Here is a 55,709-nt window from a genome sequence, read left to right as displayed (position 1 = left end):
GTTGACGACGAATACCTTGCCTACGCCGTTATAGTGGAGCGAGAAATCCAGATTAACGACCGGGTTGCCGTCGGAGAATTCGACGTCGCCGGCAATGCTCTCTAGAACGGCCGGCAAGGGATTTTGCCTGTAGCCGGTCGCAAGAACAATCTTGTCGACGGTGACCGTTTCGGTCTGATCGGTATCCAGCTGGGCGATGTCGAGGACATAGCCTCCCCGTGATGTACGGATGTTCTGGACTACGCGGGAGTGCATGACGCGGCAGGCCGGGCCGGTTTCGAGGAACCGGAGACGATAGAGGGTCTGGTAAAGCGCTTCGATGGTCTCTGGCGAAATTCCGTCGCTGGAAAGCCTGTGCTGTTCCAGCAGCTCTGCCTTCTTCGAGGGCGCGAGACCGTGGAAGTATTCGATATAGGCGGGGGTGAACCACTCATTGGCGAAATGAGATTCATCCAGCGGAGCGATACCCCGACGGGAGCTGATCCAGTGGATTTCGGAGGGTAAGACGCCCCGGTTGATCATGTCGAGCACAATTTCGGCGCCACTTTGGCCGCCACCGATGACGGCAACACGCTTGCGGGAAAGGCTGTCCCGGTTGAACAGATAGCGGCTGCTATGGAAAACATGATCGCCCACTAACCCCTCGGCCATTGCCGGGATCGCCGGCGAAGGGCCGGTTCCCACGACCAGATTGCGGGCGATGCAGGTCGTCTCGTTCGTAGTGATCCTGAGGCCGGCCTCATGCCGCTCGATGGCTTCGACGCTCTGGCCCCACAGAACGGCCGGGAGCTGCCGCGCGACCCATTGAAGATACTGATTGAACTCCACCCGCGATGTGCGCGGGAAGCCGGCGTTCACATATTCATAGAGCCGCTTGTTCGCGTGAAGGAATGCGAGGAAAGAAAAGGGATTGGTGGGATCGGCGAAGCTTACCAGATCCTTGAGAAAACTGTTCTGGATGGTTGTATTGGGCAGCAGCATCCCGGGATGCCAGGAATAGTTCTGTTGCCGCTCGAAAAACCTGTGCCGAACATCCTTCAGCGGATGCAGCAGTGCCGCAATGCTGAGATTGAACGGGCCCGCGCCGACGCCAACTATATCATAGGAAACGTGCTCCATGGTGACCTCCAAGCCATCTGTTTCGTGAGTGCACCCGCTCGGATGCAATTTCCGCTTGAGGTTTCATCACGGATGCACTGATATTAAAAATATCAGTAATTATGGATGTCTTTCATATTTGATATGCGAAAGTCTGAGGCGACCCCACACATGTCAGTCACCCTACGGCACATTGAAGTCTTTCGTGCGATCATGACAACCGGCAGTGTCACAGGTGCTGCTGACATGTTGAAGACCTCCCAGCCAACAGTGAGCCGAGAGTTGGCACGCTTCGAATATCTTATTCAAATCAAGCTGTTTGAACGTATGCGCGGGAGATTGCGGCCTACCGCACATGCGCTCCAGCTTTTTGAGGAAGTGCAACGTTCCTACTTCGGGCTGGACCGCATTATCAGCACTGCCACGTCACTTCGGCAGTTCGAGCAGGGCCAGCTCTCGATTGTGTGCCTTCCGGTGTTCTCACAATCACTTTTGCCGCAAACATGCCGGAGCTTTGTAGAGAAATTCCCCAATGTCGGTATCAGCATCACCCCTCAGGAATCGCCTTTACTGGAAGAATGGCTATCGGCGCAACGCTACGATTTCGGTCTGACAGAGATTGGAAACGCTCCACAAGGCACCGAAACGACCGCACTGATGACATTTGACGAGGTCTGCGTACTCCCTGACGGGCACTCCCTCTTGAGCAAGAAGCTGCTGTCTCCACGAGATTTCGAAGGAGAACCTTTTATCAGCCTGTCAGCCACGGACAGCTACCGCCAGCAGATCGACCAGATATTTCAAGAGGCAGGTATTACCCGCCGAATGGTCATAGAAACGCATAGTGCAGCTTCCATCTGCGCCATGGTCCGCGAAGGTGTTGGCCTTGCGATCGTCAATCCCCTCACCGCTCTGGACTATGCCAACAGCGGCGTGAACATTCGCCCGTTTTCTGTATCGATTCCATTTTCCGTTAACATCGTCCGACCGATTCATCGACCGCCATCACGAATAGTGGAACTTTTCAAAAATGCGCTGGTCGAACAAGCCAAACTCATTACCGAGCGGCTCACTGTTACTCCGAAACGTTCACGGTAACGCTGCATTGCTGACTCCGGCCGAGCGAACGAATATAAGCCCGGCCGAAGATCAGACTTTCTGTCATCCCCCGCGGGTACTGTACCTCGTGAGCCTCGTCCCGTGTGTCACAAAGTCCTGCCTCTCGGACGGTAAAAGATCATTTTAAAACAGAACGGCGAAATCTCAGCGCAGAGCTGAGATTGCTTCTTTTGTCAGAAAGGTTTGCCTCTCATGGGAGGCGTGGCCCACGTAGCTGCCGTTCGTGCAGCGGGCGGCGAACCGCTGCATCTAGTCGATGCTGTTGAAAAACTCCGACTTGCGAATGTTGCCCCGAAAATCGGGAAAGTCATCCTCACAATAGACCTATTGGAAAACCGCGTCTGCAATGGAGTGAATAGCCCCGAGTTTCTTAGACGCCCTCGCGTCTCCTCATCTGCTGCCTCTCGAACTCTGCGGGCGACAGCATCCCGTTTCTCGCATGCTTTCGCTTCGGGTTGTAGAACATCTCGATGTAATCGAACACGTCCTGCCTTGCTTCTTCGCGGGTCCGGTAGGTTCTGCGCCTGATCCGTTCGCGTTTGAGCAGATTGAAAAAGCTCTCGGCGACTGCGTTATCATGGCAATTGCCACGACGGCTCATGGAGTGCTCAAGGTTGTGAGCGCGCAGAAACGCAACCCAATCTATGCTGGTGAATTGGCTGCCTTGATCGGAGTGAATCAGCACCCTTGCCTTCGGCTTGCGCCGCCAGACGGCCATGAGCAGGGCCTGCAAAACGATATCCGTTGTCTGCCTGCTTTGCATCGACCAGCCGATCACGCGCCGGGAATAGAGGTCGATGACCACCGCGAGATAGGCAAAGCCCTCCTGAGTTCGAATGTAGGTGATGTCGGTCACCCAAACCCTGTCCCGGGCCTCGACATCAAACTGCCGGTCGAGGGTATTGTCGACCACGACCGATGGCTTGCCGCCATAGCTGCCGGGGCGGCGCTTATAGCCGATCTGAGCCTTGATCCCTGCAAGCTGTGCAAGCCGGGCAACCCGGTTCGGGCAGATGCTTTCGCCCTGTTCCACGAGATCATCATGTAACTTGCGATAGCCGTAGACCTTATCTTGCGGCTTTGCCAAAGACAGGGCGCTTTATTCTCGCAAAAAATCTGACGGATCATATCGGCAAGCGCCAAGTGTAGAAGGCCGTGGAAGAAGTCCGCGCCGCAATCGGTGTCAAGGAGGGGCAGGAGCGCCTCGTGCCCCATGGGTGGCGCTACACGGCCGCGCGAGAGCTGGCGGAAGCCGGGTGTCCTGACCGCGAGATCCAAGCGGTCACGGGGCATCGCACGCTTGCAATGGTCCAGAAATACAGAGCGCAGGCCAACCAGAAAGAGGCCTCTAGGGGCGCCCAAGAGCAGCGCGAACGGAACAAGCACAGAACGTGAAAGTGCGAAACAAATTGCGAAACTCGAGACGCGACCCGCGATGGTAAGCAGAAGGAAGTGGATAATGTCGTTTATTTTCAACATGGTGCGGGTGGAGGGACTTGAACCCCCACGCCGTTAGGCGCCAGAACCTAAATTCGGGGAAAGAAGTCGAAGATCAACACGATAGCCGTATTTTTCCGCCGGACATATCTAGAACGTTAAGTGAATGTGCCAACGAGGAAAACGGCACTGAAAACGGGCAAAAAGAAAACCCCAATGCGATGGCCGTCGCAAAGGGGTCGAATCTTCAAAGTAAAGCTGACGCTGTGGAAACGACGTCATGCGGCCAAGAATACAAGATCCGCCTCATTCGGGCAACACGCCTCATCCATGTCATCGAAAAAACTCACCCTGAGGACGCGCGGCAGATCCTGACCGCTGCGTTGGTGGGGCTGTGCGCAGGCGGGCCGATGCCGTCCTTTCTGGGTGATATCCGAGAGGATGCGCGGTGGTGGAGCAGGCTCGCGACGCCTTCCCTTCAACATTCTGGGCAAGGTGTTCCGCCGCTCCGGGATCGAGGCGGGGGGCGGTGGGCGACGCTGGGAGGGCGCATCGACATTGCACGCGCCCCAGCAACAGACGCTAGCCGCCCGAGGGGCAGCTAAGGCCCGTGCATCGGCGCTCTACATGAACACGGCCCAAGGGCAGCGGATTGTCGAGGCATGGGTGGCGGCTTTGGTGGGCAAGGGCTGGCAGGCCCGCCCGCAGCACTCCGACGCCGAGATCCGCAAAGAGCTTTCCGATAGCTTTGAGGCGCTTTCGCGTCCGTTGCTTATCCAGCTCGCACGGGCTTTGGTGCGCGATGGCGAGTCCTTCGTGCATCTGTGGATCGGCTCCGATGGTAGCTTCCGCGTGAAGTTGATCGCCGCCGATCAGGTGGACCCGAGCTTGACCCGCGATCTGGGCAGTGGTGGCCGCATTATCTCCGGTGTCGAGTTCGACGCAGAAGATACTGTGGTTGCTTATCACGTTTTGCGCGATGCGCCCGGAACGCCCTTCGCCACCTATAACGCCCCGATCCGCATCCTTGCCCGCGATATTCTGCATGTCTTCGACCCGCTCTTTCTGGGGCAGGTGCGCGGCCTGAGCTGGCTTGCGCCCGTTCTTCTGAAATTGCGCGACCGTGACGAGGCATCCGACGCGATGCTGATGCAGTTGAAGGTTGCCAGCCTCATGACCGGCTTTATTCGCGATATCGACGGCACTGCCGCAGGGATGGACGGTCAACAGGATGGTAGCGCCTTGAACGTCTCGTTGGAGCCGGGGGCGATGCGCGTTTTGCCGACCGGTGCCGAGGTAACGTTCTCGCAGCCGGGGCAGGGTCTTCAACAGGCTATCGAGTTCCTGCGCTCGCAGGATCGGGATATCGCCGCAGGTGTCGGGCTGACCTTCGAGAGCCTGACCGGCGATCTGGGCGAGGCGAATTATAGCTCTGCCCGTGTCGGGCTTTTGGAGTTCCGCCGCCGCGCCGAGATGCTTCAACGCAATCTGATCGAGGGTATGGCGCTGCGCCCGCTCTGGGATCGGTGGATCGAGGCCCGCGCCTTGGCCGGTGAAATCCCCTTCGATGCCGCCCAGCTGGCAGACTATCGCGCGGTGCGCTTCGTGCCTCCGGGCTGGCAGTGGGTGGACCCTAAGAACGAGGTCGAAGCCGAGGTGATGGCGATCGAGGCAGGATTGAAATCGCGTGAAGAGGCTGTGGCCGGTCGTGGGCGCGATATCGAGGAACTGGACGCTGAACGCGCCCGTGACCGCGAGACCATAAGAACAAAACAACAGCAAAACAAGAGCAAAGAATGACCATTCATCTTCGCGCGGCCCAAGCCGCCGCCTCGACTGTGGATCTGCAAGCCCGCACAGTGGAGGCGATTGTCTCGACCGGCGCGGGCGTTCTGCGTGGCAGCTTCACCGAGCGGCTGGACCTGTCGGGCGTTGATCGGTCGCGCCTGATTGGTGCGCCGCTTCTGGATGCGCATCGCGCCGCCTCGACCCGCGATCAGCTGGGCGTGGTGGAGGCCGCAGAAGTGCGCAGTGAAGGGCTCTGGGTGCGCTTGCGCTTCCGCAGTAATGAGGCCGCTAAGGCGGTGCTGCAGACCTCGACCGCCGTATCTCTGCCGCCACGAAACGCCCGATCCTGACCCTTAAATTCTCCAGCTCGAAAGGAATGTAGAATGGCGAAGCATTTGCCTATTGCCGTGCCTGTCAAAGTCGCTGCACAGCTCTTCTCGATGACGACTGCGGAGTTTCAGAAGCTTGTCGATTTGGGGGTGTTTCCGCCCCCGACCAAAAGCATTCCGGGGCACGTCCGTTGGTTATGGCCCGCACCGTCTATGAGCTTTGCATTGGCACAGGTCAGCGGATTGGTGATTGCGTTGCCATGCGCTGGGATGACTTCGATGGTGCATTCATGTCTGTCATCCAAGAGAAGACCGGCACCAAGATCCAAGTCTATTGTCCGAACCGTCTGCGCGTCTACCTCGCCAGCTTACCGAAGACCGGGGCGCATATCCTCGCCAAGAACCTGACACAGCCCGTGGGCAAGAGGGCCGCACAGAAAGCCGTGGAGGAGGTTCGAGCGGGTATCGGCGCAATGCATGGGGTGGGGCGCTTCGTGCCGCATGGCTGGCGCTACACAGCGGCAAAGCAATTGCCGAAGCAGGCTGTTCCGATTCCGAGGTCCAAGCCGTGACGGGTCATAAAACACTGGCGATGGTCCAGAAATATCGGGCGCAGGCGAACCAGAAACGGGCCTCACAACAAGCTCAAGAGCGACGAGAACAGAACAAGCCCAGAACGTGAATGTGCCAACCAATGTGCCAACTTGTGGCGAAACGCTAATCAGAGGAAGGGTTGAAAGTGTCGGAAAATCCAACAATTTCAGATTGGTGCGGGTGGAGGGACTTGAACCCCCACGCCGTTAGGCGCCAGAACCTAAATCTGGTGCGTCTACCAATTTCGCCACACCCGCAACAAGGTGCCTTTTAGCAACGCCTCTGGTGCATGCAAGAGGGATTTTCCATTTTTTTGCTGCGGGACGGGAAAAACTGCGTAATGTTGGTAAAGAAATGAATAACGCGGCAAATCGCGAATTTACCAACGGGCAGGCGCATCATGCAAAAGCAGGATTCTACAATGTCTTATGGCCATTACGCGGCAGAAGATCTGCTTGAGGCGCGGGCGCGGTATTCGGCCGTTGGCGTGGCGCAGGGCGCGCAGATCCGGACCTCGGAGGGCGATCTTCCGGTGGAATACCTGTGTCCGGGTGATCGTATCGTGACCCGTTCGGGAATGCGTGTGCTGCGTGCGGTGACGGTGCAGCATGCAGATCGCCATGTGCTGCGGTTTCCGGCGGGCAGTCTCGGGCAGGGGCGTCCGCAATCCGTGCTCTATCTCGGCGCGCAGACGCGTATGCCGCTGGGAGGCTGGCGGGCGCAAACGCTTTACGAGGCCGAAACCGCCTCTGTGCCGGCATCGAAGCTATGCGACGGGCAGGTGGTGCGTGTGGCACTTGAGCGGCCCGTGCGGCTTTATGCGCTGCATTTCGATACGGTCGAGACCTTCTTTGCCGAGGGGATCGAGGTCGAGGCGCAGGTCGTGCCCGCGACAGCCTGAGATCGTCTGAGGGGCGGCGGATCAGATAGAAAAAACCGGGCAGAGGCCCGGTTTTTGTGTTTTGCGTTATGCGAAGAGCGCGCGCATCAGCGCGGGCAGTTCGTCGGGGAGGTCTTCGGCCAAGAGACCCGGACCGAATTGCCGTGCGGCCTCGACATGCATCCAGACGGCCAGTTCGGCGGCGCCCAGAATGTCGCGGTGATGCGGGTCCTGCGTCGCCAGAAGGCCGGTGATCATCCCTGCCAGCACGTCACCGGCCCCTGCCGTTGCCAGCCAGGGGGCGGCGCGCTCGCGCAGGGCGGGATGTACCGAGGCGCAGCCATCGGGGCGCGCGATCACCGTGACCGGACCTTTCAGCAACACCACCGCCCCTGCACGTTCGGCCGCGCGGCGGGTGAGGGTGAGACGGTCGCTCTGGTGTAGCTCGGCTGCCAGATCGGGGAAAAGGGTACGGAATTCGCCCTCATGCGGGGTCAGGATGCAGTCTTCATGCAGGTGGTTGAACAGCACCTGCGGGTCTTCCCCGAAGCAGGACAGCGCATCGGCATCCAGCACCGTGGCCCGTTTGCCCCAGAGGGCGGCAGGAACCATTTCCTGCGCGCGTTTATGGCCCAGACCCGGCCCCAGACAGAGCGCGCGCAGCCGGTCGTCCTCCATCCAGCCGCGCAGGGTGTAGCTGTCGGGCAGGGGGCGCAGCATCAGCGCGTTGATCTGGGCGGCGGTTTCGGGCACGGCCGATTGCGGCGCGGCAATGGTCACCGCCCCCGCGCCGATCCGCAGAGCCGCGCGTGCGGCCATCCGTGCCGCCCCGCCCTGACCCAGACCGCCGGACAGCACAATGGCATGTCCGCGCTGGTATTTATGCGCCGCCTTATCGAGATGCGTGACGCTTTGGAACCAGCGCTGGAACGCTTTGGGGCGATTGCCGCGTACCGGATCAACGAGCCGCAGGGCATGGGGCTGTTTGGGCAGATCCGCAAGGGCTGCCGCATCCTTGCCCGCCCCGCCCGGCAGGCCGATATCGACGATTTCCAGCCGCTGCCCCGCAAGTGCCGACAGCACATGCCCCGGTTTCGGGAGATGGAAGGTTACGCACAGATCCGTGGCGATATGGCGACGCGATTCGTCCGTGCTCCATTCCGTCAGGGCCTCCTGATCAAGGCTGCGCGGAGGCTCGGGCGCCAGAAAGACCCCGCGATCCAGATCGAAACCGGAGGGGCAGTCGACGGCCACCACTTTCGGAATATGACGCCAGCGCGCCGTCGCGGGGCGGGGCGGACGGGCCGCGACCGCGCCGAACAGAGCCAGATATTCGGTGCCAAGCGGGCGGGTGCAGCCGATCCCGAAGAGCGCATCGACGATGATATCGGGGCGGTGGCCGGTGGCCGCCATCGCAAAGCCGTGCTGCTCGACGGCGGCGGGCAGATTGGCCAGCGCATGGGCGGCGGCCCCTTCATGGCTGTGGTTGAGTTCACGCAACACCTCGACCCGCCAGCCGCGTGCACTCAGATGCTGGCCCACAACATAGCCGTCTCCGCCATTATTGCCCGGACCGCACAAAATAACGGCACAGGGCGGCTCGGCGCTGCTTTCAAGCTCCAGAAATTGCGGCCAGTTGCGCAGGATCGCTGCAGCCACACCCGCGCCGGCACGTGCCATCAGTTTGTCTTCATCTGACAGTTTCTTGGACAAAGCGCTTTGTTCTGCGGCGCGCATTTGGGCAGTTGTGAGAATTTCGCTCAATCGTAAGCCTTTATGTTTGCAAATCGCTCATTCAATACGCAACATGGCGTAAATTTGGGCGCACTAACCGGATTCCCAAGCCAAGCTGGGACAAGATGAGCCTAGTCGATTGCGGGGGCCGAAGGAAAGTGCTGAGAAGTGCCGAGAAGGCCAAGACGAAGGAGTCGACGGAATGAAAAAGATCGAAGCGATCATCAAACCGTTCAAACTGGATGAAGTGAAAGAAGCTCTTCAAGAGGCTGGCATCCAAGGCCTGTCGGTGATTGAAGTCAAAGGGTTCGGGCGTCAGAAAGGGCATACAGAGCTCTATCGCGGCGCGGAATATGTCGTTGATTTCCTTCCCAAGGTTAAAATCGAGATGGTGATTTCCGACGATATGGTCGAGGCCGCCGTCGAGGCGATCACCTCTGCCGCCCGCACCGAGAAAATCGGCGACGGCAAGATCTTCATCTCGCCGGTCGAGGAAGCGATCCGCATCCGGACCGGTGAAACTGGCGACGACGCGATCTGATCGCGTCCCGCCCAAACGCATGTCGGACCTAAAGTCCGGTGTCTTATTGCTCAACGAAAGGGTTGCTACGAATGAGCTCTGTTAAGGACGCCCTCAAGCTGATGAAGGACGAAGAAGTCGAATACGTTGATGTTCGCTTCACCGATCCGCGCGGTAAACTCCAACACGTGACTCTGGTCGTTGATCTGGTCGACGAAGACTTCTTCGAGGAAGGCTTCATGTTCGACGGCTCGTCCATCGCGGGCTGGAAATCGATCGACCAATCCGACATGAAGCTCATCCCCGATGCTTCCTCGGTTTATATCGACCCCTTCTACGCTGAAAAAACCATGTGCGTGCACTGCGTTGTGGTCGAGCCCGACACTGGCGAAGCCTATGACCGCTGCCCGCGTCAGGTTGCGGCCAAAGCCGAAGCCTATCTGAAATCCTCGGGTATCGGCGATGCGGCCTTCTTCGGCCCCGAAGCCGAATTCTTCCTCTTTGACGACGTGCGCTACTCGGTCACGCCGGCCAAAGTGTCCTTCCAGATCGACGCGGAAGCGGCGGCATGGAACACCGACACCCCGTCGGAAATGGGCAACCTCGGCCACCGTGCGGGCCACAAGGGCGGCTACTTCCCGGTGAACCCCGTTGACGAAGCCCAAGACCTGCGTGGCGAGATGCTCTCGACCATGAAGCGCATGGGCATCAAGGTTGACAAGCACCACCACGAAGTGGCGACCTGCCAGCACGAACTGGGCATGATCTTCGGCCAGCTCACCGAGCAAGCCGATAACATCCAGAAATACAAATACGTGATCCACAACGTGGCCCACGCCTATGGCAAATCGGCGACCTTCATGCCGAAGCCGATGAAAGGCGATAACGGCTCGGGTATGCACGTCAATATGTCGATCTGGAAAGACGGCAAGCCGCTCTTTGCTGGCGACAAATACGCAGACCTGTCGCAAGAGGCGCTCTACTTCATCGGTGGTATCCTCAAGCACGCGAAAGCTCTGAACGCGCTGACCAACCCGTCGACCAACTCCTACAAGCGTCTGATCCCGGGCTTCGAGGCTCCGGTTCTGCGCGCCTATTCGGCAAGCAACCGTTCGGGCTGTGTCCGTATTCCGTGGACCAATTCGCCGAAAGCAAAGCGCGTCGAAGCCCGCTTCCCCGATCCGTCGGCAAACCCCTATCTGTGCTTCGCAGCCCTGATGATGGCTGGCCTCGACGGCATCAAGAACAAGATCGATCCGGGCCCGGCATCGGACAAGGACCTCTACGATCTTCCGCCGGAAGAACTCGCAGAAATCCCGACCGTTTGCGGCTCGCTGCGTGAGGCTCTGGAAGCCCTCGAAGCCGATATGGACTTCCTGACCGCAGGTGACGTGTTCACCAAGGACATGCTGGAAGGCTATATCGCGCTCAAATGGGAAGAGGTCTATGCCTACGAGCATACCCCGCACCCGATCGAGTACCAGATGTACTACAGCTGCTAATCTCCGGATTGCTTTGTGACAAAGGAAAGCGCTGCCTTCGGGTGGCGCTTTTCCATTTTGAATTAAAGGCTTGCGCTGCTGTTTTGAGGTTTTAGGTTAGGTTTTGTTAACCTTGATCGAGGGTCCCGGATGTCTGCCAAAATCTCCTTTCCATCGAAAACGCCGGTCTTTGCACGGGGCGGTATGGTGCTGGCCAACCATCCGTTAGGGGCGGCTGCGGGCATCGAGGCGCTGGCGGCGGGCGGCAATGCCGCCGATGCGGCTGTGGCCACGCTGCTGACGCTTTCGGTGGTCGAGCCGATGATGGTGGGGATCTGTGGTGGCGGGCTGGTGCATCTGCGCGATGCGCAGGGCCAGCACGAGATTATCGACGGGCTGTCCTGCGCAGGCGCGGCCTCGGAGCCCGCGATGTATCGCCCGCTGTCCGATGTGCCGCCGCTACAGATGCAGACGGTGGACCGCCAGAACGAGTTTGGGGCCTCGGCGGTTGCCGTGCCTGGAAGTCTGCGGGCATGGGCGCTTTTGCACGAGCGTCACGGGCGCTTGCCCTTTGGCGATCTGTTCGGGGCTGCAATCCGTCATGCGCGTCAGGGCTTTGCGGTGACCCCGTATCTGGCAGGCTCGATTTCCGAGGCGCGCCATGACCTTGCACGCACCCCCGATATGGCGGCGCTGTTCCTGCCGCAGGGCGCGCCGCTGCGCAAAGGGGACCGCCTGTGCCAGCCCGATTATGCCGCCACCTTGGAAGAGATCGCCCTGCAGGGGCCGGATGCGCTGTATCATGGCGCGCTGGGGCGGAAACTGGTGGACTATCTGGCCACGGGGCCTGTGCCGCAGGCCCGGCTGACGCTTCAGGATCTGGCCGGATACGCCCCGCAGGTGCTGGCGCCGGTGCAGGGGCACTATCGTGGCTTCGATATTTTCGGCCCGCCGCCGCCTGCCTCTTCCGGCGTGCATGTGACGCAGATGCTTAACATGCTGGAAACCCGCGATCTGGCGGCGATGGGCTTTGACAGCCCCCTGCGGGCGCAGCTTCTGGCCCATGTGATGCGCGCGGCCTTTGCCGACCGTGCCCGTCATAGCGGGGATCCGCGTTTTGTGGATATTCCGGTCGGGCGACTGACCTCGAAAGACTATGCCCGCGCGCTGATGGAGGGCGTGCCGCCGGTCACGGCCGCGCAAGGCTATGAAAGCCGCGACACGACCCATATTACCATCGCCGATGGCGAGGGGATGATTGTCACGGCAACCTTCACGATCAATTCGCTCTTTGGCGCGCGGGTGATGGTGCCGGGGACGGGGATGATCCTCAATAATTATATGTGCAATTTCGACCCCAATCCGGGCCGGGCGCTTTCTGTCGCGCCGGGCAAGCGGGTGCCCACCTCGATGGCTCCGATGATCGTGGCGCGGGAGGGCAGGCCCTTTCTTGCGCTGGGGCAGCCTGGCGGCACGCGGATTTTCCCTTCGGTGCTGCAGGCGATGGTGAATATCATCGATCACGGCATGGCGCTGCAAGAGGCGGTCGAGGCCCCGCGGCTCTGGACCCAAGGCGCAGAGATCGAGCTGGAGCCGCGCTTTGCGGCGCTGGCTCCGGCGCTGGAGGCGGCGGGCCTTGCGGTCAAGCATGTGCCCCATATCGGCGGCGGGCTGAACGCGATCCGTTTCCATGCGGACGGGCAGATGGAGGGCGCGGCCTGCTGGCGCGCCGATGGCACGGTGCTGGGGCTGGGCGGTGGTCTGGCAGAGGAGGGCGTGCGTTTCTGGCCCGACCGTTCGCAGGGGAGTTCCTCGCCGAATTGACGGCCCGAAGGGACGGCTGCGCGAAAGGATGGGGCCGCGAAGGGATAGGGGGATCATCTGTGGCCTCCTTCCACATGTCCCCCACGCTGACACCAAAGCCCGTCGCGATCCTGTCGGGCTTTGGCATCACGTCTTTCGGCAGGCGGCAGATGTCGCGCCCATGCGCCCTCGGTCAGTGGCTTACGAAAAACGCTTTACGTGGGCCGAGATCCGTGGCTGGCTCATGCAAGATGTCTTCGGGAGGATCATCATGACCTTTCATCTCTGGCTGGCCTTCGCGTCCGCCTCTCTTGCGTTGTTGTTGATACCGGGGCCGACTGTGCTGCTTGTCCTGACCTATGCCCTGAGCCAGGGGCGTCGCGTGGCGCTGGCGACGGTTGCAGGCGTCGCGCTTGGCGATTTCGTGGCAATGTCCGCCTCGCTCGCCGGTCTCGGAGCACTGGTGCTGGCCTCTTCGGGAGTGTTTCTGGCTCTGAAGTGGATCGGGGCGGCCTATCTGGTCTATCTCGGGGTCCGACTGTTTTGCAGCGCACCGGCGGCCCGCTTGGGGAAGCTGGCACAGGCACAGGCAGCGCCCGCATCGCCGCGTCGCGTCTTTTTTCACGCGGTCGCGGTGACGGCGCTTAATCCGAAATCCATTGTCTTCTTCATCGCTTTCGTGCCGCAGTTCCTTGCGCCCGACAGGGCTTTGGCACCGCAATTCGCAGGGCTTATCGCAACTTTTGTGGGGTTGGCGGCGTTGAACGCGCTGGCCTATGCCCTGCTGGCCGACAGATTGCGCCGGAACATCGCGCGCCCCAATGTGCTACCCGCCCTGACCCGATTGGGCGGCGGGGCACTTGTGGCGATGGGCATCGCGACAGCCGCTTTGCGCCGCGCCTGAGAGGGAGGCCCAAGGAGGGGCGCCCGAAAAGGGGCACACAGGAAGGCGCACAGAGGGGCGCGTAAAAAAAGGCCGCCCCGAAAGGCGGCCTTGATGGGGTTATTTGAAGGCCATCGTGGCCTTCACCGCCTTCTGCCAGCCCGCGTAAAGTTTGGCCGATTGTTCGGGGGGCATTTTCGGTTCGAACACGCGGTCCACGGCGGCCATTTCCACCAGTTCCTCTTTCGAGGACCAGAAGCCCACGGCCAGCCCTGCCAGATAGGCCGCCCCAAGGGCTGTGGTCTCGATCACGGTGGGGCGCTCGACCTCCTTGCCCAGGATATCCGACTGGATCTGCAACAGAAGATCATTGGCCACCGCGCCACCATCCACGCGCAGCTTGGCAAGCTCGATGCCGCTATCGGCCTCCATCGCCGACAGCACGTCCTTGGTCTGGTAGCACAGCGATTCCAGCGTCGCGCGGATGAAATGCTCTTTCGAGGTGCCACGGGTCAGCCCGAACACCGCGCCGCGCACTTCTGAATCCCAGTACGGCGCGCCAAGGCCTACAAAGGCGGGCACGACATAGACCCCGTCGCTATCTTCAACGCGGGCGGCATAGGTCTCGGATTCCTTGGCATTGCGGAACATGCGCAGCCCGTCGCGTAGCCACTGGATGGCGGAGCCCGCCACAAAGATCGACCCTTCAAGCGCGTATTCGACGCGGCCGTCGACGCCCCAGGCGATGGTGGTCAACAGGCCGTTCTCGGATTTCACCGGACGCTCGCCCGTGGTCATCAGCATGAAGCAGCCGGTGCCATAGGTGTTCTTTGCCATGCCTTTTTCAAAGCAGAGCTGGCCGAATTGCGCCGCCTGCTGGTCGCCTGCCATGCCCGCGATCGGTAGCTGGATGCCCTGGAACGCGTCGCGATGGGTGGTGCCATACACCTCGGAGGAGGGGCGCACCTCGGGCAGCATCGAGGCCGGAATGGTCAGATGCTCCAGCAGCTCCTCATCCCATTTCAGCTCGAAGATATTATACATCAGCGTGCGCGAGGCGTTGGTGTAATCGGTGACATGGACCTCGCCGCCGGTCAGTTTCCAGACGAGCCATGTGTCGATGGTGCCAAACAGCAGATCGCCGGCCTCGGCCTTTTCACGCGCCCCTTCGACATTATCGAGGATCCATTTGACCTTGGTCCCCGAGAAATAGGCATCGATCAAGAGGCCGGTCTTGTCGCGGAAAGTGTCATCCAGCCCCTTGGCCTTCAGGTCCTTGCAGACATCAAGTGTCTGGCGTGACTGCCAGACAATGGCGTTATAGACGGGGCGGCCCGTTTTCTTGTCCCAGACCACGGCGGTTTCGCGCTGGTTGGTGATCCCGATCGAGGCGATCTCGTCCGAGGTCACCTCGGCGTTTGACAAAAGCTCTGCCACAACGGATTGCACCGAGGACCAGATCTCCATCGCATTATGCTCGACCCAGCCGGGCTTGGGGAAAATCTGCGCGAATTCCTTCTGGGTGGTGTGGATGATCTGGCCAGCCTTGTCGAACAGGATGGCGCGCGAGCTGGTCGTGCCCTGATCAATGGCAAGAACGTATTTCTTGGTCATGTTCTTTTCCTTCCCTTGAGAGGATGCGCCTTCTTGGGCCCCATCCCCGATCCTCATGAATTTAGCCAGCCACCGGAGAGACAAGCGCCATATACAGATAGACCCCCGCGATGGCACCACAGATCGGTGCGACAACCGGAAGCCATGCATAGCCCCAGTCGCTGTCGCGCTTGCCCTTGATCGGCATCAGGGCATGGGCGATGCGGGGGCCCAGGTCGCGGGCGGGGTTGATGGCATAGCCGGTGGGGCCGCCCAGCGACAGGCCGATGGCCAGAATGAAGAAGCCCACGATCAGCGGGTTCAGCCCCTCGGCAAAGCTGTTGGCGCCGATGCAGCTCAGCCCGAAAGACAGCACCGCCGTGCCCAGAAATTCGGACAGGAAGTTCGCGGGCGTGTTGCGGATGGCGGGCTGGGTGCAGAAAACGGCCAGTTTCAGATCGGCATCCTCGGTCTCGGCCCAATGTGGCAGATACATCAGATAGGTCAGCACGCCGCCCAGAATGCCGCCTGCCATCTGGCCCGCGATATAGACGGGCACCAAGCTCCAGCTCAGCTGGCCGGTCAGGGCAAAGGCGATGGTCAATGCGGGGTTGAGATGCGCGCCGGAATATTTTCCCGCCACATAGACACCGAAGGTGACCGCCATCCCCCAGCCAAGAGCGATCACGATCCAGCCGCCGTTGAACCCCTTGGATTTTGCAAGCAATACGTTGGCCACGACGCCACAGCCGAAAAGTGTCAGGACGGCGGTCCCGACAAGTTCACTCAGAAAGAAGTTCATACTTCCTCCCCCCTAATAAGCCCTCGAAAACTGTCGCTGTGACCCGGATCGGAAAGGCCGTTCCTCGCGGCTTTCCGGTCTCCTCCATAGTGACCGGGTCACGGGTAATTTCGATTCTCCATCCGAGCAAGGGCAAAATGTTCGGAATCGAAAATTATGAACTCAAACTTGGCCTATTCGAACATCTGGTCAATATCTCTTTGAATGTTAGCGGATGACAGTTCCGTGAGCGGAGATGCTGAAAGACCATTCGTGGATAAATTGCGAATATTCGATATGTTTTTGCGATTCTCTCTGGGGACTGGGCAGGGGGTTTGCCCTGCATTGGCGATGATACCTGCAAGCCGATCCGGATCTTGACGGGTCCAAAGGCGGATTTGCGCCCGTTTCAGCGGAAAATCAGGAGCATTGAGGTGCCATTTCCTGTCATGACGCTTTCACTTGAAAAAAAACGAACATCAATCTATCTGGAAAGGACAGCGGACGTTCCGCGACCTGTTTCCTATCCGGCACGAGGCTATCCGATGCGCGCTGAGACACTTGCCAAGCTGCAAAGCAATGAACTCTTCGATCTTCTGATCATTGGCGGCGGGGCAACCGGCTGCGGGATTGCAGTCGATGCGGCCACGCGAGGGCTGAAGGTGGCGCTTGTCGAGCGTTACGATTTCGCGGAAGGCACGTCCAGCCGGTCCACCAAACTGGTGCATGGCGGCGTGCGCTACCTTGAGGCGGCGGTCAAAAAGCTCGACCGCGGGCAATATGATCTGGTGCGCCATGCGTTGCACGAACGCGGGGCACTGTTGCGCAATGCGCCGCATCTGTCGCGCCCGCTGCCGCTGATCACGCCGGTCTATAGCTGGCTGCAGGTGCCCTATCTTTACGCCGGACTGAAGCTCTATGATATTCTGTCGGGCAAGATGAATATCGGCCATTCCAAGATCATCAGCGCGAAAAAGGCCAAGGCGCGGTTCCCGATGCTGCGCTCCAAGGGGCTGAAGGCCGTTGTGCAATATTACGACGGGCAATTCGTGGACTGCCGGATGTGTGTGACGCTGGCCATGACGGCGCAGCGGGCAGGGGCGGTGGTGGCCAACCATATCGCGGTGACCAGCCTCACCCATGAGGCGGGCAAGATCACCGGCGCCAATGTCGAGGATGCGCTGACCGGCGCGGCCTTCGCGATCCGCGCCAAGAAGGTGGTCAATGCGACCGGCCCCTTTGCCGATACCATCCGCCGGATGGACCATGCCGATGCCAAGCCGATCCTGAAGGGCAGCTCGGGGATCCATATCCTGCTGGACAGCTCTTTCGTGCCGCCCGATGAGGGGCTGCTGATCCCGCAGACCGATGACGGGCGGGTGGTCTTTATTCTGCCGTGGCAGGGGCAGGCGCTGGTGGGCACCACCGACACCTCCTGCGAGGTGGTTGATCATCCCACCGTGTCCGAGGAAGATATCGCCTATCTGCTGGATTATGTGAAACGCTATTTCGACATCAATGTAACGCGCGCGGATGTGAAATCGGCATGGTCGGGCATCCGGCCTCTGGTCTTCAATCCCGAGGCCAAGGACACCGCAGAGCTGGCGCGTGACCATGTGATCATCGAGGATGGCTCGGGGCTGATCACCATTTCGGGCGGCAAATGGACCACCTACCGGCATATGGCGGAAGAGGCAGTCGATAAGGTCGTCTCGGGCGGCGCATTTGCGGGGCTGAAGCCCTGTCTGACCCATGACATGAAGCTTCTGGGGGCCGAAAACTACGTGCCCGAGGGGGCGCAGGCTCTGGCCCGCGAGTTTGGCCTGCCGCCGGATGTGGCCCGTCACCTGCATCATTCCTATGGTGACCGTGCGCCCGTGGTGGCGGGGATTGCGCGCGACGAGGGCTGCGCGACCCGTCTGGCCGAGGCGCATCCCTATATCGAGGCAGAGGTGCTTTATGCGATGCGCCACGAGGCTGCGCTGCGGGTGGCCGATGTGCTATGCCGCCGCATGACGCTGACCCATGTCGACAGCCGTGCCGCCGATGCCGCGATTGCCCGTGTGGCGGATCTGATGGCGCGCGAGGCCGGATGGGATGCTCCGCGTCTTGCGGCAGAGATCGCGCTGGCCGGACAGCGCACGCAGATCGCCCTGTAACCCGAACCCTTTCCGTGTCCGGCCTTGAGCGGGGGGCGGAAAGGTGGGCGCGCGGGGCCGGACGAAATGGGCCCGTCCGGCCTCGCGGCGCACGCCCTTTCGGGGCCTAAGCACTTGACAGATTTGGCTCTGCTTCGCCAAGTAGGGCCTGCCGGTGCTTCATGAGATCAAGGTCGCGATGTCCACGCTTACCCAACGCCAGAACCAGATTACCGAAATCGCCCGTTCCGAAGGGTTCGTAGGCATCGAGGATATCGCCGTGCGTCTTGACGTGACGCCGCAGACGATCCGGCGCGACATCAAGCTGCTCTGCGATATGGGGATCTTGCACCGCTATCATGGCGGGGCGAGCCTGATGACCAATACCCGCAACCGCGATCATGCCCGCCGCCGCGAGGACATGGCGCATGAGAAGGCCCGCATCGGCGAGATGGTGGCCGCGCATATTCCCGATGGGGCCTCGCTTTTCCTGAATATCGGCACCACGACCGAGGCCATCGCGCAGGCCCTCCTTGGCAAAAAGGATCTGCATGTGGTGACCAATAACATCAATGTGGTCACGCTGCTTTCCAGCCGCGAGGATTTCGATATCACCATCGCGGGCGGTCAGGTGCGCAAGCGCGATCTGGCAGTGGTGGGCGAGGCGACGCTGGGGTTTATCAACCAGTTCAAGGTGGATTTCGGGATCATCGGGATTTCGGGGATCGACGAGGATGGCACGCTTCTGGATTTCGACTACCGCGAGGTGCAGGTGGCGCAGGCAATCATTGCCAATTCGCGCACGACCTTTCTTGCGACCGATCACACGAAATTCGGGCGTCGCGCGATGGTCAAGCTGGGCCATCTGAACGATCTCGACGGTCTGTTTATCGATGCGCTGCCCGCCGCACCCTATGCCGAGATGCTGGAGGCCTCGAAGGTCTCGGTGCATGTGGCCAAGCCCTGAGGCTTGGCCTGTCGGGCTTACAGCACAATCCGCGAGGGGGCGAGAATGCGGTAGAGGAGGCCGCCCAGAAGCGCGCCGAAGATCCATGCATAGCCGGATAGCACGGCCAGCACCGGCACCCAGACCGTGGCCACCGAGAAGACCGCAGCAATGACGAAGGCAATCAGCGCCGCATCGTTCCAGCCGTTTTTATACTGGTAGCGCCCGCCCTTGGCGCGGTAGAGGTCGGCCTTGTCCAACCGCCCCCTGCGCAGCAGGAAGTAATCCGCGATCATGATGCCATAAAGCGGGGCCAGTGTCGCGCCCAAGGTGTTGACAAAGCCCGAGATGCCGACATCGGCGATGAAGCTCACCCATAGCCCGCCGATCACCAGCGCAAAGCCCGAGGTGATCGCCCCTGCCATGCGAAAGCTGATATGGCGCGGTGCGAGATTGGCGATGCCATTGACCGCAGGGATGAAATTCGCCACCAGATTGATGCCCACCGTCGCGGCGAAGAAGGTGATTGCGGCGATGATGCCAAGGATCACGCTATCGGTGCGCGCGACGATCTCGGTCGGGTTGGTGAGCGCCTCGCCATAGACCACGGCAGCCCCTGCGGTGGTCAGCAGCGCCAGCGCGGAAAACAGCACCATATTCAGCGGCAGCCCCGCCAGATTGCCCAGCATCATGGCGCGTGTCGATTTCGCATAGCGCGAGAAATCGGAGAAGTTGATCAGCACGGCGGCGAAATAGGACACCATCGTGCCGACAATCGCGACAAAGCCCGAGGTTTCGGTCCAGAACGTGCCTTCGGGATTGGCGAAGATGGTCTGCGCCTGTGTCCAGAGCTGCCCGTCGGATTTGATCCAGAGCACGATCAGCAGGCCGATCATCACCGCATAGACAAACGGGCCCGCGACATTAAGAAAGGTCTCTACCCAGTTCATTCCACGCCAGAAAATGACGATATGGAAGGCCCAGACAAGGAGGAAGCTGATCCAGTCGATCGTGCCCAGACCAAGAAAGGTGCCGCCCGCGCCCAGACCCGTGACAGAGCGGATCAGCAGCGCCAGTGCCGTCGAGGCGAAATAGACCTGCACCCCGTACCAGAACACCGCCACGATGGCGCGCAGGATGGCGGGAAGTTTTGCGCCCTGAAGTCCTTGGCTTGCGCGCGCCAGCACCGGATAGGGAATGCCGTAACGCTGGCCCGCCACGCCGGACAAGGTCACCAGCCCCATTACCAGAAGCCCCGCCACGATCAGTGCCGCAAAGGCCGTCCACCCGCTGACCCCATAGGAGATGAACAGCGAGGCCACCAGTGAATATCCGAAAAGCGACTGGATATCATTGGCCCAGATGTTGAAGATGGCAAACCACCCCCAGGTCTGTTCGTAGGGGGCGGTCGGGGCCAACGGGTCGCTGTCATGCGGCGAGGAGGGCAGATGGACCCTTTCGGGGTCGAAGCTTGCATCGGTCATGGGCGTCTCTCTGTGGTTGTCTTATGGAGCATCCTTGATGGGCCCAGCCTAGGCGCGGCGCGGGGACAGGGGCATCTGGCCTGCGGAAAATCGCAAGCAGGCTTCGGGAATTGCGCGGTGGATGCCTGCTTTTCGGGCGTCTGGGCGCGGAAACGGGCGGTCTGTGGCGGGGAGGGGCCGTGCAATCCTGATCTTTTCACTCACTTTCCGGCGATTTGATCTGGCGCATGGTTGCGAAATGTATCCGAGTCATTCTATCAGGATGTGACCTGTATAGGATTCGCCTGATGGAACTTGGACAGATTGACGCAATCGAGCGCACGGTGGCTCTGGGACTGACCCGCAAGGGCTATCGCGGGCGGGTGGCCTGTATCCTGCCGATCCCGGGCAATGGCCGCCTTGCGCCTGAAGAGATGGAGCGTCGTCTGATCGAGATGGGCTTCATCGAGGGCGTGGAGATCTCTGTCATCCATGAAGGCCCGTTCGGACGCGACCCGATTGCGGTGCGCGTGGGCGAGGCGACGGTTGCGCTGCGCCGTCGAGATGCTATGGCAATCCTGACGGAGTAAGTTTCCCGACGGAGTGCATATATGCTCGAGCCTCAAGCCAGAGCGGATAGCCCCTTGCGGGTGGCCCTGATCGGGGCCCCGAATTGTGGCAAGACCTCATTATTCAATGCCCTGACCGGCGCCAACCAGCGGGTTGGCAACTATTCCGGCGTCACGGTTGAACGCAAGATCGGGCAGGCCGTGACACCTGCGGGTGTGCCGTTGACGGTGGTCGACCTTCCCGGAACCTATTCCTTGCGCGCGCGCAGTCCCGACGAGGTTGTGACGCGCGATGTCATTCTGGGGCGGCGCAAGGATGTGGGGCAGATCGACCTGCTGATGGTGGTGGCCGATGCCACCCATCTGCGCCCCGGCCTGCGTCTGGCGCAGGAATTGCGCGCCTGCGGTATTCCGATTCTCGTGGTGCTGAATATGATCGATATCGCCCGCCACCGCGGGATCGATATCGATCTCGAGGTGCTGGAGCGTTCGCTTGGTCTGCCGGTTGTCGCCTCGACCGCGGTGCGCCGCGGGGGAATGGACGCGCTTTGGGAACGGCTTGACGGGCTGATCGGGCAGGGGCTGCCCGCGCGCGGCGCGATGACATGGGAGGCCCCGAGCGCCGCCCAGTTGCGCGCGGCGCTGCGGCAGGCCGACCAGTTGATTGCCCATGCCGTGCACAAGCCCGTAGCCCCCCGCAGCCTGACCGAGAAGGTGGATGCCGTCGTGCTCAACCCGTTTGCGGGGCCGATGATCCTACTGGTGCTGATGTTTGCGATGTTTCAGGCGGTCTTTGCCGGTGCCGCGCCGCTGATGGAGGCGATCGGCGCGATGATCGACTGGCTTTCGGGCGCGGTCTCGGCGCTGTTGCCGGAGGGCCTGTTGCGCGGGCTGATCGTGGATGGCGCGATTGCCGGTGTGGGCTCTGTGGTGGTGTTCCTGCCGCAGATCGTGATCCTTTTCGGCTTTATCCTGATCCTCGAAGATCTGGGCTATATGGCGCGGGCCGCCTTCCTGATGGACCGTATCATGGGCCATGCGGGGCTGCACGGGCGGGCGTTCATTCCGCTTCTGTCCAGCTTTGCCTGCGCGGTGCCGGGCATCATGTCGGCCCGCGTGATCGATGACCGCCGTGACCGCCTGACAACCATCCTGATTGCGCCTTTGATGACCTGTTCGGCGCGTATTCCCGTCTACACCCTGCTGATCGGGGCCTTCGTGCCCGCCCGCAGCATCGGGCCGGGGATCGGGTTGCAGGGGCTGGTGATGTTTGGCCTCTTTGCCGCCGGTGTGATCTCGGCGCTGCTGGTGGCCTTTGTCAGCCGGATGCTGTTGCGCCGCAACGAGATTGCCGCGCCTTTGATGCTGGATCTGCCCGATTACAAGATCCCGCAGATGCGCGGTGTGCTGCTGGGCCTGTGGCAACGGGCGCGGGCCTTCCTGCGCCGCGCGGGCACGATCATCTTTTACGCTTCGGTGGTCGTCTGGGTGCTGTCGACCTTTCCGTTCCCGCCCGAAGGGGCAACGGAACCCGCCATCAATTACAGCTTTGCGGCCATGATCGGCCATCTGCTGGAACCGATCCTGTCGCCGATCGGCTTCAGTTGGCAGATCTGTGTGGCTCTGGTGCCCGGTATGGCCGCCCGCGAGGTGGCGGTGGCGGGGCTCTCGACCGTTTATGCCGTCTCGGGCGGGGAAACGGCGCTCGGGGCCGAGCTTGCGGCGAATTGGTCGCTGGCCACGGGAGTGTCGCTTCTGGTGTGGTATATCTTTGCGCCGCAATGCCTGTCGACGCTGGCGGTGATCCGGCGTGAAACGGGGCAGGCGCGCTGGATGTGGGTCTCGGTCGTCTATATGTTCGGGCTGGCCTATATCTGCAGCTTTATCGCCTATCACGTGATGCGGGCGCTCGGAGGGTAGCAGATCGGCGGCTAGAAGATCGGGCCGCCATCCTCGTCATTGCCGGTGGCCTCCATGAGCGCGCGCATGTTCCAGATGGTGATCAACCGTGCGCTATTGGTGCTGAGAATGCCCGCCGCGCGCAGCCGTGCGAAATTCCGGCTGACGGTTTCGGGGGTCAGCCCCAGATAATCCGCGATCTCGTGGCGTGCGAGCGGCAGCGACAGTTCCACCCCCACGGGCGAACGCTGGCGGCGATGGCTATAGCGTTCGGCCACGGTGTAGATCATGCTGGCCAGCCGTTCGAGCGCGGTCTTGCGCCCCAGCACGAACATCCAGTCCCGCGCCTCCTGCAGGTCATGCAGCTTGCGCTCCAGCAGGCGGCGGGACAGGGCATTTTCGGTCTCCAGCCGGTGTTGCAAGCTGGCTTCGGACAGGCAGCACAGCTCCAGCGGGGTGGTTGCGGTGATGGTGTATTTCGAGGCAAGCGCAGGGCGGGAATTGAAAATATCCGACGGGTAGAGAACCCCCACGATCTGTGAGCGCCCGTCGGACAGGCTGCGGGTCAGGCTGGCCGTGCCCGCGCGGATCGTTGCGGCATAGGGGAAATGATAGCCCGCCATCACCACTGCCTGACCGGGGGTGAAGCGCATATGTTTGAAGCCCGTGGCCGGTTCCGTCCCGGCGCTGTCGCTGAGGGGGTCTGTCCGCCACAGGCAGTGACGTGCTTCGGGGCAGGTGATGCAGTCATCGGCGGTATTGCGCGCAATTTTCTGGTAAATCTGCCCGTTCATGCGACCCTCATAAAAAATTCAAATCCAAACACCATGCGCAACAAAATACCCGAAAACGCGTTCAAGGTTGCGCAACATTATTAACCAAAGGTTAAATTAAGCTATGACAGTAAAAAAGAGATGAATTCAGTTTTAAGCATGCTTGTGTTTTTTTCCGCACATAATTTGTTTGCTTCTGTTGAATTGTGCAAGGCCACCTTTGGGCTATCCTTTTATCCAACGTACTCATCCAAGCTTTGGAGATCCCAATGAAATCGCTCGTTCTTGCCGCCGGTCTGATGGCCTCTTTCGCGTCGATGGCCCATGCCGAGGCAGAAACCTATACGCTTGATCCCAGCCACAGCCAGATCGTGTTCGATTACAACCACCTTGGTTTCTCGACCACGACCAGCATGTTCTCGGGCTTTGAAGGCACGATCGAGTTTGACGCGCAGGATCCGGCAAAATCCTCGGTCAGCGTCGAATTTCCGGCGGAAAGCCTGATCACCGGCTGGGATGCGCGCACGAAGCATTTCATGACCGATGATTTCTTCGGCGCGGCCGAAAACCCCGAAATCACGTTCAAATCGACCTCGATCGAGGTAACGGGGGAGAAAACCGGCAAGATCACCGGCGATCTGACGGTCAATGGCGTGACCAAGCCGATCACCATCGACGCGACCATGACCCAGATGGGCGAGCATCCGATGCAGAAAAAGCCGTGGGTCGGTTTCGACGGAACCACCACGATCAAGCGTTCGGATTTCGATATGGGAATGTATGCGCCCTACGTGTCGGATGATGTCAATGTGCGGATTTCGATCGAAGCGATGAAGGGCACAGCGGAATAACCCCGATATCCCCTGGCCCATGCTGTATATGGGCCACCACTCAGAATGCCCGTCGTAATTTCGCGGCGGGCATTTCGCGTTTGGCGCGCGAGGCTGCAAGGCGGCTCAGGCCTTGCAGGGCCGGCTGAAGGTGGCGCGAGCCTGTGCGACGCGCGCGCGGGTGATGCAGCCCTGCGCGTGGTCGTTGATCAATCCCATCGCCTGCATGAAGGCATAGACCGTTGTCGGCCCTACAAATTTCCAGCCGCGTTTGCGCAGATCCTTTGACAGCCGCTCCGAAACGGGGGAGGTGGCCGCCGTCATCAGCGGCATCAGTTCCTGCGGTTGCGGTTCGTAGGACCAGAAATAGGCCCCCAAAGATCCGAATTCGGCCTGCAGTTCCAAGGCACGGCGGGCATTGTTGATGGTGGCCTCGATCTTGCCGCGATGGCGGATAATGCCTGCATCCTGCACAAGCCGTTCGACATCCTGCGCGCCGAACCGCGCGACCTGTTCGATCTCGAAGCCCGCGAAGGCGGCGCGGAAATTCTCGCGCTTGGCCAGAATGGTGCGCCAGCTCAGGCCGCTTTGGAACCCTTCGAGGCAGATCTTTTCGAACAGCCTGATATCGCAGCCCACGGGGAAGCCCCATTCGTCATCGTGATACCGGCGGTAGAAGTCTGGCGCATCGGGCAGGCACCAGCCGCAGCGGCACTGCCCGTCCGGACCGGTTTCCAGCATGTTCATGATTTACCCCCTTCTGTTTGTCCCTATATCCTCGGGCAGAGGGCGCTGTGCAAGAGAAAAGGGGCCGAAGCCCCCTTTGTGTTTGTGTGATACTGTGGTGATGCTGTGCGCGGCCTCAGGATTTGCGCGCCTGCAGATCGACAGAGACCGTGATCGGAAAGCCCACCGTGCCCTCGTCGGGATAGGCGGCCCCCATCTTCCAGTCGCGGCGGTCTATCGTGACCTGCGCGGTCATATGCGCGGTGTCGCCCTGCAGATCGAGCGTGAAGGGCAGGGTCAGCGGGGCGGTGGTGCCGATCAGCGTCAGGCTGCCCGTAGCGATATGGTCGGGGCCTGTGCCCTTGCGGGTGATATCGCCCTCGAATGTCGCGGTGGCGAAGTGCGAGACATTGAAGAATTCCGAACCTTTCGCCTGATCGGTGACCGATCCCAGATCAAGACTGGTGGTGTCGATCTGCACCGTGACATGGCCCGTGCCACTGTCTTCGTCATAGTGGATATCGGCGGTCCAGGTGCCGAAATGGCCCTGCACCTTGGCCCCCATCTGCACGACATCAAAGCTCAGGCTGCCTTGCGTCACCGCCCAGTTTCCGGTTGCCGCATCAGGGGCTGCGGGGGCGGGGGTGGTGGCCCGTACTTCATCTTGTGCGGTATTGTGTGCGGAAAGACCGGCACTGCCCAGAAGCGCGAAAAGCAGCACGGCGACCCAGATCGCCAATGCGGCCACAGCGGCGGCGCCCTGCGTCGCGGGCGGGGCCTCGCGCCCTGCCGCACGGCCTGTCGTCATCCGTGCCATTGTCGCATCGCGGTCGATCAGCACATGTTTGAGCGCGCCCAGAACATGCAGGGCCAAGGCGGTATAGAGCACCCAGATTGCGGTCTTATGCACATGTCCGGCCGTATGGGCGAGCGTGTCGGATTTGGGCACAAAGGGCAGATCCTGCCCGAAAGGCCACCAGATCGGGGCAAAGCCCTGTTCGGCGGCATGGGTGATCCAGCCCGAAAGCGGCATCACGAACATCGCGCCATAAAGCGCGAAATGCACCGCCTCTGCGGCCCATGTCTCGAGGCGGCGTTCGGGATGGAGGGGCACGGGGCGGGTCTGGCCAAGCGTCCAGAGCACCCGTAGAACGGCCAGAAAGAATGTGGCCACGCCGATGGTCTTATGCGCGCTGTAGATCGTTTGCAGCAGGGCCGTGGTGTCGGCCGTGCGCGGCACGCTTTCGCCGTAAAGGCCCAGCCCGATCGCGCTCAGGATCAGCAGGGCGATGGCCCAATGCAAGCCCCGCGCCATCACGCCATAGCTGAGAGGGGTATTGGTCAGCATCTGAAATCTCCGATGGGTGCTACCTGTCTGTCGGCCTTGATACGGGAAAATCGCGTAGGAACCATAGCCGTGATCGGGGTGAAACCGCGCACAGGCCCTGTGCGGTGCCTCCGCGCATCCTTTGCGTGCCTGCTGTTTGTGGGGCCGTGGTCTGCGGCCCGATCTTGTGGACCCGCATTCCCGATCCGTGCGACGGGCGCGCCGGTTTGCGGGCTTTGCTTGCCTGACGGGCAAAGCCGCGCTAGAGGGGAGGCCAGCAAAGGATAGTCTGAAAAGGACAAGGACGCATGAGCAAAGCATTCGTATTTCCGGGTCAGGGCGCGCAGACCATCGGTATGGGGCGGGATCTGGCCGAGGCCTATCCCGAAGCCCGCGCCGTATTCGACGAGGTGGACGCGGCACTGGGCGAGAACCTTTCGGGTCTGATCTGGGAGGGCGATATCGAGACGCTGACCCTGACGGCCAACGCCCAACCCGCGCTGATGGCCACCTCGATTGCTGCGTTGCGGGCCCTCGAAGCCGAGGGTTTTGCGGTGGGCGATGCGGCGTTCGTCGCGGGTCACAGCCTTGGGGAATATTCGGCGCTTTGTGCGGCGGGCAGCCTGTCTGTTGCGGATGCGGCCGTGCTGCTGCGCAAACGCGGGGCGGCGATGCAATCGGCGGTGCCGGTGGGCGAAGGGGCGATGGCTGCGGTGCTGGGGCTGGATCTGACCACGGTGCAGGAGGTGGCTGCCGAGGCCGCACAAGGCGAGATCTGTCAGGCGGCCAATGACAATGACCCTTCGCAGGTGGTCGTGTCGGGGTCCAAGGCCGCCATCGAGCGGGCATGCGAGATTGCCAAGGCCAAGGGCGCCAAGCGCGCGCTTCTGCTGCCGGTCTCCGCACCGTTCCATTGCGCGCTGATGCAACCGGCTGCGGAAGCTATGGCTGCGGCGCTGGCCTCGGTGACGATCAACGCCCCTGCGGTGCCGCTGGTGGCCAATGTGCGTGCGCAGGGGGTGAGCGATCCCGAGGTGATCCGTCAGTTGCTGGTCGAGCAGGTGACGGGGTCGGTCCGTTGGCGCGAGAGTGTCGAGTGGATGGCCGCACAGGGCGTTGACAGCTTCTGGGAGATCGGTGCGGGCAAGGCGCTTTCGGGCATGATCAAGCGCATCGTGAAAGGGCTGGAGACGCAGGCTGTCGGCACGCCTGCCGATATTGCCAAGCTGAAAGAGGCGTAAGGGGCGCTGCCCCTCTGGAGCCCCTTCGGGGGCTCCATTCACCCCGGGATATTTCGGGCAGCTGGAAAGCGGCGGGCCCGTTCACCAAACCGCATCGGGTTGCGGAAGAGATTGCAGGAAGGAAGAGACATGTTCGATCTGACGGGCAAGTCGGCGCTGGTCACCGGCGCATCGGGTGGGATTGGCGGCGAGATCGCGCGCGCGTTGCATCAAGCGGGGGCCAAGGTGGCCCTGTCGGGCACGCGTGAGGCGCCGCTGCGGGAGCTGGCGGAGGAGCTGGGCGAGAATGCCTTTGTCTGCCCCGCCAATCTGGGCGATGCGGACTCTGTGGAGGCGCTGCCGAAAGCTGCGGTCGAGGCGATGGGGAGCCTTGATATTCTGGTGAACAATGCCGGGATCACCCGGGATAACCTGTTCATGCGGATGTCGGATGACGAGTGGAATTCGGTTCTGGATGTGAACCTGACCTCGGCCATGCGTCTGATGCGCGCCTCCATGCGGGGCATGATGAAAGCGCGTTGGGGCCGGATCATCAATATCACCTCGATCGTGGGGGCGACCGGCAATCCGGGGCAGGTCAATTATGCGGCGGCAAAAGCCGGTATGGTCGGCATGTCGAAATCTTTGGCCTATGAGGTCGCCTCGCGCGGAATCACGGTCAACTGTGTGGCGCCCGGGTTCATCCAGACGGCGATGACCGACAAGCTGAATGACGAGCAGAAAGGCAAGATTCTGACGCAGATTCCGGCGGCGCGGATGGGCAAACCGGAAGAGATCGCTGCGGCGGTCCTGTATCTGGCCGCGCCGGAAGCCGGTTACGTTACGGGCGCTACGTTGCATGTGAATGGCGGCATGGCCATGATCTGAGTGCTTTGCCCCTTGTTTCATTGAGCGGGGGGCAAAGTTTCTACCGATTGCAGGCTGTTGCGTTTAACCGCTTGCCATAGGCTTTCACACTGGCTATTCAGCGTGCAGTCGGGTCGGTGGCAGCAATGTGATCGGCCACTTCGTTTCGTCGTGAGGCAGGCGGAGTGTTACAGCCGCTCTTATGAGCAATTCAGGATGGGCTGCGGCCCACGAAACTGGAGAAACAGTTATGAGCGATATCGCAGATCGCGTTAAGAAAATCGTCGTTGAGCACCTGGGTGTCGAAGAAGACAAGGTCACCGAGAATGCTTCCTTCATCGATGATCTGGGCGCAGACAGCCTTGACACCGTCGAGCTCGTGATGGCTTTCGAAGAAGAATTCGGCATCGAGATCCCCGATGACGCAGCCGAAACCATCCAAACCTTCGGCGACGCAGTCAAGTTCATCTCCGAAGCGTCCTGATCTCTTAGAGACCAAGAATTTTACGGCGTCCTTTGTAAGAAGGGCGCCGTTTTTTTTGGCGTTGCGTCTAAAATAGGCTTGAATGTCATCAAGGTGACTCCGCTGCGGGAAAAGCTTGCGAAAATGTGTTCTTTCCGTTTAGGTAAAGTGATCGGTTTGTCGCCGTTTCTGTTACCTATATATAATAAGCTGGTCCTCCGGAGAATTATATGATCTCGCATGGGCGAGACCGAGAGGATCGAATGTAATGTCGAGGTCATTGGTTATGACGGCTATCCGTTATGCGCATTGGGTAAGGCGGGGGGCGGCTTTCGTAGCGGCCTCGGTTTCTATCGCCATGCTTGTGATGGGCAGCGGGCTGGACGCGTTCCGTGGCCTCCCGCGGGGGGAATACGACTTTCTTCTGGCGCCACGGGCCCTGTTTTGCGTGATCGGTGCCTTTATGGCCGGTCTGGGCTTTCTGCCGCGCAATCCGCTGGGACGTATGCTGCAGATGATGGGCGGGGCGGCGGTCATTGCCACGGTGCTGACCGGTATCGTGCTGAATATCCGAGATATGAAATCCGGTTTCGAGACCATTGGCTGGGTGCCTTTGCAACTTTTCCTGAGCGGGGAGGTGCTGTTTGTGCTGCTGGCTCTGGCGCTGATGTTGCAGGCCATGCGCCATTATCTTTCGGGGCAGTTGCTGGTGCTGGTCGGGATCGCGTTCCTGCTGAGTGCGGTGTCGGGAAATCTGGACCGTTCGGAGGCCTTTCTCGGGCTGGCCGATCCGCAATATCTGCTGGCGGGGGTGGCCCTGACGCTTTCGGTGCTGCTCTATCAGCCGCATCGGGGCGCGCTGCGGATCTTTCTGGCCGGTCACCGTGCCAGCGGTGTGGCGCGTTTGCAGCTTTGTCTGGGGATCGCGGGGCCTGCGATTGTCGGGATTCTGACGGTGGGTGCGGTCAATGTGCCTGTGGTGCAGATCTATGGCGGGTTGATCGTGTCGAATATGATCGCCTTCAATATGGTGGTGATCGTTCTGAATGCGGTCTATTCCGAGCGCAGCGATATCAGCCGCCGCAAGCTCGAGCGCGCTCTGGCGCGGCAGGCGCTGCGTGACGGGCTGACGGGGCTGTTCAACCGCGTCATGCTGCGGCGCCGGTTCGACCGTGCGGTGCAGCGGGCGCAATCGGATCGCGAGTTTTTCTCGCTGCTGATCTTCGATCTGGATTACTTCAAGAAGATCAACGATATGGGCGGCCATGAGATTGGTGATCAGGCGCTTGTGCGGGTGGCGCATGTGATTTCCGACTGTCTGGAGCGTGAGGATACCGCTGCGCGACTGGGGGGCGAGGAGTTTGCCGTCATCTTGCGCAATAGCGATATGCACCGTGCCGAGCTGCGGGCCGAGCAGTTCCGCCAAGCGATCGCCGCGCTACAGGTGCGCATGCGCAACGGGCGCTGGCAGTATCTGACCACCTCGATCGGGATCGCGCAATGGATGGAGGGGGAAAGCTTCGATCAGAGCTATGCCCGTGCCGATGCCGCGCTTTACCATGCCAAAGCGCAGGGGCGGAATCGGGTCTGCGTGGCGCCGATGGCTCCGGTGGCGGTGGGCGAGACTACGACCACCACCACAGCCGCCGTGGATCTGGATTTCACGATCCCGCCGCTGCATCTGGTTAAAGCGAGTTTTAAGTAACCTTGGGGCAGCCCTTCAGCTTCTGTTAGTGAGGCTGGCGTAGCATTCCTCTCAGGCGAGTATCGCCCAGGAGGAACGCGGCATGATGACGACAGAGGCTACGACGGACGGTCAAGCTGTTTCGGCTGCGGATTGGTGTTACGTCCTGTCGATCTTTCCAACGATATTCGTGGTCTTCGTGGCGATTGTACCGGTTTTCGGGTATTTGATGCCGACTTCCGGTATTTTCGGGGTGCTGCCGGTTTTTGTCGGGGTGCATCCGATAACCTCGACAATGGCCCTTCTTCTGGCGATCTCCCTGTTTTTACCGATGAACCGTCTTTGGTCGCGCAGAGTGGCGCTGGCACTGGCGGGGGCGACCTTCCTGCTGGCCATCGGCAAGTTCGTTCCGGGACTGGCAGGGGTCTATTCGCTGGGCGATGGCAGCACCAAGACGGCGATGAACACCGCGCTGGTTTTTGTGATGCTGGCCTTTGCGCGTGCGGGGCTGGAGACGGAGCGGCCCGCGCGCGGCCAGTTCATGGCGCTTTTGTCGCTGACGGTGCTTTTTGCCGCGCTGATCGGTTATATTTTCGATGATGCGGGGCTTTACGGCCATATGTCTCTGGCCACCGTGATGATGTCGGGCGGGCTGGTTGCGGCCCTGTTGTGCCGCCGCGCGAATAAGGGCCTGATGGCAAGCGTGATGGCGATGGGGGCGTTCCGGATCGATCTGACGGTCAGTGTTCTGGGCCCGATCTTGATCGGCTGGACCCTTGTGACCTATGCCGATTACGGGGCCTATGCGCAGGCGATTTCGGTCGTGGTGGCGCATATCGTGGGGCTGAATATCATCTTGCAGGTGATCGGGATGCGTCGCAGCCATATCATCGAACGCAAACGTCGCGCGCTTGAGGATCAGCGGCTTTGGGACATGGTCACGGATGAGGTGACGGGAATTTACAATCGCGCCTCCTTGCGGGCCCGTTTTGCCGAACTGACCGAAGAGGCGCGACAGGCACGATCGGCACTGACGGTGATCGTGCTGGATCTTGACGGGTTCAGTGCTGTCAATTCGATGGGGGGCTACGAACATGGTGACGAGGCGCTGCGTCGCGTGGCGCAGGGGGTCTTGCCCCATTTACGCGGGGAGGATTGCTTTGGCCGTGCCCATGCGGATGAGTTTCTTGTGTTCCTGCCCGGTCTGCGGGCAACGCAGGTGGCCACTTTGGCGCGGCAGCTCTGTCAGGTGATCGAGAAACTCGAGATCAAGACAGGTCAGGGCGTGTTGACAGCCTCGGCAGGGGTGGCCCGCTGGCATTTCTCGGAAAGCTCGAAGCAGGTTTACGAGCGTGCCCTTGCCGCGCTCGAGCTGGCGCGCATTCGTGGGGGGAATCAGGTGTGCGTGGCGCCGGGGCCGGACGGCGGCCATGCCGTCTGGAGCGCGGTGCAGGAGGTGCCGGTTGAAACATGGCCAGAGCAGCTGGACAAGGCCGCTTCGCTGCAGGCCATGCAAAAGGCGGCCTGCCCGCTATCCGGCCCGATTTCCGGTCCAGCCCCTGATCACGCCGGCAGCCCGATCTCTGGCCCGATCTCTGGTCTACCTAAAGGCGGGGCGACGCAGGTGGGGCTTTCAATGTTCGAACGGCCAATGGAGGGGCTTGTGACGGGTTTGTCCAAGGCGGCAAAGCTTTCGAAATAGGCGCGATGCCGTAGGAATTTATGTCGGGCCCAACCTCTTGCGTGGCGGAAACCGCCTATCGGAGCAATCCTTTGAATTGCGCGCAGGGGATTGCCCGTGTATGTGATGCCCGAAGGTTAATTAGCCACAAGAGGTATGGCATATGCGTCGGGTTGTCGTCACAGGTCTTGGAATGGTGTCTCCGCTGGCTTGCGGTGTCGAGGAAACTTGGTCGCGTTTGCTGGACGGTCAGTCGGGGGCAGGCCCGATCACGCGCTTCGATGCGTCCGAGGTCGTCACCAAATATGCCTGCGAAATTCCGCGTGGTGACGGGACCAACGGAACATTCAATCCTGATGACTGGATGGCCCCGAAAGAGGCCCGCAAGGTTGACGAATTCATCCTGTACGGGATGGCGGCTGCCGATCAGGCTGTGAAAGATGCCGGCTGGGCACCGCAAACCGATGAAGAGCGCGAGCGGACCGGCGTGATGATCGGTGCCGGGATCGGTGGCCTCAAGGCGATTGCGGATACCGCCGTTCTGATCAAGGAGCGCGGGCCCAAACGTGTCTCGCCCTTCTTTATCCCGTCGGCGCTGATCAACCTCGTTTCCGGACAGGTCTCTATCAAGCACGGCTTCAAGGGCCCCAACCACGCGGTGGTCACGGCCTGTTCGACGGGGGCGCATGCCATCGGGGATGCGGCGCGTCTGATCCAGTGGGGCGATGCCGATGTCATGGTGGCGGGCGGTGCCGAGAGCCCGATCTGCGAGATCGGGATTGCGGGGTTCAATGCCTGCAAGGCCCTCTCGACCAAGGCCGAAGACCCGACCAAGGCTTCGCGCCCCTATGATGCCGATCGCGACGGTTTCGTGATGGGCGAGGGCGCGGGGATTGTGGTTCTGGAAGAATATGAGCACGCCAAAGCGCGCGGTGCCAAAATCTATGCCGAGGTGATCGGCTATGGTCTGTCGGGCGATGCCTATCACATCACCGCACCTTCGGAAGATGGCGATGGCGGCTTCCGCTCGATGAAAATGGCGCTCAAGCGTGCGGGCATTACCGCCGACCAGATCGATTATATCAACGCGCATGGCACCTCGACCATGGCCGACACGATCGAGCTGAAAGCGGTCGAGCGGTTGATGGGCGAGGCGGCGGCAAAGGCCACGATGTCCTCGACCAAATCCTCGATCGGCCACCTGCTGGGGGCGGCGGGTGCCGTGGAGGCGATCTTCTGTATTCTGGCGATCCGCGATCAGGTCGCACCGCCGACGCTGAACCTTGATAATCCCGCGGTGGAGACGCCGCTGGATCTGGCGCCCAATGCGCCGGTCAAGCGCGAGATCAATGTGGCTCTGTCCAACAGCTTCGGCTTTGGCGGCACCAATGCCAGCCTTGTGCTGCGCAAGGTGGCGGACTGATGTGGCGTAACATCACGTCGAATTTTCTGACGGCCATGATCGTCATCCTCGTCGCTGTGGCGGGGGTGGTGGCATGGGCCAAACGGGAATATGTGTCCGAAGGCCCGCTGTCGCAGGCGATCTGTTTGCGGGTGGATCAGGGCGATAGTTTCGTGAAGGTCTCGGATGATCTGAAGGCCAAGGGCGCGATTTCGTCGGGCTATATCTTCCGCACCGGTGCCGATTACACCGAAAAGGACGGCAAGCTGAAATTCGGTTCCTATCTCATCGAGCCGGGGTCGACGATGGAAGACATCGTGGATCAGATCACCCGTGGGGGGCCGTCCAGCTGTGGGTCGGAACTGATCTACCGTATCGGCGTCAATACCCAGACACTGGCGCTGCGCGAGCTGGATCCGGCGACGGGGATCTACGAGGAACTTGCCAAATATGATCCGGTGGCCGATCCCGAACCCGACGGGTTCAAGGAACTGGTCGACGAGAAAAACATCACCAATCACCGTGTTATTCTAGCCGAAGGGGCAACCAGCTGGCATATTGTTCAGGCGCTGAAATCCTATGATTTCCTCTCTGGCGATGTGAAAGAGGTCCCCGCCGAGGGAAGCCTTGCGCCGCAAAGCTATGTGGTGACCAAGGGCGAGGACCGCAATGCGCTGATCGCACAGATGCAGACGGCACAATCCGAAATCCTGAACACGGCTTGGGCCAATCGGGCCGAAGGGCTGCCCTACAAGACGCCGGAAGAGGCGCTGACCATGGCCTCTATCGTCGAGAAAGAGACTGGCGTGACGGCGGAGCGTCCCGAAGTGGCGAGCGTGTTTATCAACCGGATCGAGAAGGGCATGCGGCTGCAGACCGACCCGACGGTGATCTATGGGGTGACCAATGGCAAAGGGTCGCTCGGGCGTGGGTTGCGTCAGTCCGAGCTGCGGGCGAACAGCCCTTATAACACCTATGTCATCGCAGGTCTGCCGCCGACGCCGATTGCCAATCCGGGTAAAGCCGCGATTGAGGCGGCGCTGAACCCTGATTCCACCGACTACCTGTATTTTGTGGCCGATGGCACGGGCGGGCATGCTTTTGCCAGCACTTTGGCCGAGCATAATGCCAATGTTGCCAAGTGGCGCGCGATCGAGGCGCAACGGGCAAAAGAGGCGGGTGGTAACTAATTCCAGCCAATCGCGATTGGGAAAACCGGGCCAGGCGCCCGGTTTTTCTTTGCGCAACGTGCGCTGGCTGGGTGCAACCTAGGCGCGATTTCCTTTGACAGTCAGAGCGTTGCATGGCATCACTTATGGCATGCTAGGAGAAGTGGGCAAGACGCCGCGGGGTGACCCGTTGGGCGTCTTTTTCATTTTGCTCGTGCGGAGTCACACCACATGAGAGGCGGATTACAGGAATGAAAGTGACTTCCGTTGATTTGGAAGGGGCATCTTCGGTCGAAGCACTGGAGATGGCCGGAGCGATGTATCGCGATGTGGCCGAGGAGCTGGCCGTTGCGATGGAGGGTCTGAGGCAGGGGGAGCTTGCCGAGGCCAAGACAGCACGGGCCGCCGTGCGTGATTTGCGCGCGGCGTTGCAACTTTTGCTTGAGGAAAGGAACCGCGTTGAGAAACTCCGCAGAGAGGCTGCCGGGGTCGTCGAAGGACAGCACCTCGACTTTGATGCAGCCAGAACTGAGATCGGGCGCCGCTTGGCTTGCCTCCGCGACGCCTCAGGACGTTGACGCCTTTCTGGATGGGCTGGACGAGAATTCTCTTCTGGCCCTTCCGTGGCTGTTCGAGTTCTGGGCCTTGCCTCACCAGTTGCCCCCGATGGGGGACTGGAAAAGCTGGGTAATTATGGGAGGGCGCGGCGCGGGCAAGACCCGCGCCGGTGCCGAATGGGTGCGCTCGCAGGTAGAATCCTCCACGCCGCTGGATGCGGGCAAGGCCTCGCGTGTGGCTTTGGTTGGGGAGACTTATGATCAGGTGCGTGACGTGATGATCATGGGGGACAGCGGGATCATCGCCTGTTCGCCGCCCGATCGGCGTCCGACATGGGAGGCCTCGCGCCGCAGGCTGGTCTGGCCGAATGGCGCGATGGCGATGGCCTATTCGGCGCATGACCCCGAGGCTTTGCGCGGGCCGCAGTTCGATGCGGCTTGGGTGGATGAGCTGGCCAAGTGGAAGCGTGCCGAGGATACTTGGGACATGCTGCAATTTGCCCTGCGTCTGGGGCGGCATCCGCAGCAGGTGGTGACCACCACGCCGCGGGATGTGGCGGTGCTACGGGCGATCATGAAGAACCCTTCGACTGTGGTGACCCATGCGCCGACCGAGGCCAATCGCGCCTATCTGGCCGAGAGCTTTCTGGCCGAGGTGCAGGCGCGTTATGCCGGCACCCGTCTGGGGCGGCAGGAGCTGGAGGGTGTTCTGCTGGAGGATATCGAGGGGGCGCTTTGGTCGACGCAGATGCTTGAGGCATTGCGGATTGATGAGGTGCCTGCGCTTGACCGGATCGTGGTGGCGCTTGATCCGGCGGTCACGGCGGGATCGGCTTCGGATGAATGCGGGATCATCGTGGCGGGTGCTGTCACCAAGGGGCCGCCGCAGGATTGGCGCGCCTATGTCTTGGGTGATCTGAGCATCGGCGGCAAGCCCACCGATTGGGCCAAGGCCGCGATTGCCGCGATGGAGCGCTTTGGCGCCGACCGTCTGGTGGCTGAGGTCAATCAGGGCGGTGATCTCATCGAGGGCGTTTTGCGGCAGGTCGACCCGCTGGTGCCCTTCCGTGCGCTCCGTGCGGGGCGCGGCAAGGGGCTGCGTGCCGAGCCGGTGGCCGCCCTTTACGAGCAGGGTCGCGTCTACCACGACCGCAAGGCCAGCCTTGGCAAGCTGGAGGACCAGATGTGCCAGATGACGGTGCAGGGCTATCAGGCCAAAGGGTCTCCGGACCGGCTGGATGCTTTGGTCTGGGCATTGACGGAATTGATGGTCGAACCCGCCGCCCATTGGCGCAGGCCACAGGTAAGACGGTTGTGATGCGAAAAGGGGTCGGTGTTCCGGCCCCTTTCGTTTTGGCCCGCTTGGTCGGGGAGCACTAGAGATAAGGAGATCTGCATGGGGCTGAATATCTTTCGTAAGGGGCCTGCGCCCGGGACAAAGCCCGAGACAAAAGCGGTGCGCGGTCGCCCTGTGTCTTTGTCGGGTGGCTCGGGGCGGGTGATCTGGAGCCCGCGCGATACGGCCTCGATGACGCGGCAGGGCTTTGTCGGCAACCCCATCGGTTTTCGCTGCGTGAAGCTGATTGCCGAGGCAGCTGCCGCGCTTCCGCTGATCTGTCAGGATGCCGAGCGCCGCTATGAGACGCATCCGGTGATCGACCTTCTGCGCCGTCCGAATGGGGCTCAGGGGCAGGCCGAGTTTCTTGAGGCGCTGTTTGGCCAGATGCTGCTGACCGGTGACACCTATATCGAGGCCGTGGGCGAAGGCGCCGATGTGCCGATGGAGCTGCATGTCTTGCGCGCCGATAGGATGAGTGTTGTGCCCGGCGAAGACGGTTGGCCCGTGGCCTATGATTACACGGTGGGCGCGCGCAAGCACCGCTTTGATCTGACGGGCCATCCCGATCCGATCTGCCATATCCGCACCTTCCACCCGCAGGATGATCACTACGGGTTGTCTCCGATGCAGGCGGCGGCGGTGGCGGTGGATGTGCATAACAGTGCAAGCCATTGGTCGAAGGCGCTGTTGGATAATGCTGCGCGGCCCTCGGGGGCGATCATCTATAAGGGGGCCGATGGTCAGGGGGTTCTGAGCCCCGATCAATACGACCGGCTGACCTTCGAGTTGGAGGCCAATCATCAGGGCGCACGCAATGCGGGCCGTCCGATGCTGCTGGAGGGTGGGCTTGATTGGAAACCCATGGGGTTCTCGCCCTCGGATATGGAGTTCCATGAAACCAAGATCGCCGCCGCGCGCGAGATTGCCGTGGCCTTCGGGGTGCCGCCGATGCTGTTGGGCATTCCCGGCGATGCGACCTATGCCAATTACGCCGAGGCCAATCGGGCCTTTTTCCGGTTGACCGTGCTGCCTTTGGCCACGCGGGTGACGGCGGCGCTTGCGTGGTGGCTGTCGGGATTTCTGGGCGCGCGCATCGAGCTGCGTCCCGATCTGGATCAGGTGCCCGCGCTGGCCTCGGAGCGCGATGCGCAATGGCAGCGCGTGGGCGAGGCAAGCTTTCTGACCGCTGCCGAGAAGCGCGTTCTTCTGGGGTTGCCGCGTCAACCGGAGGAATAAGCCATGCCGACTGGAGGCTCGCGCTTTCTGAAGGAGCCGTTCGATCTGCATGAGGAACGGTTCAACGCGACGGAGAAGATTATGGAGCTGCAATTCGATCAGGTGGAACGCCGGTTGCAGCGCATTGAAGCGATGATCGAGGGGCTTGAGCGACGTCTGTGGATGGCGGTTTACGGCGTTGTGGCCGTGGTGCTGTCGCAGGCGGTCTACGGGCTTCTGGATATGGTGCCGCATTAGGAGGGCTGAATGGAGCAAATGACACTGGGGCTGGAGTTCAAATCGGTGCGCACCGATACGCCCAGCACCCTGAAGGTGACCGAGGACCGGATCGAGGGCTATGCCAGCCTTTTCGGCCTGCCTGATCAGGGCGGCGATGTGGTCTGCCCCGGCGCCTATACCGATTGTCTTGCGCGGCTTGCGCAGGAAGGCCGCCGCGTGGCGATGCTCTGGCAGCATGACCAGACGCAGCCCATCGGCGTCTGGGAAGACATCCATGAAGATCGCACGGGTCTATTTGTGCGCGGCTATCTTCTGGAAGATGTGGCCCGTGCGCGTGAGGCGCGTGCGCTTCTGGCGTCGGGGGCGATGGATGGTCTGTCCATCGGCTACCGTGTGGTGCGGGCGCATCGCGACGGGCAGGGCCAGCGGATGCTCACCGAGCTGGATCTTTGGGAGGTGTCCCTGGTGACCTTTCCGATGCTGAAGGAGGCGCGGGTCGCCGCCAAAGCGATGTCCGAAGGGGCAGAGCTTTCACATCTGGCGCGGGCGCTGCGTGCGGCCGCGTCGCAACTGGCGGGTAACTGACCCCGCGCTTTCGATCTTCGTGAAAAATTGAGGAGAGACAATGACCCCCGACAAAAGCGTCTTTGGGGAGCGGACAGCTATGTCCGACGGGGCCCCGATCGTGGCCGAGGTGCACTCGGCCCTTAGCGAATTTGTGAAGGAAGCCAAGGGCTTCCAAAACGAAATGACTTCACGCATTCAAAAACAGGAAGAGCGTCTGACCATGTTGCAAACCAAATCCATCCAAAATCGTCCGGCCCTGTCGCATGCAGCGCAAGAGACCGCCCCCCATGTGAAGGCCTTTGATGCCTATCTGCGTTCGGGCGATGATGACGGTCTGCGCGGTCTGGTTGTCGAGACCAAGGGGCTGAACACGGCCGTTGCCGCCGAGGGGGGCTATCTGGTCGATCCGCAGACCAGCGATACCATCCGCTCGATCCTCGGCTCGACCGCCTCGATCCGCATGATCGCCAATGTGGTGCAGGTCGAGGCCACCAGCTTTGACGTGCTGGTCGATCATGGCGAGATCGGTTCGGGCTGGGCGTCGGAGACCGCGAACCTCACCGAGACGAGCACGCCGCAGATCGACCGGATCTCGATCCCGCTTTACGAGCTTTCGGCCATGCCCAAGGCCAGCCAGCGTCTGCTGGATGATGCGGCCTTCGATATCGAGGGCTGGCTTGCGGGCCGTATTGCCGACCGTTTCGCCCGTGCGGAGGCTGCGGCTTTCGTGAATGGCGACGGGGCAGATAAGCCCAAGGGTTTTCTGGCCCATCCGGCTGTGAATAATGAAAACTGGGCTTGGGGTAGTCTGGGCTATGTGGCGACCGGCGTTGCAGGGGATTTCTCGGCCACGGCGGCGGCAGATGCGGTGGTCGATCTGGTTTATGCACTTGAGGCGGAATATCGCGCCAATGGCAGCTTCGTGATGAATTCCAAAACCGCAGGGGCCGTGCGCAAGATGAAGGATGCTGATGGCCGCTTCCTGTGGTCGGACGGTCTGGCGGCCGGCGAGCCTGCGCGCCTGATGGGCTATCCGGTGCTGATCGCGGAGGATATGCCCGATATCGCAGCGGATACCTATGCGATTGCTTTCGGCGATTTCCATCAGGGCTACACTATTGCCGAACGTCCCGATCTGCGTGTGCTGCGTGACCCCTTCTCGGCCAAGCCGCATGTGCTGTTTTACGCCTCCAAGCGAGTGGGCGGCGATGTCAGCGATTTCGCGGCGATCAAGCTTCTGAAATTTGCGGTCTCCTGAGGCGCGGGCGCGGCTGAGGCTGCGCTGACCCCGATCCGGGCTTCGGTCCGGATAAGGGCAGACGCGGTCTTTCTGCCGTCCGCCTAGCTGCTCCCTCCGTCCGAGCGGGTGGCGGAAGGCGGCGTCTGTCCGAGATGGCGCCCGTGGTCTTGCGGGCGTCATCATCCCAATTTCGGAGGTGCTTTCCATGTTGAACGAAATAGTGCCGGTGACAAGCGACCGGCTTCCGATTGCGGCCCTGCGCGACCATCTGCGGCTGGGGCGCGGGTTTGCGGATGTGGGGGCCGAGGATGTGGCGCTTGAGGCCTATCTGCGTGCGGCGATTGCCTTGATCGAACAGCGTATTTCAAAGGCGCTTTTGACGCGCGGCTTTCTGCTGCGGCTGCGTCGCTGGGCCAATCCGCAGGCACAGCCTCTGCCTCTGGCACCGTTGACGGGCGTGACGCAGGTCGCTTTGCGCGGGGCCGATGAGGAGGTGGCGGTGCTGGACGCGGCGCGTTACCGGCTGATGCCGGATGGGGTGCGGCCCGTGCTCTTGGCGGTTGGGGGCAATTTTCCGCCCCTTGAGGACGGCGGACTGATCGAGATTTCGGTCGAGGCAGGCTTTGGGGTCATGTGGGAGAATGTGCCCGCAGATTTACGACAGGCCGTGATGTTGCTGGCGGCCCATTATTTCGAGCACCGTCATGAAAGCGACCAGAGCGGCGCGCTGCCCTTTGGCGTGAACGCGCTGATCGAGCCTTGGCGCGTGGTGCGGCTGTTTGGTGGGAACGGGGGGCGGGGATGAGTGTGCCGAAACTTTCCACCTGCCTCGTGCTGGAAGAGCCGCAGAATGTCCCTGATGGTGCGGGGGGCCTGATCGAGACTTGGGTCGAACTGGGCGAGATCTGGGCTGCGCTCGATTTCGGCACCGGCACCGAGCGCGCCGATCAGCTGCGCGCGATCGCTGCGGTATCGGTGACGGTCACGGTGCGCTCGGCGCTACCTTCCTCGCCGCGCAGGCCAACGGCCAATCAGCGCTTTCGGCTGGGCGATCGGGTCTTTCGTATTCTTGCCGTGGCGGAGGATGCCCCCGGTTACCTGCGTTGCTTTGCCCGCGAGGAGGTTGTGACATGAGCTATCTCTTGGCGTCGGCCTTGCAGGCGGCGGTGTTTCAGGCGCTGTCGGGCAATGCGACGGTTGCCGAACTGAGCGGTGGAGCGATCTATGATGCCCAGCCTCTTGGTGCAACCGCCGGTTCGTATATCAGTCTCGGCCCCGAAGACGTTGTCGATATCTCGGATCGCAGCGGCCCGATTGCTCGGCATGATTTCACCATTTCGGTGGTGACGGATGCGGCGGGGTTCCAGGCGGCCAAGACCTTGGCCGAAGCGGTGAATGCCTGCCTGACACAGGGTGCGCTGACGCTTCCAGCGGGACGGGTGGCGGGGGTGTGGTTTCGCAAGGCCAAGGCGCGTCGTGTAGGGACCAATGCGACACGGCGGATCGATCTGACGTTTCGCGCCCTCGTCAGCCCCGAGTGACCGGACAGGCGCGTCCATATCTGGCTCCGATACGGGGCCTTTTTGCATTTCTAGGAGAGAAAAATGGCAGTCCAAAACGGAAAAGACCTGCTGGTGAAACTCGATCTCAGCGGAGACGGACAGTTCCAGACGATCGCTGGCCTGCGCGCCACTCGGATCAGTTTCAACGCGGAAACGGTGGATGTGACTTCGCTGGAAAGCGAGGGGCGTTGGCGCGAGCTGCTGGGGGGCGCGGGGGTGCGTTCGGCCTCGATCTCGGGGTCGGGGGTGTTTCGCGATGCCGATACGGACGCGCGGGCGCGGCAGATTTTCTTTGATGGCGAGATCCCCGAGTTTCAGGTGATCATCCCCAGCTTCGGCATCGTGCAGGGGCCGTTCCTGATTTCGTCGATCGAATATGCGGGGTCGCATGATGGCGAGGCCACCTATGAGATGGCGATGGCTTCGGCGGGGGCGCTGAGCTTCATCGAGCTGACGGAGGAGTGATATGGCGAACCCTTGGGCAGGTGAGGTCGAGGTGACGCTGGACGGGGTGCCGCATACTGCCAAGTTGACCCTTGGCGTATTGGCGGAACTTGAGGCGCAGCTGGAGACAGAGACGATGCTGGATCTGGTTACGCGGTTTGAAAGCGGGCGGTTTTCCAGCCGCGATGTCTTGGCGCTGCTGGTGGCGGGGCTGCGCGGGGGTGGCTGGCGGGGACGGGCGGAAGATCTGCGCATGGTCGAAATCGGCTCTGGGCCGGTTGAGGCGGCCCAGCTTGCAGCACGCCTTCTGGCCCGCGCTTTTGGCGCGCCAGAAGAGCAATGATGCGCCGGTATGAGGCATCGGGGCGGCTGGATTGGCCGGGTCTGATGCGGGCGGGATTGGTGGGCTTGCGCCTGCGCCCGCAGGAGTTCTGGGCGCTGAGCCCTGCCGAACTGGCGCTGCTTCTGGGCGATATGCCCAAGGCGCGACCACTGACACGCGCGCGGCTGGAAGAGCTGGCGCAGGCATTCCCCGATCGTCGCGGACCCGAAGGAGAAAGTGATGGATGATACTGATTTCGATGCGCTGAGCGAAAGCGCGCAGGAACTGGAGACGGTTCTGGGCAATGTCGGGGTTCTGACGGGGGCATTTTCGAGCGAATTATCGAGCCTGCGTGACAGCATGGGGCTGACGACTCGCGAGATCGGCACATTGTCGCGCCGTTTCTCGACCACGATCAGCAGTGCGTTTGAAGATGTCGTTTTTGATGGGGAGAGCCTGTCGAACGCGTTGCGCTCTGTCGCGCAGAGCATGTCGGATGCGGTTTATGCGGCGGCGGTGAAGCCGGTCAGCGACACGCTGGGCGGTACCTTGGCAAGCGGTGTTGCCTCTTTGGCTGGCGGTTTGATGCCGTTTGCCAATGGCGGGGCCTTCTCTTCGGGTAAGGTGCGCGCTTTTGCCAAGGGGGGCGTGGTCAGCGAGGCCACGGGTTTTGCGATGCGCGGCGGAATGGGGCTGATGGGCGAGGCGGGGCCGGAGGCGATCATGCCGCTGACCCGTGGCGCGGATGGTCGTTTGGGCGTGCAGGCACAGGGCGGGCGCGCGGTGAATGTGACGATGAATGTGACCACGCCGGATATTGCGGGCTTCAGCCGCTCGCGCGCGCAGTTGGCTGCCCAGATGAGCCGCGCTCTCTCGCGCGGGTCGAAAACGATGTGAGCCGTTTCAAGACAGTTTTCGGAGGAACAAGATGGCATTTCATGAAATCCGCTTTCCCGCAAGTTTGAGTTTCGGCTCGCTTGGTGGACCGGAGCGCCGCACAGAGATTGTCACCCTTGCCAGCGGCTATGAGGAGCGTAACAGCCCTTGGGCCCATTCAAGGCGTCATTACGATGCCGGTGTGGGGCTGCGGTCGTTGGATGATGTCGAGGCGCTTCTGGCCTTTTTCGAGGCGCGGGCCGGACAGTTGCACGGGTTCCGCTGGAAGGATTGGGCCGATTACCGTTCGGCCCCTGCCAGCCGCGCGCTTGGATATGAAGATCAGGTGATCGGGACTGGCGATGGGAAAACCGTCGCCTTTTCTTTGGCTAAAACCTATCGCTCTGGCGATATCACCTATACGCGCCCGATCACCAAGCCGGTGGGGGCGACGGTGCTGGTGGGGGTGCAGGGCGGTTATCAGGCCGAAAGCATCGACTGGTCGGTGGACACGACAACGGGTGTGGTCACCTTTGCCGCTCCGCCCGAAAAAGGCGCGCGGGTAACGGCAGGCTTCGAGTTCGACGTGCCGGTGCGGTTTGACACCGACCGGATTCAGGTTTCGGTGCAATCGTTTCAGGCGGGAGAAGTGCCACAGGTGCCGGTTGTGGAGGTGCGCCTATGAGCTATTCCGCACAGTTTCAGGCCCATCTTGACACGAAGGCCACCACGATTGCGCGCGCATGGGCGGTGACACGGCAGGATGGCATCGTGATGGGGTTCACCGACCATGATCGGCCATTGGCGTTTGCTGGCCTGACGTTCCAGCCCGAAACCGGCATGTCGGCCAGCGCGCTGGGGCAATCTTCGGGGCTCTCGGTCGACAATTTCGAGGTTGTCGCGGCTTTGCGCGCTGATGCGATTACCGAAGACGATATCCGCGCAGGCCGTTACGATGGGGCCGAGTTGCGTAGCTGGCTTGTCAACTGGGCGGATACGTCCGAACATGCACTGATCTTTCGCGGCCATCTGGGAGAGCTGACGCGCAATGACGGTGCGTTTCAGGCGGAGTTGCGTGGCCTTTCGGACCGGCTGAACAATCAGGTCGGTCGGGTGTATCATCCGGCCTGCTCGGCGGTTCTGGGCGACGGGAAGTGCCGGTTTGATCCTTTGCAGGCGGGGTATTTTGTCGAACTGGCCGTGGAAGAGTGTGAAGGGGCGACACGGTTTTCGTGGCAATCCTTGACAGGCTTCGAGGATCGCTGGTTCGAACGTGGTCTGCTGACGGTTCTCGATGGAGCGGCTGCCGGTCTTTCGGGAGCGGTGAAATTTGACCGTCTGGCACAGGATGGTCGCCGCGTGATCGAATTATGGCAGTCCTTGCGTGCCGAGCTGGTGGCGGGCGACAGGGTGCGGATTGTTGCAGGCTGTGACCGGCGTGCCGAAACGTGCCGGTTGAAATTCGACAATTTCGTGAATTTCCGCGGGTTCCCGCATATTCCGGGGGAGGACTGGCTGGTGTCCTATCCGGTTTCTGGCGGAAATTACGACGGCGGGAGCCTCTTCCGATGACCGCCCGTTCCGAGGTCGTGTTTTTGGCGCGGGCATGGATCGGCACGCCTTACAGCCATCAGGCGTCCTGTCTGCAGGGGGGCACGGATTGTCTGGGGCTGATCCGCGGGATCTGGCGCAGCCTTTATGGCTGCGAACCCGAACTTCCGGCCCCCTATAGCGCGGATTGGGCCGAGGCGGGGGGCGCCGAGGCGCTTTGGCAGGCCGCCGCGCGTCATCTGGTGCCGGTTCAGGCCAATGACCCGTTCCGAATGGGGCAGGTTCTTCTGTTCCGTATGAAACCCCGTGCGGTGGCCAAGCATGTTGGCCTGCTCTCGGAGCGGGGGCCTTTGCGCTTTATTCATGCTTATGGCGGGCATGGGGTGGTGGAAAATGCCCTGTCCGCGCCTTGGCGTGCCCGATTGGTGGCGCGCTTCGACTTTCCGGATGTGAGGTGAGACATGGCAACGATCCTTTTGGGCGCGGCAGGCGCTGCGATTGGCGGTGGCTTCGGTGGCACGGTGCTGGGGCTTTCCGGTGCGGTCATCGGGCGGGCGGTCGGAGCGACCTTGGGGCGCGCCATCGACCAACGGCTTCTGGGAACCGGATCGCAAAGCGTTGAAACCGGGAAGGTAAGCCAGTTCCGCCTTTCCTCGGCAAGCGAGGGGACGCCCGTGCCGATGGTCTGGGGCGGGATGCGGGTGGCAGGACAGGTGATCTGGGCAACGCGCTTTCGCGAGCATGCCAGCACCAAGAAAAGCGGGAAGGGCACGGGCACGACCGTGTCGACAACAAGCTACAGCTATTCCGTCAGTCTTGCCTTGGCCTTGTGCGAAGGCGAGATCCTGCGGGTCGGGCGGATCTGGGCAGATGGCCAGATACTGGATACGGCAGGCCTTGATTTTCGTGTGTATACCGGGGCCGGGGATCAGGAACCGGATGCGAAGATACAGGCGGTCGAAGGGGCGGATGCCGCCCCGGCCTATCGCGGTATCGCTTATGTGGTTTTCGAGGATCTGGCGCTTGCTCCGTTTGGCAATCGCGTCCCGCAACTGACCTTCGAGGTGTTCCGCGCCGCCGCGCCGTCTGTGCCGCAGGAGATCGCGGGGTTTGAGGGCTGTGTCAGGGGGGTCGCGCTTATTCCCGGCACGGGCGAGTATTCTCTGGCGACGACCCCTGTCTATTTTGCGGGAGAAGAGGGAGGCTCAAGCAAGGTCATGAACCAGAGCGCCCCGGGCGGGCTTAGTGATTTCGCGACCTCTCTCGCGGCACTGAATGGTGATTTGCCGAATTGCGAAGCCGTTTCCCTTGTGGTGTCGTGGTTTGGTGATGACCTGCGCGCGGGTCAGTGCAAGATCCGCCCGCGGGTGAATGAAACCGCAGGAGACGGGAAAAATATGGCATGGTCTGTCTCGGGGGTGGGGCGCGCCGAGGCCGGAAAGGTTGCCCATACCGCCGAGGGCGATCTTTATGGGGGCACGCCCGCCGATGCTGCGGTGATCGAGGCCATTCGGGCCTTGCGAGCTGCGGGAAAATTCGTGACCTTCTATCCCTTCATCCTGATGGAGCAGATCGCGGGCAATGCACGTCCCAATCCGTGGTCGCCGACCGAGGAACAGCCCGCTTTGCCGTGGCGCGGACGGATTACGACAGACATCGCCCCCGGACTGGAGGGCTCGACCGATCGTAGCGCGGCTGCTGCGCAGGACGTTGCGGCCTTTTTCGGGGAGGCCGCACCAGAATCCTTCGCGCCGGAGGGGATGACGCTGCGCTATAGTGGTGCCGAAGAATGGTCCATGCGCCGTTTCATTTTGCACTATGCCCATCTTTGCGCGCAAGCGGGTGGGGTAGATGCGTTTTGCGTGGGCACCGAAATGTGCGCCCTGACCCAGATCCGTGATGCCGAGGACGGGTTTCCTGCCGTCGAAGCCTTGCGCCGTCTGGCAAATGACGTTCGCGCTATTCTGGGCGAGACTTGTAAAATCGGCTATGCGGCGGATTGGTCGGAATATTTCGGATATAATTCGCCGGATGGAAACCGCTACTTCCATCTGGATCCGCTCTGGGCAGATAGTGCCATCGATTTTGTCGGCGTCGATAATTATCTGCCGCTTGCCGATTGGCGCGAGGGCGAAAACCATGCCGATGCGGCATGGCCTGCCATCCACGATCTGGGCTATCTGCAAAGTAATATCGAGGGTGGAGAATACTATGACTGGTATTATGCGACCGATCTCCATCGGCAGATGCAGATCCGCACGCCCATCACCGATGGGGAGGGAGAACCCTGGATCTGGCGGGCGAAGGATTTCCGTAGCTGGTGGCAGAACCGTCATTACGAGCGGATCGACGGGCTGCGGGCGGAGGAGCCGACGGCATGGATCCCGCAGATGAAACCGATCTGGTTTACCGAATATGGCTGTGCGGCGATCGATAAGGGGGCCAACCAGCCCAACAAGTTTCTGGACCCGAAAAGCTCTGAATCCATGCTGCCCCATTTCTCCAACGGGCGGCGCGACGAGCTGATCCAGATGCAATATGTGCGGGCGATGGAGGGGTGGTGGCAGGACCGGGCGCATAATCCTGTTTCGGAGGTCTATGAGGGGCCGATGATCGATATGACCAAGGCGCATGTCTGGTGTTGGGACGCGCGGCCTTGGCCCGAGTTTCCCTCCCGTGACGATCTCTGGAGCGATGCCGAGAATTACGCGCGCGGGCATTGGCTATCCGGTCGCGCGGTGGCGCAGCCGCTGGCGCGTGTTGTGGCCGAGATCTGCGCGATGGGTGGGGTGACGGCGGTGGATGTGTCGGGGCTGCGTGGCTCTGTGCGCGGATATAGTGCGCAATCGGGGGAGTCCCCGCGGGCAATGCTGCAAACGCTTATGCTTGCCTATGGTTTCGATGCGGTCGAGCGCGACGGAGCACTGCATTTTATCATGCGGAGCGGTCAGGTGAGCCGGGCTCTTGCCGATACGGATTTTGCTTTGCAGGAGGACGAGAGCACGCTGACCCGCATTCGTGCTTCCGAGGCGGAGATGTCGGGCAGGGTGCGGCTGTCCTATATTGAGGCAGAGGGAGACTATGCCACCCGTGTGGTCGAGGCGATTGCGCCGCAGGAAACCGATCAGGGCAGCAATAGTGCCAGTGAGGTAAATGCCGCATTGCATCGTCCGCAGGCAGTGGCCACGGTTGAACGCTGGCTGGCAGAGGCGCAGATGGCGCGGGATGTCGTGCAATTCGCGGTGCCGCCCTCCTTGACGGGGCTCGGGGCGGGGGATGTCATCGCGATCGAAGAAGAGCGGTACCGGATCGACCGTGTCGATCTGGCGGGGGCGGCGACAATGGAGGCCGTCCGGATCGAGGCGGGGCTTTACGAGCCGTCCGATGCGGCCGAGGCGGATGTCTCTACGACGCGATTTTACGCGCCTGTGCCGGTGACGGCGCAGTTCATGGATCTGCCGCTTCTAACCGGAGAGGAAGTGCCCTATGCGCCGTATCTGGCGGTGACCGCCAGTCCGTGGCCCGGAACGGTTGCGGTATTCGATGCGGTGAGTGATGCCGATTACCAGTTGAATGCCACGTTGACGCGCCGTGCGACGTTCGGGCGTAGTCTGGGGGCGCTGAATGCGGCCCGCGCGGGGCTATGGGACCGTGGGGCGCCGCTGCGGGTTTCGCTTGTTTCGGGGGAGCTGCAATCGGCCAGCGAAGAACAGCTATTGGCCGGAGCGAATGCAATGGCCATCGGCGATGGCAGCAGTGACAACTGGGAGATCTTCCAGTTCGCGCAAGCTGAACTGGTCGGCAATAATACATGGGATCTGAGCCTGAGGTTGCGCGGCCAGCTGGGCACCGATGCGCTGATGCCCGAAATCTGGCCGGAAGGTTCGGTGGTGGTGGCACTTGATGGCAATCTCGATCAGATCACGCTGGCGCAGGCACAGCGCAATATTTCCCGCCATTATCGTATCGGATCGGCGCGGCGCAGCTATGACGACCCGAGCTATGTGCATCTGAACGAGGCGTTCAAAGGCAATGGCCTGCGCCCCTATGCACCGTCGCATCTGCGGGTGTCCAAGGCGACGGAAGACTGGAGTATAGGCTGGGTCCGGCGTACGCGTCTGAACGGTGATCCCTGGCTGGAGCAGGAGGTGCCGCTTGGCGAATTGCATGAACGATACAGGCTGCGTCTTCTGACCGAGACCGGTGCCGTGCTGCGTGAGGTTACGCTTGAGGCACCGAGTTGGATATATACTGCGTCCCAGCGTCAGGCCGATCTTGCGAGCGGTTCTGCGTTGGTGCTTGAGGTGGCGCAACTGAGTGATCTTTACGGAGCGGGATTGCCGGCACGACTGGCACTCGGACTTTGACGGGCGGGGCATCCGATGGCGGGCAAAGAAAGGTTTGTGACCGATGTTAAGGACTTTTCTCTATTTTGCACTTGGTTTATCTCTGGTCGGCCTCCATGTGGTATTGTGCTAGAGCATGCCTGTGAAGGTGAGCCCGCATTTGCTGCGCAAAGGAGACGTCATGGCTGAGCCCCAAGTCAGAATTGCCACCGTTGATCCTGTCTGGGAGCGGATCTGTACCGAGGCGCGCGCGGCCGTTCAGAACGAGCCGCTTCTTGGATCGCTGATCCATGCCGGTCTTTTGCATCACCCCACTTTCGAGAGGGCGCTGTCTTTCCGGTTCTCGTTGAAACTGGCGTCGAACGAAATGAGCGAGCAGATCCTGCGCGAAATTGCGGATGATGCCTATGCGCAGGCCCCCTATCTGATTGCGGCAGCGCGTGCCGATCTGGTTGCGGTTTACGAGCGCGACGCGGCTTGCCACCGTCTGATGCAACCCCTGTTGTTTTTCAAGGGTTTTCAGGCGCTGCAATCCTACCGGATTGCCCATTGGCTGTGGTCGGAGGGGCGTAAGGACATGGCCTATTATGTCCAGATGCGTACCTCCGAGATGTTCGGTGTCGATATTCACCCCGCTGCCCGCATCGGGCAGGGCGTGATGATCGACCATGCGCATTCTATCGTGATCGGCGAGACGGCTGTGGTCGGGGATAATGTGTCGATGCTGCATTCTGTCACGCTGGGCGGGACCGGCAAGGAAGAGGAAGACAGACATCCCAAGATCGGCAATGGCGTATTGATCGGGGCCGGTGCCAAGGTGCTGGGCAATATTCGGGTGGGGGACAATTCCCGCATCGCGGCAGGGTCGGTCGTGTTGAACGAGGTGCCGCCGTGTAAGACGGTCGCAGGGGTGCCCGCCCGCATCGTGGGAGATGCCGGTTGCAGCCAGCCGTCGGTATCAATGGATCATCTTTTGGAAAAATAGCACGATTTGTGAGAGCGTCAGCCCGCGTGGCGGATGTTTGCTATATGAAAAACGGGCTACCGGTTATGCCGGTAGCCCGTTTTGTTTTTGTTACAGCAGGCGTTTGCACCCCTGCCGCGCACTGACCTATCAGGCCAGCATCGTCATCGGGTTTTCGAGGTTCTCGACGATGATCTTCAGAAGATCCGCGCCAAGCGCCCCGTCGATCACACGGTGATCGACCGACATGGTGACGGACATCACGGTGGCCACTTCGATCTCGCCTTCGGCATTCACCACCGGCTTTTTCACACCACCACCCACGGCAAGGATACCGGCATGGGGCGGGTTCACGATGGCGTCGAAGTTGTCGATGCCGAACATACCGAGGTTGGAGATCGCGAAGGAACCGCCCTGATATTCATGCGGCGCAAGCTTGCGATCGCGGGCACGTTTGGCCAGATCCTTCATCTCGGTCGACAGCGCCGAGAGCGACTTCATATCGGCGTCTTTCAGCACCGGCGTGAAGAGGCCGCCCTCAATCGCCACAGCCACAGCCACATCCGAAGGCTTCAGCTTCAGCACGCGATCGCCCGCCCAGACAGCATTCGCATCCGGCACGGCCTGCAGCGCTTGGGCCACGGCCTTGATGATGAAGTCATTCACCGACAGCTTGATCCCACGGCCTTCCAGCTGCTTGTTCAGCTGCGAGCGGAACTTCAGCAGGGCATCCAGCTTGATGTCGCGGCGCAGGTAGAAATGCGGGATCGTTTGTTTGGCTTCCGACAGGCGCGCGGCAATCGTCTTGCGCATCCCGTCCAGCTTGACCTCTTCGAACTCACGGCCTTCATACATCTTGATGACGGCATCGGCAGAGGGGCCAGCGGGGGCTGCTTTGGCGACAGGCGCCTCGGCTTTGGGAGCGGCGGCTTCGGCCTTGGGCGCGGCACTCGCACCTTCGACATCCGCCTTCACGATACGGCCTTTGGGGCCCGAACCCGCGATAGTCGCCAGATCCAGACCTTTCTGGGCCGCGATACGGCGGGCCAGCGGCGAGGCGAAGATGCGCTTGCCGTCTTTGGCAGGCGCCGCAGGTGCGGGTGCAGCAGCAGGCGCGGCTGCGGCCTTGGGGGCCTCTGCAGGCGCTTCCGCCTTGGCGGGCGCTGCCGGGTTCGACGCGGTCTCTATGGCCGAGGCGTCTTCCCCCTCTTCCAGCATCACGGCGATCGGGGTGTTGACCTTCACGCCTTCGGTGCCTTCCGCGATGAGGATCTTGCCAAGCACACCCTCATCAACCGCTTCGAATTCCATCGTCGCTTTATCGGTCTCGATTTCCGCGATGATGTCACCGGAGGCGACAGTGTCGCCTTCCTTCTTCAGCCAGCGCGCCAGCGTGCCTTCTTCCATCGTCGGAGAAAGGGCCGGCATCAGGATTTCAGTTGCCATCTCTGGATCTCCTTAGCGATAGGTGACTTTTTTCACCGCAGCGATGACTTCATCGGTGGTGACAAGAGCCAGTTTCTCGAGGTTGGCGGCATAGGGCATCGGCACGTCTTTACCGGTGCAGTTGATCACGGGCGCATCGAGGTAATCGAAGGCGCGTTCCATGATGACAGCCGACAGGTGGTTACCGATGGAGCAGACGGGGAAGCCTTCTTCCACGGTGACGCAGCGGTTGGTCTTCATGACCGAGGCCAGCACGGTGTCGTAATCCAGCGGACGGATCGAGCGCAGGTCGATGACCTCTGCCGAAATGCCTTCTGCTGCCAGCTTCTCTGCCGCTTCCAGCGCATAGGTCATGCCGATGCCGAAGGAGACGATAGTGACATCGGTGCCCTCGCGCCAGACTTTCGCCTTGCCGATCGGAACCGTGAAATCATCCATCACCGGCACTTCGAACGACTTCCCGTAGAGGATCTCGTTTTCAAGGAAGATGACGGGGTTCGGATCGCGGATCGCCGATTTCAGCAGGCCCTTTGCATCGGCTGCCGAATAGGGCTGAACAACCTTGAGGCCCGGGATCTGCGCATACCATGCGGCGTAATCCTGGCTGTGCTGCGCACCCACGCGGGCTGCCGCACCATTCGGGCCACGGAACACCATCGGAGCACCCATCTGTCCGCCCGACATATAGAGCGTTTTTGCCGCCGAGTTGATGATCTGGTCAATCGCCTGCATGGCGAAGTTGAAGGTCATGAACTCGACGATCGGACGCAGGCCACCAAAGGCCGCGCCGACTGCGATACCGGCAAAGCCATGCTCGGTGATCGGGGTGTCGATGACGCGCTTGGAGCCGAACTCGTCCAGAAGACCTTGGCTGATTTTATAAGCGCCTTGGTATTCGGCCACTTCCTCGCCCATCAGATAGACGTTCTCGTCGCCGCGCATCTCTTCGGCCATCGCATCGCGCAGGGCTTCGCGGACCGTCTGGGTCTTCATCTCGGTGCCTTCGGGCCAATCCGGCGTCGTATTCGGCGCAAGGGGCGTGTCCGGCGTGTCGTCTTTGGCGGCGGCGGGAACCGAAGCCGGGGCAGGGGCTGCCTCTGCCGCAGGTGCCGAAGCCGATGCGATATCATCCGCCGATTCGCCTTCTTCCAGAAGAACCGCGATGGGGGTGTTCACTTTCACGCCCTCGGTGCCTTCTTCGATCAGGATCTTGCCCAGCGTGCCTTCATCGACCGCTTCGAATTCCATCGTCGCCTTATCGGTTTCGATTTCTGCGATGATATCCCCTGCGGAGACGGTATCGCCTTCTTTCTTGAGCCAGCGCGCCAGAGTGCCCTCTTCCATAGTGGGCGACAGGGCGGGCATCAGGATTTCAGTTGCCATTCTTCTCTTCCCTCTCAGGCGTTCTGCGGTGCCGCGTCGGCATAGATGTCGGTCCAGAGCTCTTCGAGCGCGGGCTCGGGGCTTTCTTTCGCGAATTCAGCCGACTCGTTGACGATCGCCTTGATGTCCTTGTCGATGGCCTTCAGGTCATCTTCGGTGGCATGATTGCCGGTCAGCAGCAGTTGGCGGACATGCTCGATGGCGTCACGCTCTTCGCGCATCTTCTGCACTTCGTCGCGCGAGCGGTATTTCGCGGGGTCCGACATCGAGTGACCGCGGTAACGGTAGGTTTTCACCTCGAGGATATAGGGGCCTTTGCCCGCACGGCAGTGTGCCACGGCCTTTTCGCCAGCCGCTTTGACCGCCAGAACATCCATGCCGTCGACTTCCTCGCCCGAGATGCCATAGGCTTCGCCGCGCTTCCACAGCGCCGGAGATTTGGTCGAACGGGCGACCGAGGTGCCCATTGCATATTGGTTGTTCTCGATGACGAAGACGACCGGAAGATCCCATAGCTGCGCCATGTTATAGGTCTCGTAAACCTGACCCTGGTTGGCCGCACCATCGCCGAAATAGGCGAAGGTCACATTGTCATTGCCCTTGTACTTGTCCGAGAAGGCAAGACCTGCGCCAATCGGAACCTGCGCACCAACAATGCCGTGGCCCCCATAGAAATGCTTCTCTTTCGAGAACATGTGCATGGAGCCGCCTTTGCCTTTCGAATAGCCGCCCTCGCGGCCCGTCAGCTCGGCCATCACGCCCTTGGCGTCCATGCCGCAGGCAAGCATATGCCCGTGGTCGCGATACGAGGTCACGCGCTTGTCGCCCTCTTTCGCGGCGGCCTCAAGGCCCACAACAACAGCCTCCTGACCGATGTAAAGGTGACAGAAGCCACCGATCAGCCCCATGCCGTAAAGCTGGCCTGCCTTCTCTTCGAAGCGGCGGATCAGCAGCATGTCACGATAGTAGCTGAGAAGCTCGTCCTTGGAGACGTTCGCACCAGCCTTGGGTGCGGTCCCCGAACTCTTGCGAGCAGCCATAGGCATCCTCCCTAAAAGCGGATAGTTCAGTATTAAACCATCTCTAGCGGAAAGCATCTGCAAAGACAATCACCGCGATATGCAACAGTGTCTTCTGCGGGCATAAAGTGATGGTATGTGGAGAAGGATGACGCAAAAAACCCGCAAGGCAAGCTTGCGGGTTGCTAAAAATGTCCACATTTCGGGCGCTTTAGCGAATGACGACCTCGTCGCCACGTACCAGTCCAAGGATATTGCGCGCCTGCTCGTCCAGAAGGTCGAGGTCCAGATAATCATCCGACAGGCGATGCGTCAGATTCGCCATACGCTTGACCTCGTCGCGCAGTGCGTCGCGCTTTTGCGTCATGTCGGTGATTTCGGCCTCGATCTGCACCCGCTTGAAGATCCCGTAAGATCCCTGCACGGCGGCAAAGGTGAAATATGCCGCCAGCACGAAGGCGATGGAAAAGAAGATCAGCGGACCGACCGCCCGGTTTTTCTGCTGCATGTTCTGCCTATATCGGGCGCGCAAGGGCGCCATTTTGCTCTGCCAGTTCTTTGCGCGTTCTGCGCGGCCTCTTGTCGGGCCTGAGATCCGACTATGCCACGAAGCGCCCCGCTTCGCCTAGGCATTTTTGCATGGAAAGGGGACCGGAACAGAAAAAGGCGCCCCCTTTGGGACGCCTTGCAAGCTTGGGCCGGGTCTCGGCACGGGATCTTATTTGCTGACCGTTGCCGAAACGATGTAATCGGGGTCATCGACCAAGCCGTTTTTCGCGGGATCGCCCTTCTTGATCTGGTCGACGATATCCATGCCTTTGATGACATGGCCGACAACCGTGTACTGCCCGTTCAGATGCGGCGCATCCGCGAACATGATGAAGAATTGCGAATTGGCGGAATTCGGCGATTGCGAGCGTGCCATGCCGACAATGCCGCGCACGAATTTGCGTTTCGAGAACTCGGCCGGAAGGTCGGGCTTGTTCGAACCGCCCATCCCGGCCATCTCGATCTGCGAAGAGCCGCGCTTGCCAAATTGCACATCGCCCGTCTGCGCCATGAAGCCGTCGATCACGCGGTGGAACACCACGTCATTATACGCGCCTTCCTTGGCCAGCTCTTCCAGACGTTCCGCCGCTTTGGGGGCGACATCGGGCAGCAGGTCGATGACGATCTCGCCCTGAACCGAGCCGCCGATCTCCAGCGTCAGATTCGGGCCGGGCCCGTCGGGCGCGGTGTCTTCGGCATAAGCGCCAGTGGTCATTGCCCCGGCACCCATCGCAATCAGGGCTGCCGCAACAAGATTACGCATCGGCGGCCACCGTGACTTTGATCATGCGGTCGGGATTCGCCGGCGGTTCACCGCGCACGATCTTGTCGACAAATTCCATTCCGGAGATCACGCGGCCATAAACGGTGTATTGGCCGTTCAGGAAGTGGT

At 61.2% G+C, this 55,709-nt stretch carries 54 protein-coding genes, 1 tRNA gene and 1 pseudogene (2 of these 56 running past the window's edge); 40 read left to right on the top strand and 16 right to left on the bottom strand.

What is annotated here, in order from left to right:
• Positions 1 to 1,119: the 5' portion of a lysine N(6)-hydroxylase/L-ornithine N(5)-oxygenase family protein gene (locus AC2ISB_RS06785; RefSeq protein ID WP_486576697.1), read on the bottom strand. 165 nt of this gene lie to the left of the window's left edge; 1,119 of the gene's 1,284 nt are visible here — the first part of the coding sequence; the start codon lies at positions 1,117 to 1,119; its stop codon lies beyond the left edge, outside the window.
• A 150-nt stretch (positions 1,120 to 1,269) separates the two neighbouring features.
• Here AC2ISB_RS06785 and AC2ISB_RS06780 point away from each other — a divergent pair, with 150 nt between their 5' ends.
• A complete protein-coding gene (locus AC2ISB_RS06780) occupies positions 1,270 to 2,196 on the top strand; it encodes a LysR family transcriptional regulator (protein ID WP_406720878.1) in 927 nt (308 codons plus the stop codon).
• A 391-nt stretch (positions 2,197 to 2,587) separates the two neighbouring features.
• On the opposite strand, the pseudogene AC2ISB_RS06775 reads toward AC2ISB_RS06780, so the two are convergent.
• Positions 2,588 to 3,286: pseudogene (locus AC2ISB_RS06775) on the bottom strand (IS3 family transposase); the annotation flags it as partial.
• Positions 3,287 to 3,372: 86 nt separating this feature from the next.
• On the opposite strand from AC2ISB_RS06775, the gene AC2ISB_RS06770 reads away from it, so the two are divergent.
• From AC2ISB_RS06770 to AC2ISB_RS06755, 4 genes are all read left to right on the top strand, one after another.
• The gene (locus AC2ISB_RS06770) at positions 3,373 to 3,612 is read left to right on the top strand and encodes a tyrosine-type recombinase/integrase (protein WP_486576696.1); all 240 of its coding nucleotides are present in this window, start codon (positions 3,373 to 3,375) and stop codon (positions 3,610 to 3,612) included.
• 483 nt (positions 3,613 to 4,095) lie between these two features.
• Positions 4,096 to 5,454, top strand: a complete 1,359-nt coding sequence (locus tag AC2ISB_RS06765) for a phage portal protein (protein ID WP_486576695.1) — start codon at positions 4,096 to 4,098, stop codon at positions 5,452 to 5,454.
• Entirely contained in the window at positions 5,451 to 5,792 is a 342-nt protein-coding gene (locus AC2ISB_RS06760) for a hypothetical protein (protein ID WP_486576694.1), read from the top strand. The genes AC2ISB_RS06765 and AC2ISB_RS06760 overlap by 4 nt, the downstream gene beginning before the upstream one ends.
• 176 nt (positions 5,793 to 5,968) lie before the next feature.
• Positions 5,969 to 6,343: a tyrosine-type recombinase/integrase gene (locus AC2ISB_RS06755; protein WP_486576693.1), complete on the top strand. Its 375-nt coding sequence runs from the start codon at positions 5,969 to 5,971 to the stop codon at positions 6,341 to 6,343.
• Positions 6,344 to 6,537: 194 nt separating this feature from the next.
• Here AC2ISB_RS06755 and AC2ISB_RS06750 read toward each other — a convergent pair.
• Positions 6,538 to 6,622: transfer RNA gene (locus tag AC2ISB_RS06750), tRNA-Leu, on the bottom strand.
• Positions 6,623 to 6,786: 164 nt separating this feature from the next.
• On the opposite strand from AC2ISB_RS06750, the gene AC2ISB_RS06745 reads away from it, so the two are divergent.
• Positions 6,787 to 7,266 carry a Hint domain-containing protein gene (locus tag AC2ISB_RS06745; RefSeq protein WP_339107491.1) on the top strand — a complete coding sequence of 160 codons (480 nt, stop codon included), beginning with the start codon at positions 6,787 to 6,789 and terminating at the stop codon, positions 7,264 to 7,266.
• Positions 7,267 to 7,332: 66 nt separating this feature from the next.
• On the opposite strand, the gene AC2ISB_RS06740 is transcribed toward AC2ISB_RS06745, so the two are convergent.
• Complete coding sequence (locus AC2ISB_RS06740; RefSeq protein ID WP_406736450.1) at positions 7,333 to 8,925, bottom strand: NAD(P)H-hydrate dehydratase; 1,593 nt, start codon at positions 8,923 to 8,925, stop codon at positions 7,333 to 7,335.
• Positions 8,926 to 9,181: 256 nt separating this feature from the next.
• Here AC2ISB_RS06740 and AC2ISB_RS06735 point away from each other — a divergent pair, with 256 nt between their 5' ends.
• From AC2ISB_RS06735 to AC2ISB_RS06720, 4 genes are all read left to right on the top strand, one after another.
• The gene (locus AC2ISB_RS06735; RefSeq protein WP_339107489.1) at positions 9,182 to 9,520 is read left to right on the top strand and encodes a P-II family nitrogen regulator; all 339 of its coding nucleotides are present in this window, start codon (positions 9,182 to 9,184) and stop codon (positions 9,518 to 9,520) included.
• 71 nt (positions 9,521 to 9,591) lie between these two features.
• The gene (gene glnA, locus AC2ISB_RS06730; protein ID WP_339107488.1) at positions 9,592 to 11,001 is read left to right on the top strand and encodes a type I glutamate--ammonia ligase; all 1,410 of its coding nucleotides are present in this window, start codon (positions 9,592 to 9,594) and stop codon (positions 10,999 to 11,001) included.
• A gap of 129 nt (positions 11,002 to 11,130) precedes the next feature.
• Positions 11,131 to 12,804: a gamma-glutamyltransferase gene (gene ggt / locus AC2ISB_RS06725; RefSeq protein ID WP_486576692.1), complete on the top strand. Its 1,674-nt coding sequence runs from the start codon at positions 11,131 to 11,133 to the stop codon at positions 12,802 to 12,804.
• A 250-nt stretch (positions 12,805 to 13,054) separates the two neighbouring features.
• Entirely contained in the window at positions 13,055 to 13,687 is a 633-nt protein-coding gene (locus tag AC2ISB_RS06720; protein WP_486576691.1) for a LysE family translocator, read from the top strand.
• Between the two features lie 99 nt (positions 13,688 to 13,786).
• Here AC2ISB_RS06720 and glpK read toward each other — a convergent pair whose 3' ends face one another.
• The gene (glpK, locus tag AC2ISB_RS06715; RefSeq protein WP_339107485.1) at positions 13,787 to 15,280 is read right to left on the bottom strand and encodes a glycerol kinase GlpK; all 1,494 of its coding nucleotides are present in this window, start codon (positions 15,278 to 15,280) and stop codon (positions 13,787 to 13,789) included.
• Between the two features lie 61 nt (positions 15,281 to 15,341).
• On the bottom strand, positions 15,342 to 16,061 hold the full coding sequence (locus AC2ISB_RS06710; protein WP_339107484.1) for an MIP/aquaporin family protein: 720 nt from the start codon (positions 16,059 to 16,061) through the stop codon (positions 15,342 to 15,344).
• 524 nt (positions 16,062 to 16,585) lie between these two features.
• Between AC2ISB_RS06710 and AC2ISB_RS06705 the strand changes: the two genes are divergently transcribed.
• Positions 16,586 to 18,199 (top strand): FAD-dependent oxidoreductase, encoded by a 1,614-nt coding sequence (locus AC2ISB_RS06705; RefSeq protein WP_486576690.1) that lies wholly within the window; start codon positions 16,586 to 16,588, stop codon positions 18,197 to 18,199.
• Positions 18,200 to 18,377: 178 nt separating this feature from the next.
• A complete protein-coding gene (locus AC2ISB_RS06700; RefSeq protein WP_406720872.1) occupies positions 18,378 to 19,145 on the top strand; it encodes a DeoR/GlpR family DNA-binding transcription regulator in 768 nt (255 codons plus the stop codon).
• 17 nt (positions 19,146 to 19,162) lie between these two features.
• On the opposite strand, the gene AC2ISB_RS06695 is transcribed toward AC2ISB_RS06700, so the two are convergent.
• On the bottom strand, positions 19,163 to 20,608 hold the full coding sequence (locus tag AC2ISB_RS06695; protein WP_339107481.1) for an NCS1 family nucleobase:cation symporter-1: 1,446 nt from the start codon (positions 20,606 to 20,608) through the stop codon (positions 19,163 to 19,165).
• Between the two features lie 287 nt (positions 20,609 to 20,895).
• Between AC2ISB_RS06695 and AC2ISB_RS06690 the strand changes: the two genes are divergently transcribed.
• A complete protein-coding gene (locus tag AC2ISB_RS06690) occupies positions 20,896 to 21,177 on the top strand; it encodes a FeoA family protein (RefSeq protein WP_339107480.1) in 282 nt (93 codons plus the stop codon).
• A 21-nt stretch (positions 21,178 to 21,198) separates the two neighbouring features.
• Entirely contained in the window at positions 21,199 to 23,076 is a 1,878-nt protein-coding gene (gene feoB, locus AC2ISB_RS06685; protein ID WP_486576689.1) for a ferrous iron transporter B, read from the top strand.
• A gap of 11 nt (positions 23,077 to 23,087) precedes the next feature.
• On the opposite strand, the gene AC2ISB_RS06680 is transcribed toward feoB, so the two are convergent.
• Positions 23,088 to 23,849 (bottom strand): Crp/Fnr family transcriptional regulator, encoded by a 762-nt coding sequence (locus tag AC2ISB_RS06680; protein WP_486576688.1) that lies wholly within the window; start codon positions 23,847 to 23,849, stop codon positions 23,088 to 23,090.
• Between the two features lie 248 nt (positions 23,850 to 24,097).
• Between AC2ISB_RS06680 and AC2ISB_RS06675 the strand changes: the two genes are divergently transcribed.
• Entirely contained in the window at positions 24,098 to 24,679 is a 582-nt protein-coding gene (locus AC2ISB_RS06675) for a YceI family protein (protein ID WP_339107477.1), read from the top strand.
• Between the two features lie 105 nt (positions 24,680 to 24,784).
• Here AC2ISB_RS06675 and AC2ISB_RS06670 read toward each other — a convergent pair whose 3' ends face one another.
• Positions 24,785 to 25,405 carry a DNA-3-methyladenine glycosylase I gene (locus AC2ISB_RS06670; RefSeq protein WP_486576686.1) on the bottom strand — a complete coding sequence of 207 codons (621 nt, stop codon included), beginning with the start codon at positions 25,403 to 25,405 and terminating at the stop codon, positions 24,785 to 24,787.
• Between the two features lie 115 nt (positions 25,406 to 25,520).
• The gene (locus tag AC2ISB_RS06665; RefSeq protein WP_486576685.1) at positions 25,521 to 26,732 is read right to left on the bottom strand and encodes a cytochrome b/b6 domain-containing protein; all 1,212 of its coding nucleotides are present in this window, start codon (positions 26,730 to 26,732) and stop codon (positions 25,521 to 25,523) included.
• Between the two features lie 287 nt (positions 26,733 to 27,019).
• On the opposite strand from AC2ISB_RS06665, the gene fabD reads away from it, so the two are divergent.
• The 25 genes from fabD (at position 27,020) to cysE (ending at position 50,441) form a co-directional block, all read left to right on the top strand.
• Positions 27,020 to 27,952, top strand: a complete 933-nt coding sequence (gene fabD / locus AC2ISB_RS06660) for an ACP S-malonyltransferase (protein WP_486576684.1) — start codon at positions 27,020 to 27,022, stop codon at positions 27,950 to 27,952.
• 129 nt (positions 27,953 to 28,081) lie between these two features.
• Positions 28,082 to 28,819, top strand: coding sequence for a 3-oxoacyl-ACP reductase FabG (gene fabG, locus AC2ISB_RS06655; protein ID WP_406736460.1), 738 nt, complete (start codon positions 28,082 to 28,084; stop codon positions 28,817 to 28,819).
• A 229-nt stretch (positions 28,820 to 29,048) separates the two neighbouring features.
• A complete protein-coding gene (locus tag AC2ISB_RS06650) occupies positions 29,049 to 29,282 on the top strand; it encodes an acyl carrier protein (protein WP_135505123.1) in 234 nt (77 codons plus the stop codon).
• A gap of 265 nt (positions 29,283 to 29,547) precedes the next feature.
• Positions 29,548 to 30,966 (top strand): GGDEF domain-containing protein, encoded by a 1,419-nt coding sequence (locus AC2ISB_RS06645; RefSeq protein WP_406720865.1) that lies wholly within the window; start codon positions 29,548 to 29,550, stop codon positions 30,964 to 30,966.
• Between the two features lie 82 nt (positions 30,967 to 31,048).
• Positions 31,049 to 32,647, top strand: a complete 1,599-nt coding sequence (locus AC2ISB_RS06640) for a GGDEF domain-containing protein (protein WP_486576683.1) — start codon at positions 31,049 to 31,051, stop codon at positions 32,645 to 32,647.
• A gap of 142 nt (positions 32,648 to 32,789) precedes the next feature.
• Positions 32,790 to 34,049, top strand: coding sequence for a beta-ketoacyl-ACP synthase II (gene fabF / locus AC2ISB_RS06635; protein ID WP_339107470.1), 1,260 nt, complete (start codon positions 32,790 to 32,792; stop codon positions 34,047 to 34,049).
• Complete coding sequence (gene mltG / locus AC2ISB_RS06630) at positions 34,049 to 35,218, top strand: endolytic transglycosylase MltG (protein ID WP_339107469.1); 1,170 nt, start codon at positions 34,049 to 34,051, stop codon at positions 35,216 to 35,218. Before fabF ends, mltG begins: the two co-directional genes overlap by 1 nt.
• Before the next feature lie 230 nt (positions 35,219 to 35,448).
• Positions 35,449 to 35,775, top strand: a complete 327-nt coding sequence (locus tag AC2ISB_RS06625) for a hypothetical protein (protein WP_406720863.1) — start codon at positions 35,449 to 35,451, stop codon at positions 35,773 to 35,775.
• Positions 35,714 to 37,072: a DNA-packaging protein gene (locus AC2ISB_RS06620; protein WP_486576762.1), complete on the top strand. Its 1,359-nt coding sequence runs from the start codon at positions 35,714 to 35,716 to the stop codon at positions 37,070 to 37,072. Before AC2ISB_RS06625 ends, AC2ISB_RS06620 begins: the two co-directional genes overlap by 62 nt.
• 78 nt (positions 37,073 to 37,150) lie before the next feature.
• On the top strand, positions 37,151 to 38,329 hold the full coding sequence (locus AC2ISB_RS06615; protein ID WP_486576682.1) for a phage portal protein: 1,179 nt from the start codon (positions 37,151 to 37,153) through the stop codon (positions 38,327 to 38,329).
• A gap of 3 nt (positions 38,330 to 38,332) precedes the next feature.
• Positions 38,333 to 38,566: a GTA head formation protein, RCAP_rcc01685 family gene (locus AC2ISB_RS06610; protein ID WP_339107465.1), complete on the top strand. Its 234-nt coding sequence runs from the start codon at positions 38,333 to 38,335 to the stop codon at positions 38,564 to 38,566.
• A gap of 9 nt (positions 38,567 to 38,575) precedes the next feature.
• Positions 38,576 to 39,133: an HK97 family phage prohead protease gene (locus AC2ISB_RS06605; RefSeq protein ID WP_339107464.1), complete on the top strand. Its 558-nt coding sequence runs from the start codon at positions 38,576 to 38,578 to the stop codon at positions 39,131 to 39,133.
• Between the two features lie 40 nt (positions 39,134 to 39,173).
• Complete coding sequence (locus AC2ISB_RS06600; RefSeq protein WP_339107463.1) at positions 39,174 to 40,373, top strand: phage major capsid protein; 1,200 nt, start codon at positions 39,174 to 39,176, stop codon at positions 40,371 to 40,373.
• A gap of 187 nt (positions 40,374 to 40,560) precedes the next feature.
• A complete protein-coding gene (locus AC2ISB_RS06595; RefSeq protein ID WP_339107462.1) occupies positions 40,561 to 41,160 on the top strand; it encodes a head-tail connector protein in 600 nt (199 codons plus the stop codon).
• A complete protein-coding gene (locus AC2ISB_RS06590) occupies positions 41,157 to 41,489 on the top strand; it encodes a head-tail adaptor protein (protein ID WP_406720859.1) in 333 nt (110 codons plus the stop codon). The genes AC2ISB_RS06595 and AC2ISB_RS06590 overlap by 4 nt, the downstream gene beginning before the upstream one ends.
• Positions 41,486 to 41,896, top strand: a complete 411-nt coding sequence (locus AC2ISB_RS06585; protein WP_339107460.1) for a DUF3168 domain-containing protein — start codon at positions 41,486 to 41,488, stop codon at positions 41,894 to 41,896. The genes AC2ISB_RS06590 and AC2ISB_RS06585 overlap by 4 nt, the downstream gene beginning before the upstream one ends.
• A gap of 63 nt (positions 41,897 to 41,959) precedes the next feature.
• Positions 41,960 to 42,382: a phage major tail protein, TP901-1 family gene (locus tag AC2ISB_RS06580; RefSeq protein ID WP_339107459.1), complete on the top strand. Its 423-nt coding sequence runs from the start codon at positions 41,960 to 41,962 to the stop codon at positions 42,380 to 42,382.
• A 1-nt stretch (position 42,383) separates the two neighbouring features.
• Positions 42,384 to 42,704: a gene transfer agent family protein gene (locus AC2ISB_RS06575; RefSeq protein ID WP_339107458.1), complete on the top strand. Its 321-nt coding sequence runs from the start codon at positions 42,384 to 42,386 to the stop codon at positions 42,702 to 42,704.
• On the top strand, positions 42,701 to 42,931 hold the full coding sequence (locus AC2ISB_RS06570) for a rcc01693 family protein (RefSeq protein WP_406720857.1): 231 nt from the start codon (positions 42,701 to 42,703) through the stop codon (positions 42,929 to 42,931). Before AC2ISB_RS06575 ends, AC2ISB_RS06570 begins: the two co-directional genes overlap by 4 nt.
• Positions 42,924 to 43,580, top strand: coding sequence for a phage tail tape measure protein (locus AC2ISB_RS06565; protein WP_486576681.1), 657 nt, complete (start codon positions 42,924 to 42,926; stop codon positions 43,578 to 43,580). The genes AC2ISB_RS06570 and AC2ISB_RS06565 overlap by 8 nt, the downstream gene beginning before the upstream one ends.
• A gap of 31 nt (positions 43,581 to 43,611) precedes the next feature.
• Complete coding sequence (locus AC2ISB_RS06560) at positions 43,612 to 44,244, top strand: phage distal tail protein, Rcc01695 family (RefSeq protein WP_339107455.1); 633 nt, start codon at positions 43,612 to 43,614, stop codon at positions 44,242 to 44,244.
• Complete coding sequence (locus AC2ISB_RS06555) at positions 44,241 to 45,131, top strand: DUF2163 domain-containing protein (protein ID WP_339107454.1); 891 nt, start codon at positions 44,241 to 44,243, stop codon at positions 45,129 to 45,131. Before AC2ISB_RS06560 ends, AC2ISB_RS06555 begins: the two co-directional genes overlap by 4 nt.
• A complete protein-coding gene (locus AC2ISB_RS06550) occupies positions 45,128 to 45,568 on the top strand; it encodes a C40 family peptidase (protein ID WP_406720855.1) in 441 nt (146 codons plus the stop codon). Before AC2ISB_RS06555 ends, AC2ISB_RS06550 begins: the two co-directional genes overlap by 4 nt.
• Positions 45,569 to 45,571: 3 nt before the next feature.
• On the top strand, positions 45,572 to 49,477 hold the full coding sequence (locus tag AC2ISB_RS06545) for a baseplate multidomain protein megatron (protein ID WP_486576680.1): 3,906 nt from the start codon (positions 45,572 to 45,574) through the stop codon (positions 49,475 to 49,477).
• A 160-nt stretch (positions 49,478 to 49,637) separates the two neighbouring features.
• Entirely contained in the window at positions 49,638 to 50,441 is an 804-nt protein-coding gene (gene cysE, locus AC2ISB_RS06540; RefSeq protein WP_339107451.1) for a serine O-acetyltransferase, read from the top strand.
• Between the two features lie 129 nt (positions 50,442 to 50,570).
• Here cysE and AC2ISB_RS06535 read toward each other — a convergent pair whose 3' ends face one another.
• The 6 genes from AC2ISB_RS06535 to AC2ISB_RS06510 all read right to left on the bottom strand — a co-directional run.
• The gene (locus AC2ISB_RS06535; protein WP_339107450.1) at positions 50,571 to 51,866 is read right to left on the bottom strand and encodes a pyruvate dehydrogenase complex dihydrolipoamide acetyltransferase; all 1,296 of its coding nucleotides are present in this window, start codon (positions 51,864 to 51,866) and stop codon (positions 50,571 to 50,573) included.
• A gap of 12 nt (positions 51,867 to 51,878) precedes the next feature.
• Positions 51,879 to 53,249 (bottom strand): pyruvate dehydrogenase complex E1 component subunit beta, encoded by a 1,371-nt coding sequence (locus tag AC2ISB_RS06530; RefSeq protein ID WP_339107449.1) that lies wholly within the window; start codon positions 53,247 to 53,249, stop codon positions 51,879 to 51,881.
• 14 nt (positions 53,250 to 53,263) lie between these two features.
• Positions 53,264 to 54,289, bottom strand: a complete 1,026-nt coding sequence (pdhA, locus tag AC2ISB_RS06525; RefSeq protein ID WP_339107448.1) for a pyruvate dehydrogenase (acetyl-transferring) E1 component subunit alpha — start codon at positions 54,287 to 54,289, stop codon at positions 53,264 to 53,266.
• A 190-nt stretch (positions 54,290 to 54,479) separates the two neighbouring features.
• A complete protein-coding gene (locus AC2ISB_RS06520; RefSeq protein WP_339107447.1) occupies positions 54,480 to 54,776 on the bottom strand; it encodes an FtsB family cell division protein in 297 nt (98 codons plus the stop codon).
• 210 nt (positions 54,777 to 54,986) lie between these two features.
• Complete coding sequence (locus AC2ISB_RS06515; RefSeq protein WP_406720851.1) at positions 54,987 to 55,580, bottom strand: peptidylprolyl isomerase; 594 nt, start codon at positions 55,578 to 55,580, stop codon at positions 54,987 to 54,989.
• Positions 55,573 to 55,709, bottom strand: the final stretch of a protein-coding gene (locus AC2ISB_RS06510; RefSeq protein ID WP_339107446.1) for a peptidylprolyl isomerase. 370 nt of this gene lie beyond the right edge of the window; 137 of the gene's 507 nt are visible here — the last part of the coding sequence; its start codon lies off the right edge, out of view; it ends in the stop codon at positions 55,573 to 55,575. The genes AC2ISB_RS06515 and AC2ISB_RS06510 overlap by 8 nt, the downstream gene beginning before the upstream one ends.

It is taken from the genome of Thioclava sp. NS-SX20, assembly GCF_057380695.1.
Note: the sequence above shows the minus strand (reverse complement) of the source record. Positions and strands in the feature narration are given on the sequence as shown.

Excerpts from the sequence above, each read along its gene's own strand:
- AC2ISB_RS06780 (WP_406720878.1), top strand. The coding sequence starts at position 1,270 with ATGTCAGTCACCCTACGGCACATTGAAGTCTTTCGTGCGATCATGACA.
- AC2ISB_RS06765 (WP_486576695.1), top strand. The coding sequence starts at position 4,096 with ATGCGCGGTGGTGGAGCAGGCTCGCGACGCCTTCCCTTCAACATTCTG.
- AC2ISB_RS06760 (WP_486576694.1), top strand. The coding sequence starts at position 5,451 with ATGACCATTCATCTTCGCGCGGCCCAAGCCGCCGCCTCGACTGTGGAT.
- AC2ISB_RS06755 (WP_486576693.1), top strand. The coding sequence starts at position 5,969 with ATGGCCCGCACCGTCTATGAGCTTTGCATTGGCACAGGTCAGCGGATT.
- AC2ISB_RS06745 (WP_339107491.1), top strand. The coding sequence starts at position 6,787 with ATGTCTTATGGCCATTACGCGGCAGAAGATCTGCTTGAGGCGCGGGCG.
- AC2ISB_RS06740 (WP_406736450.1), bottom strand. The coding sequence starts at position 8,925 with ATGGCACGTGCCGGCGCGGGTGTGGCTGCAGCGATCCTGCGCAACTGG.
- AC2ISB_RS06735 (WP_339107489.1), top strand. The coding sequence starts at position 9,182 with ATGAAAAAGATCGAAGCGATCATCAAACCGTTCAAACTGGATGAAGTG.
- glnA (WP_339107488.1), top strand. The coding sequence starts at position 9,592 with ATGAGCTCTGTTAAGGACGCCCTCAAGCTGATGAAGGACGAAGAAGTC.
- ggt (WP_486576692.1), top strand. The coding sequence starts at position 11,131 with ATGTCTGCCAAAATCTCCTTTCCATCGAAAACGCCGGTCTTTGCACGG.
- AC2ISB_RS06720 (WP_486576691.1), top strand. The coding sequence starts at position 13,055 with ATGACCTTTCATCTCTGGCTGGCCTTCGCGTCCGCCTCTCTTGCGTTG.
- glpK (WP_339107485.1), bottom strand. The coding sequence starts at position 15,280 with ATGACCAAGAAATACGTTCTTGCCATTGATCAGGGCACGACCAGCTCG.
- AC2ISB_RS06710 (WP_339107484.1), bottom strand. The coding sequence starts at position 16,061 with ATGAACTTCTTTCTGAGTGAACTTGTCGGGACCGCCGTCCTGACACTT.
- AC2ISB_RS06705 (WP_486576690.1), top strand. The coding sequence starts at position 16,586 with ATGCGCGCTGAGACACTTGCCAAGCTGCAAAGCAATGAACTCTTCGAT.
- AC2ISB_RS06700 (WP_406720872.1), top strand. The coding sequence starts at position 18,378 with ATGTCCACGCTTACCCAACGCCAGAACCAGATTACCGAAATCGCCCGT.
- AC2ISB_RS06695 (WP_339107481.1), bottom strand. The coding sequence starts at position 20,608 with ATGACCGATGCAAGCTTCGACCCCGAAAGGGTCCATCTGCCCTCCTCG.
- AC2ISB_RS06690 (WP_339107480.1), top strand. The coding sequence starts at position 20,896 with ATGGAACTTGGACAGATTGACGCAATCGAGCGCACGGTGGCTCTGGGA.
- feoB (WP_486576689.1), top strand. The coding sequence starts at position 21,199 with ATGCTCGAGCCTCAAGCCAGAGCGGATAGCCCCTTGCGGGTGGCCCTG.
- AC2ISB_RS06680 (WP_486576688.1), bottom strand. The coding sequence starts at position 23,849 with ATGAACGGGCAGATTTACCAGAAAATTGCGCGCAATACCGCCGATGAC.
- AC2ISB_RS06675 (WP_339107477.1), top strand. The coding sequence starts at position 24,098 with ATGAAATCGCTCGTTCTTGCCGCCGGTCTGATGGCCTCTTTCGCGTCG.
- AC2ISB_RS06670 (WP_486576686.1), bottom strand. The coding sequence starts at position 25,405 with ATGAACATGCTGGAAACCGGTCCGGACGGGCAGTGCCGCTGCGGCTGG.
- AC2ISB_RS06665 (WP_486576685.1), bottom strand. The coding sequence starts at position 26,732 with ATGCTGACCAATACCCCTCTCAGCTATGGCGTGATGGCGCGGGGCTTG.
- fabD (WP_486576684.1), top strand. The coding sequence starts at position 27,020 with ATGAGCAAAGCATTCGTATTTCCGGGTCAGGGCGCGCAGACCATCGGT.
- fabG (WP_406736460.1), top strand. The coding sequence starts at position 28,082 with ATGTTCGATCTGACGGGCAAGTCGGCGCTGGTCACCGGCGCATCGGGT.
- AC2ISB_RS06650 (WP_135505123.1), top strand. The coding sequence starts at position 29,049 with ATGAGCGATATCGCAGATCGCGTTAAGAAAATCGTCGTTGAGCACCTG.
- AC2ISB_RS06645 (WP_406720865.1), top strand. The coding sequence starts at position 29,548 with ATGACGGCTATCCGTTATGCGCATTGGGTAAGGCGGGGGGCGGCTTTC.
- AC2ISB_RS06640 (WP_486576683.1), top strand. The coding sequence starts at position 31,049 with ATGATGACGACAGAGGCTACGACGGACGGTCAAGCTGTTTCGGCTGCG.
- fabF (WP_339107470.1), top strand. The coding sequence starts at position 32,790 with ATGCGTCGGGTTGTCGTCACAGGTCTTGGAATGGTGTCTCCGCTGGCT.
- mltG (WP_339107469.1), top strand. The coding sequence starts at position 34,049 with ATGTGGCGTAACATCACGTCGAATTTTCTGACGGCCATGATCGTCATC.
- AC2ISB_RS06625 (WP_406720863.1), top strand. The coding sequence starts at position 35,449 with ATGAAAGTGACTTCCGTTGATTTGGAAGGGGCATCTTCGGTCGAAGCA.
- AC2ISB_RS06620 (WP_486576762.1), top strand. The coding sequence starts at position 35,714 with ATGCAGCCAGAACTGAGATCGGGCGCCGCTTGGCTTGCCTCCGCGACG.
- AC2ISB_RS06615 (WP_486576682.1), top strand. The coding sequence starts at position 37,151 with ATGGGGCTGAATATCTTTCGTAAGGGGCCTGCGCCCGGGACAAAGCCC.
- AC2ISB_RS06610 (WP_339107465.1), top strand. The coding sequence starts at position 38,333 with ATGCCGACTGGAGGCTCGCGCTTTCTGAAGGAGCCGTTCGATCTGCAT.
- AC2ISB_RS06605 (WP_339107464.1), top strand. The coding sequence starts at position 38,576 with ATGGAGCAAATGACACTGGGGCTGGAGTTCAAATCGGTGCGCACCGAT.
- AC2ISB_RS06600 (WP_339107463.1), top strand. The coding sequence starts at position 39,174 with ATGACCCCCGACAAAAGCGTCTTTGGGGAGCGGACAGCTATGTCCGAC.
- AC2ISB_RS06595 (WP_339107462.1), top strand. The coding sequence starts at position 40,561 with ATGTTGAACGAAATAGTGCCGGTGACAAGCGACCGGCTTCCGATTGCG.
- AC2ISB_RS06590 (WP_406720859.1), top strand. The coding sequence starts at position 41,157 with ATGAGTGTGCCGAAACTTTCCACCTGCCTCGTGCTGGAAGAGCCGCAG.
- AC2ISB_RS06585 (WP_339107460.1), top strand. The coding sequence starts at position 41,486 with ATGAGCTATCTCTTGGCGTCGGCCTTGCAGGCGGCGGTGTTTCAGGCG.
- AC2ISB_RS06580 (WP_339107459.1), top strand. The coding sequence starts at position 41,960 with ATGGCAGTCCAAAACGGAAAAGACCTGCTGGTGAAACTCGATCTCAGC.
- AC2ISB_RS06575 (WP_339107458.1), top strand. The coding sequence starts at position 42,384 with ATGGCGAACCCTTGGGCAGGTGAGGTCGAGGTGACGCTGGACGGGGTG.
- AC2ISB_RS06570 (WP_406720857.1), top strand. The coding sequence starts at position 42,701 with ATGATGCGCCGGTATGAGGCATCGGGGCGGCTGGATTGGCCGGGTCTG.
- AC2ISB_RS06565 (WP_486576681.1), top strand. The coding sequence starts at position 42,924 with ATGGATGATACTGATTTCGATGCGCTGAGCGAAAGCGCGCAGGAACTG.
- AC2ISB_RS06560 (WP_339107455.1), top strand. The coding sequence starts at position 43,612 with ATGGCATTTCATGAAATCCGCTTTCCCGCAAGTTTGAGTTTCGGCTCG.
- AC2ISB_RS06555 (WP_339107454.1), top strand. The coding sequence starts at position 44,241 with ATGAGCTATTCCGCACAGTTTCAGGCCCATCTTGACACGAAGGCCACC.
- AC2ISB_RS06550 (WP_406720855.1), top strand. The coding sequence starts at position 45,128 with ATGACCGCCCGTTCCGAGGTCGTGTTTTTGGCGCGGGCATGGATCGGC.
- AC2ISB_RS06545 (WP_486576680.1), top strand. The coding sequence starts at position 45,572 with ATGGCAACGATCCTTTTGGGCGCGGCAGGCGCTGCGATTGGCGGTGGC.
- cysE (WP_339107451.1), top strand. The coding sequence starts at position 49,638 with ATGGCTGAGCCCCAAGTCAGAATTGCCACCGTTGATCCTGTCTGGGAG.
- AC2ISB_RS06535 (WP_339107450.1), bottom strand. The coding sequence starts at position 51,866 with ATGGCAACTGAAATCCTGATGCCGGCCCTTTCTCCGACGATGGAAGAA.
- AC2ISB_RS06530 (WP_339107449.1), bottom strand. The coding sequence starts at position 53,249 with ATGGCAACTGAAATCCTGATGCCCGCCCTGTCGCCCACTATGGAAGAG.
- pdhA (WP_339107448.1), bottom strand. The coding sequence starts at position 54,289 with ATGGCTGCTCGCAAGAGTTCGGGGACCGCACCCAAGGCTGGTGCGAAC.
- AC2ISB_RS06520 (WP_339107447.1), bottom strand. The coding sequence starts at position 54,776 with ATGCAGCAGAAAAACCGGGCGGTCGGTCCGCTGATCTTCTTTTCCATC.
- AC2ISB_RS06515 (WP_406720851.1), bottom strand. The coding sequence starts at position 55,580 with ATGCGTAATCTTGTTGCGGCAGCCCTGATTGCGATGGGTGCCGGGGCA.